Origin of the sequence: Methylobacter sp. Wu1 (genome assembly GCF_036553575.1) — a bacterium.
In the GTDB taxonomy this organism is placed as follows: domain Bacteria; phylum Pseudomonadota; class Gammaproteobacteria; order Methylococcales; family Methylomonadaceae; genus Methylobacter.
Genome location: NZ_JAZHOC010000031.1, coordinates 1 through 54690, shown reverse-complemented (window position 1 = coordinate 54690; position 54690 = coordinate 1). Strand labels below are relative to the sequence as shown.

Annotated in this window: 54 protein-coding genes and 2 tRNA genes; 33 read left to right on the top strand and 23 right to left on the bottom strand. The window is 53.2% G+C overall.

Annotated features, from left to right (window positions below):
* The first annotated feature begins 436 nt into the window (after positions 1–436).
* The 4 genes from V2P20_RS03235 to V2P20_RS03220 all read left to right on the top strand — a co-directional run bounded on the left by V2P20_RS03235 (position 437) and on the right by V2P20_RS03220 (position 3011).
* The gene (locus V2P20_RS03235) at positions 437–895 is read left to right on the top strand and encodes a DUF2778 domain-containing protein (RefSeq protein WP_331816067.1); all 459 of its coding nucleotides are present in this window, start codon (positions 437–439) and stop codon (positions 893–895) included.
* A gap of 478 nt (positions 896–1373) precedes the next feature.
* Complete coding sequence (locus V2P20_RS03230; RefSeq protein ID WP_331816065.1) at positions 1374–2036, top strand: DJ-1/PfpI family protein; 663 nt, start codon at positions 1374–1376, stop codon at positions 2034–2036.
* Positions 2037–2069: 33 nt separating this feature from the next.
* Positions 2070–2549, top strand: coding sequence for a YiiD C-terminal domain-containing protein (locus V2P20_RS03225; protein ID WP_331816063.1), 480 nt, complete (start codon positions 2070–2072; stop codon positions 2547–2549).
* Positions 2550–2639: 90 nt separating this feature from the next.
* Positions 2640–3011 (top strand): calcium-binding protein, encoded by a 372-nt coding sequence (locus V2P20_RS03220; RefSeq protein WP_331816061.1) that lies wholly within the window; start codon positions 2640–2642, stop codon positions 3009–3011.
* Positions 3012–3125: 114 nt separating this feature from the next.
* Here the strand turns inward: V2P20_RS03220 and purL are convergent, their stop codons facing one another.
* From purL to V2P20_RS03200, 4 genes are all read right to left on the bottom strand, one after another.
* The gene (gene purL, locus V2P20_RS03215) at positions 3126–7010 is read right to left on the bottom strand and encodes a phosphoribosylformylglycinamidine synthase (protein ID WP_331816059.1); all 3885 of its coding nucleotides are present in this window, start codon (positions 7008–7010) and stop codon (positions 3126–3128) included.
* A 134-nt stretch (positions 7011–7144) separates the two neighbouring features.
* A complete protein-coding gene (gene bamC, locus V2P20_RS03210; RefSeq protein ID WP_331816057.1) occupies positions 7145–7804 on the bottom strand; it encodes an outer membrane protein assembly factor BamC in 660 nt (219 codons plus the stop codon).
* A 4-nt stretch (positions 7805–7808) separates the two neighbouring features.
* Complete coding sequence (dapA, locus tag V2P20_RS03205; protein ID WP_331816055.1) at positions 7809–8684, bottom strand: 4-hydroxy-tetrahydrodipicolinate synthase; 876 nt, start codon at positions 8682–8684, stop codon at positions 7809–7811.
* 98 nt (positions 8685–8782) lie between these two features.
* A complete protein-coding gene (locus V2P20_RS03200) occupies positions 8783–9226 on the bottom strand; it encodes a YaiI/YqxD family protein (protein ID WP_331816053.1) in 444 nt (147 codons plus the stop codon).
* A gap of 117 nt (positions 9227–9343) precedes the next feature.
* Here V2P20_RS03200 and V2P20_RS03195 point away from each other — a divergent pair, with 117 nt between their 5' ends.
* A complete protein-coding gene (locus V2P20_RS03195; protein WP_331816051.1) occupies positions 9344–11113 on the top strand; it encodes a DEAD/DEAH box helicase in 1770 nt (589 codons plus the stop codon).
* 49 nt (positions 11114–11162) lie between these two features.
* Here V2P20_RS03195 and dnaQ read toward each other — a convergent pair whose 3' ends face one another.
* The 3 genes from dnaQ to V2P20_RS03180 are packed head-to-tail and all read right to left on the bottom strand — an operon-like array spanning position 11163 to position 14049.
* The gene (dnaQ, locus tag V2P20_RS03190) at positions 11163–11885 is read right to left on the bottom strand and encodes a DNA polymerase III subunit epsilon (RefSeq protein ID WP_331816049.1); all 723 of its coding nucleotides are present in this window, start codon (positions 11883–11885) and stop codon (positions 11163–11165) included.
* A 16-nt stretch (positions 11886–11901) separates the two neighbouring features.
* Complete coding sequence (locus V2P20_RS03185; protein ID WP_331816047.1) at positions 11902–12363, bottom strand: universal stress protein; 462 nt, start codon at positions 12361–12363, stop codon at positions 11902–11904.
* 54 nt (positions 12364–12417) lie between these two features.
* Positions 12418–14049 (bottom strand): multicopper oxidase domain-containing protein, encoded by a 1632-nt coding sequence (locus V2P20_RS03180; RefSeq protein WP_331816045.1) that lies wholly within the window; start codon positions 14047–14049, stop codon positions 12418–12420.
* A gap of 373 nt (positions 14050–14422) precedes the next feature.
* Here V2P20_RS03180 and V2P20_RS03175 point away from each other — a divergent pair, with 373 nt between their 5' ends.
* Positions 14423–14566 (top strand): hypothetical protein, encoded by a 144-nt coding sequence (locus V2P20_RS03175; RefSeq protein ID WP_194970300.1) that lies wholly within the window; start codon positions 14423–14425, stop codon positions 14564–14566.
* Between the two features lie 133 nt (positions 14567–14699).
* Here V2P20_RS03175 and V2P20_RS03170 read toward each other — a convergent pair whose 3' ends face one another.
* The 4 genes from V2P20_RS03170 to V2P20_RS03155 form a co-directional block, all read right to left on the bottom strand.
* Entirely contained in the window at positions 14700–15083 is a 384-nt protein-coding gene (locus V2P20_RS03170) for a hypothetical protein (protein ID WP_331816042.1), read from the bottom strand.
* Positions 15084–15338: 255 nt separating this feature from the next.
* Positions 15339–15414: transfer RNA gene (locus V2P20_RS03165), tRNA-Phe, on the bottom strand.
* Positions 15415–15454: 40 nt separating this feature from the next.
* Positions 15455–15530 (bottom strand) — tRNA-Phe (locus V2P20_RS03160).
* Positions 15531–15592: 62 nt separating this feature from the next.
* Positions 15593–16231, bottom strand: coding sequence for a DUF4126 domain-containing protein (locus V2P20_RS03155; RefSeq protein WP_331816040.1), 639 nt, complete (start codon positions 16229–16231; stop codon positions 15593–15595).
* Between the two features lie 175 nt (positions 16232–16406).
* Between V2P20_RS03155 and hslV the strand changes: the two genes are divergently transcribed.
* The 12 genes from hslV to V2P20_RS03095 all read left to right on the top strand — a co-directional run bounded on the left by hslV (position 16407) and on the right by V2P20_RS03095 (position 28868).
* Entirely contained in the window at positions 16407–16955 is a 549-nt protein-coding gene (gene hslV / locus V2P20_RS03150; RefSeq protein WP_331816038.1) for an ATP-dependent protease subunit HslV, read from the top strand.
* Positions 16956–16959: 4 nt separating this feature from the next.
* Positions 16960–18285, top strand: coding sequence for an ATP-dependent protease ATPase subunit HslU (hslU, locus tag V2P20_RS03145; RefSeq protein WP_331816036.1), 1326 nt, complete (start codon positions 16960–16962; stop codon positions 18283–18285).
* A 3-nt stretch (positions 18286–18288) separates the two neighbouring features.
* Positions 18289–18678 carry a DUF971 domain-containing protein gene (locus tag V2P20_RS03140; protein ID WP_331816034.1) on the top strand — a complete coding sequence of 130 codons (390 nt, stop codon included), beginning with the start codon at positions 18289–18291 and terminating at the stop codon, positions 18676–18678.
* Between the two features lie 18 nt (positions 18679–18696).
* Positions 18697–19446 carry a bifunctional demethylmenaquinone methyltransferase/2-methoxy-6-polyprenyl-1,4-benzoquinol methylase UbiE gene (gene ubiE / locus V2P20_RS03135; protein ID WP_194970317.1) on the top strand — a complete coding sequence of 250 codons (750 nt, stop codon included), beginning with the start codon at positions 18697–18699 and terminating at the stop codon, positions 19444–19446.
* Between the two features lies 1 nt (position 19447).
* Positions 19448–20074 (top strand): SCP2 sterol-binding domain-containing protein, encoded by a 627-nt coding sequence (locus V2P20_RS03130; protein ID WP_331816032.1) that lies wholly within the window; start codon positions 19448–19450, stop codon positions 20072–20074.
* Positions 20075–20150: 76 nt separating this feature from the next.
* Positions 20151–21701: a ubiquinone biosynthesis regulatory protein kinase UbiB gene (gene ubiB / locus V2P20_RS03125; RefSeq protein ID WP_331816030.1), complete on the top strand. Its 1551-nt coding sequence runs from the start codon at positions 20151–20153 to the stop codon at positions 21699–21701.
* 88 nt (positions 21702–21789) lie between these two features.
* A complete protein-coding gene (locus V2P20_RS03120) occupies positions 21790–22962 on the top strand; it encodes a phosphoglycerate kinase (RefSeq protein WP_331816028.1) in 1173 nt (390 codons plus the stop codon).
* Between the two features lie 130 nt (positions 22963–23092).
* Positions 23093–23335, top strand: coding sequence for a DNA-directed RNA polymerase subunit omega (gene rpoZ / locus V2P20_RS03115; protein ID WP_331816026.1), 243 nt, complete (start codon positions 23093–23095; stop codon positions 23333–23335).
* An 11-nt stretch (positions 23336–23346) separates the two neighbouring features.
* Positions 23347–25518 (top strand): RelA/SpoT family protein, encoded by a 2172-nt coding sequence (locus V2P20_RS03110; RefSeq protein WP_331816024.1) that lies wholly within the window; start codon positions 23347–23349, stop codon positions 25516–25518.
* Positions 25519–25783: 265 nt separating this feature from the next.
* A complete protein-coding gene (locus V2P20_RS03105; protein WP_331816022.1) occupies positions 25784–26170 on the top strand; it encodes a RidA family protein in 387 nt (128 codons plus the stop codon).
* Between the two features lie 38 nt (positions 26171–26208).
* The gene (gene recG, locus V2P20_RS03100) at positions 26209–28299 is read left to right on the top strand and encodes an ATP-dependent DNA helicase RecG (protein WP_331816020.1); all 2091 of its coding nucleotides are present in this window, start codon (positions 26209–26211) and stop codon (positions 28297–28299) included.
* 5 nt (positions 28300–28304) lie between these two features.
* Positions 28305–28868: a chorismate lyase gene (locus V2P20_RS03095; RefSeq protein ID WP_331816018.1), complete on the top strand. Its 564-nt coding sequence runs from the start codon at positions 28305–28307 to the stop codon at positions 28866–28868.
* On the opposite strand, the gene V2P20_RS03090 is transcribed toward V2P20_RS03095, so the two are convergent.
* Positions 28854–29678 (bottom strand): thermonuclease family protein, encoded by an 825-nt coding sequence (locus V2P20_RS03090; RefSeq protein WP_331816016.1) that lies wholly within the window; start codon positions 29676–29678, stop codon positions 28854–28856. The genes V2P20_RS03095 and V2P20_RS03090 overlap by 15 nt on opposite strands.
* A gap of 64 nt (positions 29679–29742) precedes the next feature.
* On the opposite strand from V2P20_RS03090, the gene dtd reads away from it, so the two are divergent.
* Positions 29743–30195 (top strand): D-aminoacyl-tRNA deacylase, encoded by a 453-nt coding sequence (dtd, locus tag V2P20_RS03085; protein ID WP_331816014.1) that lies wholly within the window; start codon positions 29743–29745, stop codon positions 30193–30195.
* A gap of 181 nt (positions 30196–30376) precedes the next feature.
* Here the strand turns inward: dtd and V2P20_RS03080 are convergent, their stop codons facing one another.
* Positions 30377–30517 carry a hypothetical protein gene (locus V2P20_RS03080; protein ID WP_194970284.1) on the bottom strand — a complete coding sequence of 47 codons (141 nt, stop codon included), beginning with the start codon at positions 30515–30517 and terminating at the stop codon, positions 30377–30379.
* A gap of 162 nt (positions 30518–30679) precedes the next feature.
* Here V2P20_RS03080 and yegQ point away from each other — a divergent pair, with 162 nt between their 5' ends.
* The 5 genes from yegQ (at position 30680) to V2P20_RS03055 (ending at position 34454) form a co-directional block, all read left to right on the top strand.
* The gene (gene yegQ, locus V2P20_RS03075; RefSeq protein WP_331816010.1) at positions 30680–32023 is read left to right on the top strand and encodes a tRNA 5-hydroxyuridine modification protein YegQ; all 1344 of its coding nucleotides are present in this window, start codon (positions 30680–30682) and stop codon (positions 32021–32023) included.
* Between the two features lie 57 nt (positions 32024–32080).
* The gene (rraA, locus tag V2P20_RS03070; RefSeq protein ID WP_331816008.1) at positions 32081–32566 is read left to right on the top strand and encodes a ribonuclease E activity regulator RraA; all 486 of its coding nucleotides are present in this window, start codon (positions 32081–32083) and stop codon (positions 32564–32566) included.
* Positions 32567–32601: 35 nt separating this feature from the next.
* Positions 32602–33549, top strand: a complete 948-nt coding sequence (gene ispH, locus V2P20_RS03065; RefSeq protein WP_331816006.1) for a 4-hydroxy-3-methylbut-2-enyl diphosphate reductase — start codon at positions 32602–32604, stop codon at positions 33547–33549.
* A gap of 153 nt (positions 33550–33702) precedes the next feature.
* Positions 33703–34065, top strand: coding sequence for a rhodanese-like domain-containing protein (locus V2P20_RS03060; protein ID WP_194970280.1), 363 nt, complete (start codon positions 33703–33705; stop codon positions 34063–34065).
* The gene (locus V2P20_RS03055; RefSeq protein ID WP_194970279.1) at positions 34062–34454 is read left to right on the top strand and encodes a S4 domain-containing protein; all 393 of its coding nucleotides are present in this window, start codon (positions 34062–34064) and stop codon (positions 34452–34454) included. The genes V2P20_RS03060 and V2P20_RS03055 overlap by 4 nt, the downstream gene beginning before the upstream one ends.
* On the opposite strand, the gene V2P20_RS03050 is transcribed toward V2P20_RS03055, so the two are convergent.
* The 3 genes from V2P20_RS03050 to V2P20_RS03040 are packed head-to-tail and all read right to left on the bottom strand — an operon-like array spanning position 34455 to position 35390.
* Positions 34455–34787 (bottom strand): TusE/DsrC/DsvC family sulfur relay protein, encoded by a 333-nt coding sequence (locus V2P20_RS03050; protein ID WP_331816001.1) that lies wholly within the window; start codon positions 34785–34787, stop codon positions 34455–34457.
* Positions 34778–35068 carry a sulfurtransferase complex subunit TusB gene (gene tusB / locus V2P20_RS03045; RefSeq protein WP_331815999.1) on the bottom strand — a complete coding sequence of 97 codons (291 nt, stop codon included), beginning with the start codon at positions 35066–35068 and terminating at the stop codon, positions 34778–34780. The genes V2P20_RS03050 and tusB overlap by 10 nt, the downstream gene beginning before the upstream one ends.
* A gap of 1 nt (position 35069) precedes the next feature.
* A complete protein-coding gene (locus tag V2P20_RS03040) occupies positions 35070–35390 on the bottom strand; it encodes a multidrug efflux SMR transporter (protein WP_194970276.1) in 321 nt (106 codons plus the stop codon).
* A 157-nt stretch (positions 35391–35547) separates the two neighbouring features.
* Between V2P20_RS03040 and xseA the strand changes: the two genes are divergently transcribed.
* From xseA to V2P20_RS03025, 3 genes are all read left to right on the top strand, one after another.
* A complete protein-coding gene (xseA, locus tag V2P20_RS03035; protein WP_331815996.1) occupies positions 35548–36921 on the top strand; it encodes an exodeoxyribonuclease VII large subunit in 1374 nt (457 codons plus the stop codon).
* Between the two features lie 122 nt (positions 36922–37043).
* Complete coding sequence (gene trkA, locus V2P20_RS03030; RefSeq protein WP_331815994.1) at positions 37044–38411, top strand: Trk system potassium transporter TrkA; 1368 nt, start codon at positions 37044–37046, stop codon at positions 38409–38411.
* Positions 38412–38516: 105 nt separating this feature from the next.
* On the top strand, positions 38517–39974 hold the full coding sequence (locus V2P20_RS03025) for a potassium transporter TrkG (RefSeq protein WP_331815993.1): 1458 nt from the start codon (positions 38517–38519) through the stop codon (positions 39972–39974).
* 14 nt (positions 39975–39988) lie between these two features.
* Here V2P20_RS03025 and thpR read toward each other — a convergent pair whose 3' ends face one another.
* From thpR to V2P20_RS03005, 4 genes are all read right to left on the bottom strand, one after another.
* Entirely contained in the window at positions 39989–40513 is a 525-nt protein-coding gene (gene thpR, locus V2P20_RS03020; protein ID WP_331815992.1) for an RNA 2',3'-cyclic phosphodiesterase, read from the bottom strand.
* Positions 40514–40671: 158 nt separating this feature from the next.
* Positions 40672–41559: a succinate--CoA ligase subunit alpha gene (sucD, locus tag V2P20_RS03015; protein ID WP_331815991.1), complete on the bottom strand. Its 888-nt coding sequence runs from the start codon at positions 41557–41559 to the stop codon at positions 40672–40674.
* 13 nt (positions 41560–41572) lie between these two features.
* Positions 41573–42754, bottom strand: coding sequence for a malate--CoA ligase subunit beta (locus V2P20_RS03010; RefSeq protein ID WP_331815989.1), 1182 nt, complete (start codon positions 42752–42754; stop codon positions 41573–41575).
* A gap of 74 nt (positions 42755–42828) precedes the next feature.
* Positions 42829–43788, bottom strand: a complete 960-nt coding sequence (locus V2P20_RS03005) for a CoA ester lyase (RefSeq protein WP_194970269.1) — start codon at positions 43786–43788, stop codon at positions 42829–42831.
* Positions 43789–44049: 261 nt separating this feature from the next.
* Here V2P20_RS03005 and V2P20_RS03000 point away from each other — a divergent pair, with 261 nt between their 5' ends.
* On the top strand, positions 44050–45216 hold the full coding sequence (locus V2P20_RS03000) for an aminotransferase class V-fold PLP-dependent enzyme (protein WP_194970268.1): 1167 nt from the start codon (positions 44050–44052) through the stop codon (positions 45214–45216).
* Positions 45217–45350: 134 nt separating this feature from the next.
* A complete protein-coding gene (locus V2P20_RS02995; RefSeq protein ID WP_331815984.1) occupies positions 45351–46322 on the top strand; it encodes a D-glycerate dehydrogenase in 972 nt (323 codons plus the stop codon).
* 51 nt (positions 46323–46373) lie between these two features.
* Here the strand turns inward: V2P20_RS02995 and V2P20_RS02990 are convergent, their stop codons facing one another.
* Positions 46374–47354: a malate dehydrogenase gene (locus tag V2P20_RS02990; RefSeq protein ID WP_331815982.1), complete on the bottom strand. Its 981-nt coding sequence runs from the start codon at positions 47352–47354 to the stop codon at positions 46374–46376.
* Between the two features lie 350 nt (positions 47355–47704).
* Here V2P20_RS02990 and V2P20_RS02985 point away from each other — a divergent pair, with 350 nt between their 5' ends.
* The 4 genes from V2P20_RS02985 (at position 47705) to V2P20_RS02970 (ending at position 53022) form a co-directional block, all read left to right on the top strand.
* A complete protein-coding gene (locus V2P20_RS02985) occupies positions 47705–48562 on the top strand; it encodes an NADP-dependent methylenetetrahydromethanopterin/methylenetetrahydrofolate dehydrogenase (RefSeq protein WP_331815980.1) in 858 nt (285 codons plus the stop codon).
* Positions 48563–48581: 19 nt separating this feature from the next.
* Positions 48582–49964: a glycerate kinase gene (locus V2P20_RS02980; protein ID WP_331815978.1), complete on the top strand. Its 1383-nt coding sequence runs from the start codon at positions 48582–48584 to the stop codon at positions 49962–49964.
* Between the two features lie 29 nt (positions 49965–49993).
* Positions 49994–51250 (top strand): serine hydroxymethyltransferase, encoded by a 1257-nt coding sequence (gene glyA / locus V2P20_RS02975; protein ID WP_194970263.1) that lies wholly within the window; start codon positions 49994–49996, stop codon positions 51248–51250.
* 98 nt (positions 51251–51348) lie between these two features.
* A complete protein-coding gene (locus V2P20_RS02970; protein WP_194970262.1) occupies positions 51349–53022 on the top strand; it encodes a formate--tetrahydrofolate ligase in 1674 nt (557 codons plus the stop codon).
* Between the two features lie 82 nt (positions 53023–53104).
* On the opposite strand, the gene V2P20_RS02965 is transcribed toward V2P20_RS02970, so the two are convergent.
* On the bottom strand, positions 53105–54325 hold the full coding sequence (locus V2P20_RS02965) for an alanine--glyoxylate aminotransferase family protein (protein ID WP_194970261.1): 1221 nt from the start codon (positions 54323–54325) through the stop codon (positions 53105–53107).
* A gap of 209 nt (positions 54326–54534) precedes the next feature.
* Positions 54535–54690 (bottom strand): sodium ion-translocating decarboxylase subunit beta (locus V2P20_RS02960; RefSeq protein ID WP_331816069.1); only part of this gene is annotated, 156 nt, incomplete at its 5' end.

Sequence of the window (54690 nt, the reverse complement as noted above, 5' to 3'; positions counted from 1 at the left end):
TGAGGTCTTTTACAACCGCGAGCGATTACATTCGGCCAATGGCTATAGGTCGCCCATGGATTATGAATTGCTGCATAAAGCGGCTTAACCGTGTGTCCGGAAAAGTGTTGACACATCATTCTGACGTTTGCTACCTTTAAGACTTGTTTGTCGATGAAGAGAGCAGAGGCAGAGGGATTGGGCGTGCGCTCATAGAGTATGTGGCATGGCAGGCCAAGTTAAAAGAGTCGCCAAGGATTTATTGGCTGACGCAAAGCTCCAATGAAACTGCTAGAGCTCTGTACGACAAAGTGGCATCACACACTGGCTTTATTCGGTACGAAAGATCATTAGTATGAGCGCACATCAAGGGTACTGGCCTAACTTGACGTTGCATCGGACTCCGCTGGTGAGCTTTATCGTTAGGCTCAACTTATAAATCGAAAAAGAAAGATAAATGTTCGAATGTAGTTTTGAATTGAACGGCAAACCGATGAGCGATTTCAAGATAGGCGCAATATCATTTCCAGCTTTCTCCAGTCTTGGTCAAAATGCCAATAAACGTCCGCTGGCCTGCGTGAAAGGGGCAGGACCAATTCCGCCAGGAAAGTACTTCATAGTCGATCGCGAACATGGAGGTCGCCTTGGTTGGCTTCGCGATCTGTTTAATGAACACGGAGAATGGTTTGCACTTTATGCAGACGATGGGCAAATTAATGATGAGATGTTTTGCGATCAGGTAAAAAGAGGTAATTTTCGTCTTCACCCGAAGGGCCCACTTGGTCGTAGCGAAGGGTGTATAACGATAAATGAGCTCTCTCATTTCCATCAAATTCGTGCCATCCTTCGTAGCAAGTCGCCAGAAGTAATTCCTGGCAGTGCTCTGAAGGCGTACGGTATGGTTACGGTCAAATGAAAAAGTGGTTAACTAGAGTTGTTATAGGTTTTCTCATCTTGTGTGCAACTGTGTTGCTAACCAAATTTTGGTACTTGAATCCAGATAGTTTTCCGTCCCCACTGAGAAGCATCGGTAACGCTGTTATTGATTGGCTAGGCGTGCAATCTGTTGAGCGTTCAGCAGATGTCGAGTTAGTCTATGTTTTACTTCTGTCGTTTCTTGTAGTGGGCGGCATATTTTGTGGTTGCCTAGCTTGCTGGAAACGTTTTTATGGCGACCACGGTAGGTTCGGGTGAGTTACGAACGACAAATTCCATCTCCGCCTAACTCAATACAAAAGCGCGGTAGGATGCGGTGAGGCACGAACCGCATCCTATCGAGTTCATTTCAACCGATGCAACCCTCTAGCTCTTCATTAAACCTAAATGCACACAAGGCACGCGTCGGCTAATTCAAACGTTAATTGTCATAACTCATTCACAAGGACCATCAACCAATGCACATTGCCATTCTTACATTTCAAGGCTTCAATGAACTCGACTCACTAATTGCTCTCGGTATCCTGAATCGCATCAAGAAACCAGACTGGCGAGTGACGATCTGTTGTCCAGAGCCGGAAGTTACGTCTATGAACGGTGTCACCGTACATGCGCAGTCAATGCTTGAGGACGCCACCTCGGCTGATATCGTTATTGTTGGGAGCGGGGCTCAGACGCGACAGATTATCAGCAATCCCGAGTTGATGGGTAGGCTCTCCCTTCAACCCGAACGTCAACTTATTGCCGCGCAATGCTCAGGTGCGTTAATTTTGGCCAAGCTTGGGTTGTTAGGGGCTGTTCCTGCATGTACGGATCTGACGACAAAACCGTGGGTACAAGAAGCGGGGATTGAGGTTCTGGACCAGCCATTCTTTGCTCATGGCAACATCGCGACCGCAGGCGGATGCCTTGCTTCATCTTACTTGGCCGGCTGGCTCATTGCGAGGACCGAGGGACTGGAAGCCGCTTCTGCCGCGCTCCATTACGTCGCTCCGGTTGGGGAGAAAGAAGCTTTCGTCGCCAATGCACTCAAGAACATTGAGCCTTATTTACCTACTGCGACGACACCGGACAAGTTGTTCCAGCCGACCGCTTTCTGCTACGCTCCAAGCGTCGACTAAATTCAACGTTGAACACCTTAAGGAAACTAATGCATGTCTCCGAGTGAGTTAGAGAAATATCTTCACGACCACATCCCCCTTTCAAAGGCGATGGAAATCGGCGTAATCCAGGTACAACCTGAAACCGTCATCCTGAGCGCGCCTCTTGTGCCGAACATCAATCACCGTGATACCGTCTTTGGCGGAAGCGCGTCCGCCGTGGCAATTTTGGCAGCGTGGTCTCTGCTGCACACCCGTTTATCCGGCGAAGGCATAGCAAGCCGCTTGGTCATCCAACGGAACACGATGTCTTATGAGTTGCCAATAGACGGAACATTCACCGCTGAGGCAGCCATCGAAAGCGCTGAAGCCTGGGGGCAGTTTCTTCGCATGCTCAAACGCCGGGGTAAGGCCCGGATCACAGTCACCTCTGTATTGAATTTCGATGGCAAAGTAGCGGGGCGATTCGAAGGCGAGTTCGTGGCGCTGGGTGCAACAGGTGCCCAACCCATCATTTCACCGGGTGTTGCGTAATAAAGCCGTGCAGCGCCGGTGAATTCAGACATTATAAGGTTCGGAGCGCTCCACTCATATAACTCACGATTCAAATCGAGGTATCGTTCAATGGAAAAGCAGAAGAAAGACGAAGAACGCGAGCATCGCATCAAGATGGAGGCCATCGTTGACGCTTACTGTCCGGAAGAGCAAGCGATAGGGTGGTATTACTATCTCCAGGACAGGATCGCCTTCCCTTTCAAGGCCCGCTGCATACGAGAGCGTTCAATTTCACCGCTTCGCAAAGGTGAGGAGGTCACTGCTGAGAGTATGGCGCCAGAGGATGGTTGTATGCATGAGATGTTCGTTATGGTGAAGTGGAAAGGGCACTCGATGGGTCTTCCATTGGCGCAACTTGAACCGATTAGTGCGGATGAGGACACAATAGAAGCTGTCGGTGATTGGCACTACTGGGCAGATCGAGGATACGAGTTTGGTTGAGCTTGGCGGATGCTGTGTGATACGAACCGCATCCGCCAAGCCGGGCAAATTCTCAAACCGCACAGACCTCGAAATTCCCAGTCTGTGCGGCTCTTACCCTGGCAGGTCGATTATCTAGCCAACCCACACCCTGGCATTCCTGAACATGCGCATCCAGGCCCCATACTCCTGCCAGTCATCCGGATGCCATGAATTCTGCAGCGTCCTGAAACAACGCTCAGGATGCGGCATCATGATAGTAAACCGGCCGTCAGCCGTAGTCAGGCCGGTGATGCCGAACGGCGAACCGTTAGGATTGGCCGGAAACTGCGCCGCCACTTCGCCGTAGTTGTCGACATAGCATAAAGCCACCGCTTCGGCATCCAGGGCTAAGGCAGGGTCAGCGGCGAACTCGGCACGGCCTTCGCCATGCGAAATCACTACAGGCATTCTGGAGCCTTCCATGCCGGCAAACAGAATGGACGGCGATTTTTTAACTTCGACCAGGGCCACGCGCGCCTCGAATTGCTCGGACGTATTGCGCATGAAGCGCGGCCAGTGATCGGCGCCGGGGATAATGTCTTTCAGCCCCGACATCATCTGGCAGCCGTTGCAGACGCCCAGGCCGAACGTATCCTGGCGCTGGAAAAACGCCGCAAACTCATCACGCGCACGCGGATTGAACAGGATCGATTTGGCCCAGCCGCCGCCCGCGCCCAGAACATCGCCGTAGGAGAAGCCGCCGCAGGCCACAAGGCCTCTGAATTCATTCAGGCTGACGCGGCCTTCGATGATATCGCTCATGTGCACGTCGATGCTGGTGAAGCCGGCGCGGTCGAACGCCGCCGCCATCTCGACGTGGCCGTTGACGCCCTGCTCGCGCAGAATCGCGACCTTGGGCCTTGCCGCAGCCACGAAAGGCGCGGTGACATCGTCGTTGACATCGAAAGTCAGCCGGACATTCAGGCCCGGATCATGGTCGTCGGCGATGCGCTCGAACTGTTGCTTCGCGCAGTCCGGATTGTCGCGCAAGGCCTGCATGCGATAGCTGAGCTCGGACCAGACCGTCTGCATTTCGGCGCGGCCGGCTGAATAAACCAGTTTACCGGCATGACTGATCGACAATTGCGGTTCTTCAATGACATTACCGATAACGTAAGTGCAGTCTATCAAACCGGCATCGCGCAGCAGGTCGATGACTTCCTCGCAATCGCTCTGGCGAACCTGTATCACGGCGCCTAGCTCTTCATTGAACAAGGCCGCCAAGACATCATCGCCCAGATGATCCAGCATCATCGATACGCCCAGACGTCCGGCGAACATCATTTCGGCGACCGTAGCCAACAGACCGCCGTCGGAGCGGTCGTGATAGGCTAGCAGCTTATCCTGACTGTTCAGTTCCTGGATCGCATCGAAGAAAGCTTTGAATAAAGCCGGATCGTCCAGATCGGGACACTCGTTGCCGAGCTGTTTGTAAACCTGCGCCAGTATCGAGCCGCCCAGACGGTTTCTGCCCGCGCCCAAATCGATCAGGATCAGTACGCTGTGCTCGCCCGGAGTGGTTCTCAACTGCGGCGTCAGGGTCTTGCCGATGTCGGACACCGGCGCGAACGCGGTGATGATCAGCGACAACGGCGAGGTCATGGTTTTCTCGCCGGCGTGGTCTTTCCAGACCGTTTTCATGGACAGCGAGTCCTTGCCTACCGGTATGGCAATGCCCAACTGCGGACACAAGTCCATGCCGACCGCCTTGACGGTATCGAACAAGGCCGCATCTTCGCCCGGAAAACCTGCCGCCGCCATCCAGTTGGCGGACAGTTTGATTTTCTGCAATGAATCGATGCTTGCCGCCGCCAGGTTAGTCAAGGCCTCGCCTATCGCCATGCGCCCCGACGCCGGTGCGTCAATCACGGCAATCGGCGTACGCTCGCCCATGGCCATGGCTTCGCCGGTCAGCGCATGAAAACCCGAAGCAGTCACGGCCACATCGGCCACCGGCACCTGCCAGGGGCCGACCATCTGGTCGCGCGCCACCAGACCGGTTACGGAACGGTCGCCGATATGGATCAGGAAGCTTTTGTCGGCAACGGCCGGAAACGACAGCACGCGCTTGACGGCTTCATTCAACTCGATGCCGCTGGTATCGAGCTCGCTCAATTGCGGCTGCACATGTTCCGCCTGACGGTGCATTTTCGGCGGCTTGCCGAACAGTACCGACATCGGCAGGTCGACCGGCTTATCGCCGAACCAGGCATCGTTCAGTACCAAATGCTCTTCATCCGTCGCTTCGCCTATGACCGCGAACAGACAATGCTCGCGCTCGCAGAAGGACTTGAACAATTCCAGGGATTCTGGCTTGATGGCGACGACATAGCGCTCCTGTGCTTCGTTACACCAGATCTGCATCGGCGACATGCCTTTGTCGGCATTGTGCACGTTGCGCAGTTCGAAGCGGCCGCCGCGCTCGCAGTCGTGAATGATCTCAGGCACGGCATTGGACAAACCGCCAGCGCCGATGTCGTGGATGGAAACAATAGGCGTCTCGTCGCCCAAAGAATTGCAATGGTTGATGACTTCCTGGCAACGGCGCTCCATTTCCGGGTTCTCGCGCTGTACGGAAGCGAAATCGAGCGTTTCGGAACTCTCGCCAGAAGCCTGCGACGAAGCCGCGCCGCCGCCCAGGCCGATCAGCATGGCTGGACCGCCCAGAATGATGATCAGCGAACCGGCCGGAATCGGCTGTTTCTTGACCAGCATCGGGCGAATGTTGCCCACCCCGCCCGCGATCATGATCGGTTTGTGGTAGCCCCTGAATTCATTGCCGCTACTGCCCGGCGCAGGCTGCTCGAAGCTTCGGAAATAGCCGGCCAGATTGGGCCGGCCGAATTCGTTATTGAAGGCCGCGCCGCCGATCGGGCCCTCGAGCATGATGTCCAGCGCCGATGCGATACGGTCAGGCTTGCCGTTATCGTCTTCCCAGGGCTGGAGATACTCGGGCACTTTCAGGTGCGATACGGAAAATCCGGTCAGACCGGCTTTCGGCGTAGAACCCCGCCCAGTCGCGCCTTCGTCCCGGATTTCGCCGCCGGAACCGGTCGCCGCCCCTGGATGCGGTGAAATGGCCGTAGGGTGGTTATGCGTTTCCACCTTCATCAGCACATGCGCCTCTTCTTCGACATAGGCATATTCGTGCGTTTGGGCATCGCGGATGAAAACCTGTGCTGATGAGCCTTCGATCACCGAGGCGTTATCGCTGTAGGCCGACAGGATGCCTGCCGGGCTTTTTTCGGCTGTGTTGCGTATCATGCGGAACAGCGACTGCGCCTGCGCCACACCGTCTATGGTCCAGTCGGCATTGAAGATTTTGTGGCGGCAATGTTCCGAGTTGGCCTGGGCGAACATCATCAATTCGACGTCGGTCGGATTCCTGCCGAGCGCCTTGAAGCTGTCGGTCAGGTAATCGATTTCATCGTCCGATAACGCCAGACCCAATTCAACATTGGCTTTGGCCAGCGCTTCACGGCCCTGCTCGATGATCGCCACGCTCAGTAAGGGTTGAGGTTCGTGATGGGCAAACAGATCCGGCTCGGCTTCGCCGTATACCACAGTCTGCGTCATGCGGTCATGCAGCAAGGCCGCCAGGCGTCCCTTGACAGCAGCCGAAAGAGGCGCCTGGGCATCAAGCCTATATTCAATGCCCCGCTCGATACGGTTGACGGCGGACAAGCCGCAACGCTGGGCGATCTCGGTCGCCTTGCTGGACCAGGGCGAAATCGTGCCTGACCGTGGAATAACCAACAAACGCTCAGTTCCGCCAATCTCAGCCGGTAGAGAAGAACCATAGGACAGCAGCTGATCCAATACTGCTTTCTGGCTGTCATTCAGATCATTTTCCAGGTCGACGAAGTGCACAAACCTCGCCGAGACCGTCTTGACCGTTGATTCGATTGCCTGCAGTTCAGCCAGCAGTTTTTGAACGCGAAAGTCAGAAAGAGCAGAAGTTCCGGGGATTTTTAACATAGGAAATAAGAGTGAAGAATTAAAAAAATAATCTTTGGGGCGGCCCCAGCCGCCCGGCTTTGCAAGTGCGCTTGGGGGCTTTTGTATAGACAAATTTTTTGCGCATATGCACTCGGCGCAATGCCAAACGAAGCTTATTCAGACTGATCGGCTGTCAGAGTTTCCTGTAACAGGGTCAGTAATTTCAACCCCGGGCCTTCGGTTATCGGTTGCCGGTCTTTATCCAGAACAGCCACTTCGGAGTGCCGGTTGTTGGCTACCAGTTTGAGAATATATTCCTGTTCATTAGCCTGAACGCCTTTGAACATAAAAACGACCTCATCCCATAGCGACCCGTCTTCTACAGGCTGTTCATCCGGATCATACTGGACACGATACAGCGCATCTTCCTGATTGCGCTCGATGACTTCCACCGACTTCCGGCTTAACGCCTTGCCGACCATGCGCCAGGCCCTTGAGACCGGCGCACCGATGCGTAAGCGGGTCGCTCCGCTTTCGAATTTAACCAGTTCAACCGGAATGACGCGCGGTGTCTCGGCCTCTTCTTCCGCCGGAGGCTCAACGGATGTTGTCTGCGTCTGTTCAGGCGCTGACGCTTCAACCAAATCCGCAGCAGGAACACTTAACGCCGCGTTCTTGTCCAGATCGGGCGGCAGTTTCAGCGGCGGAATTTCCGTGGTGAACTGATAATCTTTTTCCTTGTCCGGAAAATAACTTTGAATAGTGGAGCAAGCCGTCACTCCGCCCAACACAGCCGCAGCAACAACGAGCGAGCCTAATCTGGATTTCATCATGGGCTTATATAACTTCCGCCTGACGCATCGCCTCGCGTACGGCGTCAAAACAGTCTTCGGTCAGCCAGGTCAGCGGCAGGCGTATGCCTTTGCCCATCAAGCCCATTTCCGCAACGGCCCATTTGACCGGAATCGGATTGGACTGAATGAACAGGTTTTTATGCAAGCCCGCCAGTTTGGCATCAATTGCCGAAGCCGTTTCACTATCGCCCTTGATCGCCGCCATAATCATCTCGTGGACCAGTTTGGGCGCCACGTTGCCCGTCACGGTAATTGTACCGTTGCCGCCCAGCAGGCAGAATTCACGGCTGGTCGCATCGTCACCACTGTAGAGAGCGAAATCATCTCCCGTTAAATCGCGGATTTGTTTAACCCGGGACAGATCGCCGGTCGCTTCCTTAACGCCGACAATGTTTCCGATATGGGACAGACGGCCCACCGTTTCAGGCAGCATATCGCAGGCTGTGCGGCCTGGCACGTTGTATAAAATCTGGGGAATATCGACGGCTTCGGCGATGGCTTTGTGGTGCAGATATAAACCTTCCTGAGTCGGTTTATTGTAATAAGGCGTCACGAGCAGACAGGCATCGGCGCCGGCTTCCTGGGCCCGGCGCGTCAGGGTAATAGCTTCAGTGGTCGCGTTCGCACCGGTTCCGGCGATAACGGGGATTCGTCCGCCGGCATAATCGACAACCAGCTTGATGACTTCACAATGCTCATCTTCGTCCAGCGTCGCCGACTCGCCTGTCGTACCCACTGCAACGATCGCATCCGTGCCCTGCTCAATATGATATTCCACCAGTTTTTTCAGACTGTCCCTGTCTACCGCACCACTTTCATCCATCGGCGTTACTAAAGCTACGATACTACCTTGAATCATGAATTCTCTCGATCAGAATTAAACTGTTACAAAATTGCCGCCATTATACCAAGCTAATAAGCAAAACTCAGCCCGTAAGCACAAATTACATTGCAACCTCAATATTTAGCCAGAAATCTGTCCAGGGCATTGGCAAAATCCTGCTTGTCCCGCTGCCCGAACGGCGCCGGTCCTCCCGATACCTGGCCTGCGCTGCGCAACTCGTCCATGAGATCGCGCATGGCTAGCCGATCCTTGATGTTGTCCTTGGTATAAAACTCCCCGCGCGGATTAAGGGCATGGGCATTTTTCGCTATGACATCGGCAGCCAGCGGGATATCGGCAGTGATCACCAGATCGTTTTCCTGTAACTGCTCAACAATATAACGATCAGCCGCATCAAAGCCGCCCGGCACCTGCACGGAGCGAATCACTCGCGACGGCGGCACAACCAGAAAGTGATTGGCGACAAGAATAAGCGCAAGTTGTCGGCGCTCAGCCGCGCGAAACAGGATGTCCTTGATCACATTAGGACATGCGTCCGCATCTACCCAAATCCTCATATCCGTCCTTTAAGCTCCGATCAATTTATGCAAATACCACTATAATGCGGTACAATGCGCAGTTAAACAAACATTTCTCAGCGCGCACGCGCCTTCTTTGCTCCTACAGGTAAATCCATGTCCAACGATGTTTCAACATTACCCTCTTTCCGTGACTTAGCGCTGAGCGAACCGGTGCTGCGCGCACTGGATGATGTCGGTTATGAAACACCTTCGCCGATTCAGGCACAAACTATTCCGCATTTGCTGGCAGGCAGAGACGTGCTGGGCCAGGCGCAAACAGGCACCGGCAAAACCGCAGCCTTCGCGCTGCCTATCCTGTCGCGCCTGGATCTCAAGCAAAAAGACCCGCAAGTCCTGGTGCTGGCGCCGACACGCGAACTGGCCATCCAGGTGGCGGAAGCATTTCAGCGTTATGCCGCACATTTAAAAGGCTTCCATGTGCTGCCCATTTACGGCGGACAGGATTACAGTTCTCAGCTTCGCCAGCTCAAACGCGGCGCCCATATCGTAGTCGGCACGCCGGGACGGGTCATGGACCACATGCGCAAAGGCACGCTGAAACTGGACGGCTTAAGTTATCTGGTGCTTGACGAGGCCGACGAAATGCTGCGCATGGGCTTTATCGACGACGTGGAATGGATACTTGGGGAGATTCCTGAAGAACGGCAGATTGCCTTGTTCTCGGCGACCATGCCGCCGGCCATCCGCAAGATCGCGCAGGAATATCTGGTTGACCCGGTGCAGGTTACCATCAAAGTTACGACCACCTCGGCCGAGAACATACGGCAGCGCTACTGGATGGTCAGCGGCGTGCACAAACTGGACGCGTTGACGCGCATCCTGGAAGTCGAAACCTTCGACGGCATGATTATCTTCGTCAGAACCAAAACCGCTACCGTTGAACTGGCCGAGAAACTGGAAGCGCGCGGCTTTTCCGCCGCCGCCATCAACGGCGACATGTCGCAGGCCCTGCGCGAACGCACGATTGCCAATCTGAAAAACGGCAAACTGGACATTTTAATTGCTACAGACGTGGCGGCTCGCGGTCTGGACGTAGACCGCATCACGCATGTCGTCAACTATGACATCCCGTACGATACCGAATCCTATGTTCACCGCATCGGCAGAACCGGCCGCGCGGGACGTACCGGCGATGCCATTCTGTTTATCGCGCCGCGGGAAAAAAAGCTGCTCGCCAACATAGAAAAAGCGACCAAGCAAAAAGTTGAAGAGATGGGCCTGCCTTCGACCGAAATCATCAACAACAAGCGCATCGCCCGTTTCAAACAGAATATTACCGATACGCTGGCGGCGGAAGAACTCAGCTTTTTCAGCCAATTGCTGGAGCAATACCAGCAGGAACATAACGTCTCGGCACTCGAAATAGCCGCCGCTCTGGCTAAAATGGTGCAAGGCGATACGCCGCTGCTGATGCAGCCGCCTAAAAAGACCAAAGAAAGCAGAGAAGAAAAGCCGTCCAGACCGGAACGATCATCCAAGGAAGAACGCGCACCAAAAGAGCGCAAATCCAGGCGCAGCAGCGCAGACATCGAAATGGAATTGTTCCGCATCGAAGTCGGCCACAAACACGGCGTAAAACCCGGCAATATTGTCGGCGCCATAGCCAACGAAACTGGCCTTGACGGCGAGCATATCGCACGCATTAAAATTGAAGACGATTACAGCACCGTGGAACTGCCCACAGGCATGCCCAAGGCATTGTTTCAGGAGCTGAAGAAAGTCCGGGTGGTAGGCCAGCCGCTTAATATATCAAAGGTTGGACCAGGATCCGAAAAAACGGACGATGGCGCTAAAAAAGCGGCGAAAAGTAAAAAACGGATGAGTTCCACATCCAGGCGAGCCAAGTCAAAAGCCGCCGATTGATAAAAAACACCAGGGGCGACCAACCGGTCGCCCTTCGACTAGCATAATCTTACTGATTCCAGATACAGGCGCCGCCGCTGGCTTTATCGATAGCTTCCAAACGCTGCTGATGCGCCTGCTGCTCTTCTTCATTACAACGGATAATTTTCAGCGCGGGACGATCAACCGACAAAGCACTGACCACCCTGCTCATGCCGACTTCTTCCTGTTCCGCCAGATCTTCATCAAGCAAGGAAAACTGACCGCCGGTCATGACCAGGAATACATCGGCCAGAATCTCGGCGTCTAATAACGCACCGTGCAGATCGCGGTGGCTGTTGTCGATGCCATAGCGTTTACAAAGCGCATCCAGGCTGTTTCTCTGCCCTGGATGCTTCTTGCGGGCATAGGTCAGGGTATCGAACACCTCGCTGTAATCGGCGACGCTGCCGGTTCCGTTATTGAGCAGCGAAAATTCATGATTGATAAACCCGACATCGAACGGCGCATTATGAATGATCAGCTCGGCGCCGCGGATAAACGCGATAAAATCTTCAAAAATATCCTCAAAGCGCGGCTTATCCTCCAAAAATTCATTGGTAATGCCATGCACCTCGATGGCGCCCTGGTCAATGATGCGGTCGGGGTTGATATAGACATGAAACCGGTTCTGCGTTAACCGGCGATTGACCAGCTCCACGCAACCGATTTCAATGATTCTGTGCCCTTCCTGGGGATTAAGGCCCGTGGTTTCGGTATCGAGGACCACTTGCCTGATTTTCGGCCTTGTCATTTCTACTCTTCAAAATTTAAATAAAATGTTTGGACTCACTATCTTGCAAACGCACCGCCATGACATCGCAGTTGGCTTCATGCAGCACACTATTGGCCGTTGAACCCAACAACAACGCCAGGCCATGCCGACCATGCGAACCCAGCACAATAAGGTCGGCTTTTTCGCGCTCGGCAGCCGCTACAATTTCCTGATGAGGCACGCCCCAGACCAGCCACCGGCTAGCATGCTCAACACCCATCTCATCCGCTATTTGAATTAGTTGGGATTTCTCCGCCTCCAGCAAATCATAGCCAGAATCCTGATCCAGCGGAATCACGGCGCCATACGGCATATCAGGCATGGGAATATTATCCAGCACATGAATAATGCTCAGTCTGGCCTGATATTTTCTTGCCAACGCCTTGGCTTTTCGGGCTACCGCCCCGTCATGCCCGGAATAATCCACGGCCAGTAAAATATGCTGGTAATCACCCATGACTGCCTCTGATTCTTTAAATTCAGTCCCAAAAAGCCAATATCGCCGATCAGCCTATTTAACAAGAAAATCCCGCATCATGCCCATGTCCTCATGTTCAAGATTGTGGCAATGATACATGAACACGCCTTTATAATCGTTAAACGGCTTCAGAACCGTAACCTTCTCCCCCGGCATGACCAGTACGGTATCTTTCCAGCCGCCGTCAACAAAGCCCGCTTCAACAGTCTCATATCCCGCTCTAAAGCGCGGATCAATTTCACGCTTCAGCACCTGAAATTGCTCGCCATGCATATGCATGGGATGCGGCATTGACATCATCATGCCGCCCATACCCATGCCGCCACCGAAACCATTATCGAATGCGATAGCCTGCAGGGTATTAACCGGAATAATTTCATCATCCCGAATATCATCCATTGCGTAGGAGCGGCCATTCAGCAAGGCGGACATATGACGCATGGACAACAGGATATTTCTAGGACTGTCGGCATTGGCCGCATCCTGCAGGCGCAACGGTTTTATAGCGGACAAGTGCTCAGGCAGTTTGTCCTGAGCCTGTACCTGTTTGGAAACCCTGACCTTCAATACGGCATAATCACCGCCTAAAGGCAAGTCGCCGCCGGACATCATGCCGCCATGCATGCCTCCCATCATTCTGCCACGCATTCTTCCCATCATGCCCATGCCGCCATGCATGCCCCCCATCATGCCGCCGAACATGGAGCCATCAAACGAAAGACTGCGCAAAGTCAGTTCGGTCCCTACCGCTTTACCGCTGAAATCCATCCAGATCTCGCGCCGCTCGCCTGGGGCCAGCATGATATAGGCGTGCCGTTCCGGGCGCTCCAGCAGACCGCCATCGACACCAATAACAGTCATAGGCGTACCGTCATCCCAGGCCAGCTTATAAATACGCGAATTGGAACCGTTCAGCAATCTCAGACGATAAGCCCGGCTGGCAACCGGCAAGACATAATCGGGCTGACCATTGACCACGATCTGATTGCCCAGAAATCCCTGCATGCGCTGCATCATGTGATTGTTATAATACAACTGGTTTTGGTCATCGAATGTGCGGTCCTGAATAGCCAGGGCCACATCGTATTCGCCCTTAGGCAGATCCAAAGCCTGTTCTTCCTGATCACTGACGATAAAGAGTCCTGCCAGGCCTGAATAGACCTGCTTGGCGGTGACGCCGTGCGTATGAGCGTGGTACCAATAAAATCCGGCACGATTCAGGACTTTGAACTCATAAACGAATGTCTGACCCTGATTAATGGCATACATGGGATTGCCGTCCATTTTGGAAGGAACATGTAAACCATGCCAGTGCAAAATGGATTGTGCCGGCAAATTGTTCTTCAGGATAATCCTGACTTTCTGCCCTTTTTGCAACTGTATGGTCGGCGCGATATAGCTCTCGGCATGATTAACTATAGCGGTTTCAGGGCCTTTCAGGACTTTGCCGAAAACTTTCCAGACCCGCGTTTCAGGCCCTCTGAAGATTGGGATATCGACAACTTCCTGCTTTAATTCAATCTCCACATCCGGATCAAAATCACTTGATGCCTGATTGCCCATCCCTATCATGCCTTCCGCATATGATAAGAACGGGTAAACTGCGGCCATTGCAGCCGTCAGTCCAGCAAATTTCAACAATCTGCGGCGTTGAATATTAATCATGCTTGGCATTTGCATACTCCCAACTATTGAGCAAAATAAGTTTATGATAATCTTTTAATACACAAACTCCCGCATGTAAAGCAGATTCTCAACTTCTGCTTTTGCCATCACTTGATTTAAATGTGGAAAACCTGAAGAAGCCTAAGGCGATATGACTGTCGCTGTCTTAGTAAAGCGATATCGTTGCTGCACTTCAGGTAATGACTGCCTGACAATTACAAAGCCATTTGAATGACAAGCTCTTGATTAACAAGCGACTATTTCAATTAAAGAAACAAATTATCTAATTTTTCAGGCATTGTTAATACAGGAAATATCCGTATAGTCTTAATTGCAATTCAAACGACAGATTTAAAACCATGAGGATATTGATATGAATAATTTTCAAAAAGATATTCTGATCGGCCTGATCTTCATCAGCGGTATTCTTGGCTTTATTTCAGGCGAATTTATTATTTCGACCGTACTGTTTGCATCCGCAGCTATTGCCAGCAACGTCATGCATTACGAACAGTAATGCTGCAGCTGCACAGCTGGCTAAGTTTTATTTCGATGCGAGACAGCAAAACAATGACTTTATCCCGTCATTTTGTTTGAAGAAGCTCCCGGTGTAAGCACCGGGAGCCTTTTTTTATCACGATCTCGTCAAATTAATGCCGATTGCCGATGTAAGAGCCAGCGGCTGCGCCTAAACCGGCTGCGACAGGATCGCCTTGACCGATCTCATAACCCAAAGCGCTGCCTAAAACACCACCGACGAACCCCGCTCCTGTTCGTTGGTCATAATAACCTCTGTCCGGATAATAGTTAACCGGCGGCTGAGGATAGTAATGATGAACCTCGGGCTGCGCGTAATGATGGTGAATAACTTCGCGTTGAGGATAGTAATGATAAACCTCTGTATGCGGATGATAATCCCAGCCATGATGATGGTGATGATGCCCATGATGGTGATGATGGCCATCGGCAGATGCGAAAGAAGAATATCCAGCTATTGCCAAAGTCAATTGCGCCAAGATGAATAATTTTTTCATTGTATCCCTCTTTAATTGTGATTCAGTAAAGCCTAACGGGGAAATATCGTTAAGCTTTTTAATTATTTTAGTGCAATTCTAGAATTTGTTTCTTAACACTAGCTGAACATATTTTCATTGCAGAAACACATTGAGAATGCAGACTGGCTTTGTCGGGACTTTTTAATGCGGACGGGGGATTTTCTATGCTGGAGCCTTGTTGACAAGCAGGCCAAAATAAAAAAGGCCCCGATAAATCGGAGCCTTTGGAATTCATGGTGCCCAGGGGCGGAATCGAACCGTCGACACGAGGATTTTCAGTCCTCTGCTCTACCGACTGAGCTACCTGGGCTTCTTGAGGTGATGCTGTTTTTCTTGTTAATTTTTTGCAATGGTGCCCAGGGGCGGAATCGAACCGTCGACACGAGGATTTTCAGTCCTCTGCTCTACCGACTGAGCTACCTGGGCGGCACTACAAAAAGAGCGCCATTAAAACCGATTATCTTAGGCCCGTCAATAAAAAAATGATTTCATTCCGGCGAATTTGCGTTCACCGGGCTCTCTTCCTTTCGGAACAGTTTGATAATAAAGCGAAATACCTTTTTCATGCCCACCCATATTCGCGGCAACAGCCAGATCATCAGCAGGACAAACAATACCAATGCTATCAAAAACAGCCCCGGATGATTGACAGAGGCCCAAATCCCGCCGATAACGGCAATATCTTCGCCAACGGATGCGAGCCAGTTGCTGAAGGGCTCCGGCGAAGCATTGATCAGTACCCGCGTGCCGGCCTTGGTCGCATGCGTGCCGGCCGCCAGACCGCCACCCAATATTGCCGCCGCCAGTTCAACCGCAGGATTCAGGTCGCCGACAGCGCCGGCCGCCAGCATTGCGCCGGCAGGAATGCGGATAAACGTATGCAGCGTATCCCAGCCTGTATCCACGCCGGGTATTTTATCGGCGAAAAACTCGATGCAATACATGACCCCGGCCGCCCCCATCACCATCGGGTTCGCGACCATCTGCAAATCCGGCGGCAAATTCAGATTGCCGGTGTTGGCAAGATACCCCAGCATGAACAGCGTCGCGTAAAGATTAATGCCGCTGGCCCAGGCCAGTCCCATTGTTAATGCCAGCGTCGTTGAAATTTGATCCAGCGCTTCCATAAAGTGCCCTTTTCATTAAAAAATGCATTCAGCATAGCCTACTTTGCTGAACTTCCAATTAACGCAGACATCTTAAGAACTGTCGTTCGATAGTTAATTGTTTTATTTTCTACCACATTTAAATCCAGACCATGTAGAATTGGCGTAATCATATTCGTAACTTTGGGATTTTAAAGTGAGTTTTAGAGGTACAACCATTCTTTCTGTTCGCCGCGACGGCAAAGTGGTGATTGGCGGCGATGGCCAAGTCACTTTGGGCAATACGGTCATGAAGGGCAACGCCCGCAAAGTGCGCCGTCTATACCATGACAAGGTTATTGCCGGTTTTGCCGGCGCTACGGCCGATGCCTTCACCCTGTTCGAACATTTCGAAGGCAAGCTGGAAAAACACCGCGGCAACCTGACGCGCGCCGCCGTAGAAATGGCCAAAGACTGGCGAACAGACCGCGCCCTGCGCAAGCTGGAAGCCCTGCTGACAATTGCCGACGGCAAAACCTCCCTGATTCTTTCCGGTACCGGCGATGTCATTGAGCCTGAGCATGACTTGATGGCCATTGGTTCCGGCGGTGCTTTTGCGCAGGCGGCCGCACGCGCCTTGTTGGAAAATACCGATTTAAGCGCCCGCGAAATCGTCGAAAAATCATTAAGAATAGCCGGCGATATCTGTATCTATACCAATCACAATTTGACCATAGAAGAACTGGACGCAGATCCTAACGAGTAAACGAATGACTCAGATGACCCCTAAAGAAATTGTAAGCGAGCTGGACAAGCACATTATCGGCCAGGCCAGCGCCAAACGCTCCGTCGCTATTGCGTTGCGCAATCGCTGGCGCCGCCAGCAGGTCGATGCCGCCTTACGCGAAGAAATCACTCCGAAAAACATCCTGATGATCGGCCCTACCGGCGTCGGCAAAACCGAAATCGCCCGCCGCCTTGCACGTCTGGCCAATGCGCCTTTCATCAAGATAGAAGCCACTAAATTTACTGAAGTCGGCTACGTCGGCCGCGATGTCGAATCGATTATCCGCGATCTGGCCGATACGGCCGTCAAAATGACGCGCATGGCGGAAATGGAAAAGGTCCAGAACCGCGCTTACGACGCTGCCGAGGAAAAAATTCTGGATATCCTGTTGCCGCGAGCCGGCAGCGGCATGCTGTCCGATACCGAGGAATCGACCCGCCAGAAAATGCGCAAGAAACTGCGTGAAGGCGATCTGGACGACAAGGAGATAGAAATCGACGTACATGTCGCCCCTTTAGGCGTCGAAATCATGGCGCCTCCCGGCATGGAAGAAATGACCAACCAGTTGCAAGGCATGTTCCAAAACCTGAGCACGGGCAAAAGAAAATCGCGCAAGATGAAAATCAGCAAAGCCTTGAAAGTGCTTCAGGAAGAAGAGGCAGCCAAGCTGATCAACGAAGAAGACATTAAAGCGCGCGCCGTGGAAGCGGTGGAACAGAACGGCATCGTCTTTCTCGATGAAATCGACAAGATCTGCAAACGCTCAGAGCTCGGCGGCAGCGGCGGCGAAGTCTCCCGCGAAGGCGTGCAGCGCGATCTGTTGCCGCTGGTTGAAGGCAGCACTGTCAGTACCAAGTACGGCACCATCAAAACCGATCATGTGCTGTTTATTGCGTCCGGCGCTTTCCATTTGACCAAACCTTCCGACCTGATCCCCGAACTGCAGGGCCGTTTTCCTATTCGCGTTGAACTCGATGCGCTGACAGCCGATGATTTCGTACGCATTCTGACCGAACCGAATGCTTCATTGACCGAACAATATCAAGCCTTGCTGGCAACAGAGGGCGTCTCGGTAACATTCGCTCCCGACGGCATCCAGCGGATTGCCGAACTGGGCTTCCAGGTCAATGAAAAAACGGAAAATATCGGCGCCAGACGCCTGCACACAATACTGGAACGACTGCTGGAAGATATTTCCTATAACGGGCCTGACCTCATCGAGAAAAACATCGTCATCGATGCCGCTTATGTTGATGGGCATCTGTCCGAATTCGTGCAAGATGAAGATCTGAGCCGTTATATTTTGTAAATCATGCGCCTGACTGTACAACCCTGTCATACCCTACCCACTGAGATAAAGCTGCATCAGGTGTCCCGCCTGCTGGAGATCAGTTTTGACGACGGCAGCGTTTTCAAGCTGCCTTATGAATACCTGCGCGTCTATACGCAATCGGCTGAAACGGTCGGTCACGCGCCCGGCCAGGAAGTGCTGCAGGTCGGCAAGGAAGACGTCACGATTGAAGAGATCAAGCCGGTGGGCAACTATGGCATTGCCCCGAAATTCAGCGACGGCCATAGCAGCGGCATTTACACATGGGATTTATTGTACACGCTAGGCGCCGAATATCAGATCTTATGGGCCGATTATCTCCATAGACTGGAAGCGGCGGGCTATCACCGCAAAGCATCGACAGAACATTAAAAAATACCAAGCATGACAATGACAAACGACAACACCACCCATTTCGGTTTTAAACAGGTAGCCAAAGAGGACAAAGTCAAACTGGTCCGCGGCGTGTTTGATTCCGTGGCGGGACAATACGATATCATGAACGATCTGATGTCGATGGGCATTCACCGCATCTGGAAGCGCATTGCCGTGCAACTGAGCAATGTGCGCAAAGGCGAGCGCGTGCTCGATCTGGCCGGAGGCACCGGCGATTTGACCATATTGTTCGAAAAACGCGTCGGCAAGGACGGCCAGATAGTGCTGGCCGACATCAACTCCGAAATGCTGCGCACGGGCCGCAACCGCCTGATCGACAAAGGACTGGTCGGCAATATCCGCTATGCCCAGGTCAATGCCGAATGCCTGCCTTTTGAAGACAATACCTTCGACTGCGTCTGCATAGGCTTCGGCCTGCGCAATGTAACCGACAAGGATGCCGCCTTGCGCTCCATGTACAGAGTGCTGAAACCCGGCGGCCGCGTCATCGTGCTGGAATTCTCGCACCCGACCGACAAAGTGACCGAAAAAGTCTACGATTTTTATTCATTCAATCTGCTGCCCAAAATCGGCAAAGTCGTAGCCAAGGATGAAGACAGTTACCGCTACCTGGCCGAATCCATCCGCATGCATCCGAAACAGGATGAACTGAAAAAAATGATGGAAAATGCCGGCTTTGAGCGCTGCGAATATTTCAACATGACGCAAGGCATCGTAGCCATACACAGAGGTTATAAAATCTAGCATGGCGATCAAACCGTTGCTGGCCGGCGTACTGGAAACCGCGCTCAACCAGTACCTTTCCCTGGACCCGGATAGCCGCTATTTTCTGGAACCATTGGCCGGCAAAGTCATCGCCGTTACGATCCTACCGTTCAATGAAACCGTTTACCTGTGCCCGACGACGGAATCCATCCAGTGTCTGGATCACTTCGTCGGCGAACCCGACACCCGCCTCACCGGCTCGATCTGGGCGCTGGGCCTGATGGGGCTCAGCTCAAAACCGATGCGCTCCATTTTCTCCGGTGAAGTGAAAATTGAAGGCGACATGCACACCGGCCGCAAATTTCAGGAACTGTTCGATAAGCTGGACATCGATCTGGAAGAAAAACTGTCGCACTACACCGGCGATATCATCGCACATCAGATCGGCCGGTTTTTCCGCGCCGGCCAACGCTGGGGAAAAGATTCCATTGAAACTTTCCGGCTGAACGCGGCGGAATTTCTGCAGGAAGAAACGCGCGATCTGCCGGCCGCCCCGGAAATGGATATTTTTTGTCGACAAGTTGATGAACTGCGCTCCGATTTTGACCGCCTGTCAAGCCGGATTGAACGTCTGGACGATGCACTGGCGAGTTTAAAGCAGAAATAAAACCGGTCTTGCTCTACTGACATCCTCTCCGGTGGGCACGAAAAGCCGCGCCCACTCTACAACCAAAGGTAAATACGTGATCCGCCCTAAAATATTATTGCGCCTGATCCATATTAACTGGGTTCTGGTCTTTCACGGCCTGGACGAGATCGTTTTAAAAACCCATTTATTCCGCCCCGTTCGATTCCTGGCCGTTTTCTCCCCCAACTACTGGCTCAAGCGGCAAACTGCTCCGCGAGGCGTGCGTATTCGTCGCGCCTTGGAAGATCTGGGGCCTATCTACGTCAAATTCGGCCAGGCGCTGTCGACCCGGAAAGACCTGCTCCCCGATGACATTGCCGATGAACTGGTCAAATTGCAAGACAGAGTTCCGCCGTTTCCGAGCGAAGTCGCGCGCGGCATTATTGAACAGGAACTCGGCATGCCTGTTTCCGAAGCCTTTGCCGAGTTCAATCAGGAACCTCTGGCTTCGGCCTCGGTCGCGCAAGTTCATACGGCCGTGCTGCACAGCGGCGAGCAGGTCGTCGTTAAGGTTCTGCGTCCCGATATCGAAGCACGCATCCACTCCGACGTAGGCCTGCTTTATGAGTTGGCCCGCTTCGCCGAAAGATTCTGGCCCGACGCAAGGCGGCTGCGCGCGCTGGAAGTCGTTGCCGAATTTGAAAAAACAACGCTGGACGAGCTTGACCTGATCCGCGAAGCCGCCAATGCCGCCAAATTGCGCCGCAACTTCGAAGGTTCGGACGTTATTTACATCCCGGAAATCCACTGGCCGCTGACGCGCCAGAAAGTCATGGTCATGGAGCGCATTCAGGGCATTCCGGTCGGCGAAATCGCAGCGCTGCGCGAAGGCGGCGCCGATTTCAAATTGCTGGCCGAACGCGGCGTGGAAATCTTTTTCACCCAGGTGTTCCGCGACAACTTTTTTCATGCCGATATGCACCCCGGCAATATCTTCGTCGATCTGCCGGCCAAATATATCGCCGTTGACTTCGGCATCGTCGGCTCATTGTCCTTGTCCGATCAGCGCTATCTGGCCGAGAACTTCCTGGCCTTCTTCAATCGCGATTACCGCCGGGTCGCGCAAATGCACGTCGAATCCGGCTGGGTACCCGGCTCGACGCGCATAGAAGAATTCGAATCGGCCATACGCAGCGTGTGCGAGCCGATCTTCGAAAAGCCGCTCAAGGACATTTCCTTCGGGCAGTTGCTGCTGCGTCTGTTCCAGACCGCGCGGCGCTTTGACATGCACGTGCAGCCGCAACTGGTCTTGCTGCAAAAAACGCTGCTCAATATCGAAGGCCTCGGGCGCGAGCTTTATCCCGATCTGGACTTGTGGCAAACGGCCAAACCGTTTCTGGAAAAATGGTTTCATGAACGCATGAGCCCTAAAGCCAAAATCGACAGAATCATCAAACAGTTCCCGGAACTGGCCGAGCAGTTTCCGGAAGTCCCTTCGCTGATTTATAAAGCCCTGGACAATGCCGCGCATGCAAGGCCCAATGCCGAAGCGCATAACCGCGAACTCGCCCTGCTGCGCCAGCAAATGGAAAGCAACCACCGCCGGACGGTATGGGCTATCCTGGCCAGCGCCGTCGTGATCAGCGTGGCGGTGCTATTTCGATAAGTCAGTACAAGGCCAAATCATAATCGGACTTTGTCTGAAATAATTGTCAAAAAAATACCAATAAATAACATAAACAGGAGAGTCTACTATGTCGATTAAAAGAATGGTCGATCTGAATTTGTCAGGCAAACGCGTACTGATCCGTGAGGATCTGAACGTGCCTGTGAAAAACGGCAAAGTCACCAGCGACATCCGCATTCGAGCCAGCCTGCCAACCATTCAAAAAGCCCTGGAAGGCGGCGCCGCCGTCATACTGTTATCGCACCTGGGCCGGCCGGTTGAAGGCCAATATTCGGAAGAGGCGTCATTAAAGCCGGTAGCCGAGCACTTATCGGAACTGCTCGATCAACCCGTCAGGCTGGAGAAAGACTGGCTGGACGGCATTGACATCAAGCCGGGTGAAGTCGTGCTGTGCGAGAACGTGCGCTTCAATGCCGGCGAAGGCAAAGACAGTGACGAGTTAGGCAAGAAAATGGCCGCGCTCTGCGATATCTTTGTCATGGATGCCTTCGGCACCGCGCACAGGGCGCAGGCCTCGACGCACAGCGTCGCCAAATACGCGCCTGTCGCCTGCGCCGGCCCTCTGTTGGCCAGCGAACTGGACGCACTGGGCAAAGCGCTGGAAACGCCGGTCAAACCGCTGGTCGCGATCGTCGGCGGCTCTAAAGTTTCCACCAAGCTGACAGTGCTGAAGTCGTTGTCTGAAAAAGTCGACCAGCTGATCGTCGGCGGCGGCATTGCCAATACGTTTATTGCGGCTGCAGGCTTTCCTGTCGGCAAATCGCTGTACGAAGAAGACCTGCTTGACGAAGCCAAGCAACTGATCGAGATGGCCAAGCGCAGCGGCTCTGATATTCCTGTACCGACCGATGTCGTGTGTGCGAAGGAATTCTCGGAAACCGCCATCGCTTCGGTCAAGAAAGTCGAGGACGTCGAAGCCGATGACATGATCATGGATATCGGCCCCGAAACGGCCAAACACTACGCGCAACTGCTGAAATCGGCCGGCACCATTGTCTGGAACGGCCCGGTCGGCGTGTTCGAGTTTGATCAGTTCGGCAACGGCACGAAGTCCCTGGCTACGGCCATCGCCGAAAGCAGTGCCTTCTCGATTGCCGGCGGCGGCGACACGCTGGCGGCGATCGATAAATACGGCATCAACGATCGGGTCTCCTACACCTCTACCGGCGGCGGCGCGTTTCTGGAATTTCTCGAAGGCAGAGAACTTCCGGCCGTTTCCATTTTAAAATCACGCGCCTAGAGGTTTAAGTCGGGCGGTGTTTTTTATATAATGCATCGCCTCTTTATTTCATTTAGCTCAACGGCTGAATGAAACGGATCCCTGTCAGTCCTGTCGAATGGACTGATCTCTTAATTTATTAGGTTTAAAAATGGCCAGAGTCACAGTTGAAGATTGTTTAGATCACGTAGAGAACCGTTTCAAACTGGTTTTATTAGCCAGTACCAGAGCCCGTCAACTCAGCAAGGGTGCTGATGAATTTGTCGCTCGCAATAAAGACAAGGATACGGTTGTCGCTTTACGCGAAATTGCGGCGGGTCATGTCACGACTGAAAATGTCAACAAGCTGCACCGTACTGTCGATACTCACGAAAATACCAGCACCATGTTTTAATCGCTGAATCCATGTTAAATATAGTCGCCGACACTATCGAACTGGAACGCCCTCAGGACAAACTGATCCGGCGTTTGTGCGAGACCTTGGGCGACTATCTGGATCAGGCTCAGATCGATGAAATTGTCCGCGCCTATGAGTTCGGTGCCGCCGCTCATGCCGGCCAATTTCGCAAAACCGGCGAAGCCTATATTTGCCACCCTATTTCCGTTGCCATCAGCCTGGCTGAAATGCGCATGGATGCGCACGGCATCATGGCGGCCATTCTGCACGATGTCATTGAAGACACGCCGGTCAGCAAGAAAGAATTAGCCAAACAGTTCGGCCAGGAAGTGGCGGAACTGGTCGACGGCGTCACCAAGCTCACCAAAATCGACAGCAAATCGCATGCCGAAGCCCAGGCCGAAAATGTCCGCAAGATGTTCATGGCCATGGCCAAGGATTTGCGCGTGATCATGGTCAAACTGGCGGATCGGCTGCACAACATGCAGACGCTCGGCGCCATGAAGCCCGCAAAAAAGCGCCGCATTGCCCGCGAAACGCTCGATATCTATGCCCCGATAGCCAACCGCCTGGGCATGAACAATATCCGGCACAAACTCGAATCGCTGGGCTTCGAGGCCATGTACCCGGTGCGCCATGCCATTTTGAAAAATGCGGTCAAAAAAGCCCGCGGCAATCGTCGCAAGATCGTCGACACCATTGAAAGCGCGATAAAAAACCGTCTGGAACAAGCCGGCCTGCACTGCGAGGTCGCCGGACGCGAAAAGAATCTTTACAGCATCTACCAGAAAATGCTGAACAAAAAGATTTCCTTTTCGGATGTTTTCGATGTCTATGCCTTCAGGATCTATTGCGACGACGTTGACAATTGTTACCGCGTCCTGGGCATCGTACACAATCTGTACAAGCCCATTCCGGGCCGCTTCAAGGACTACATCGCACTGCCCAAGGCCAATGGCTATCAGTCCCTGCACACCATACTGATCGGCCCTTACGGCGTGCCCATTGAAATCCAGATCAGAACGCACGAAATGCACCGCATGTCGGAATCAGGCATCGCGGCGCACTGGCTGTACAAATCCGACGACGACAAATCCGAGAAATTCCAGGCCGGCGCCAACGAATGGCTGCGCGAACTGCTGGAAATCCAGAAGTCGGCCGGCGATTCGCTGGAATTCATCGACAACCTGAAAGTCGACCTGTTTCCGCAGGAAGTGTTCGTCTTTACGCCCCAGGGCGGCATCATCAAACTGCCGCGCGGCGCGACCATCATCGATTTTGCCTATGCCGTCCATACCGATATCGGCAACGCCTGCGTTTCCGCCCGCATCGACAAACAACTGGTGCCGCTGCAATCGACGCTCGAAAACGGCGTCACGGTGGAAGTCATTACCGCCTCCTGGGCCCGGCCCAACCCTCTTTGGCTCAACTACGTCATCACCGCCAAGGCCCGCTCCAGCATACGCACGTATCTGAAGCATTTTAAACAGCAGGAAGCCATCAATCTCGGCCGTCGACTGCTGGAAAAAGAGCTGCAAGCCATGCATCTGCATCTGGAAAACATCGATCAGGTCCGTATCATGGCACTGCTTGAAGCGATGTCCATGCACAATCTGGAAGAATTGCTCGAAGACATCGGCCTGGGCAATAAAATGCCGTTCCTGATCGCCAAGCGCCTCACGCAGGATGATGTGCATGCGGCTGTCAAACTCGACACCAGCGAGAGCGGCGTAAGGAATCCTCTGATTATCAAAGGCACGGAAGGCATGGTCATTACGCTGGCGAAATGCTGCCGGCCTATTCCGGGCGATTCGATCATCGGCTTTTTCAATCCCGGCCGCGGTATTGTTGTGCACCATCACGAATGCCGTAACCGCATCGAAGCCAGAAAAAAACAGGCCAGCTGGCTGGATGTCGAATGGAGTCCGGACGCCGTCGGCGATTTTCCGGCCGAAATTCGCATAGAAATACTGAATCAGCGCGGCTCGCTGGCTACCATTGCCTCGACCATCTCGGAACTGAATTCCAACATCGAAAATGTCTCCGTGGTCGATCAGGACGACCGCGTTTCGGTTGACCTGATCACGCTGACGGTCAAGGACCGCGTGCATCTGGCCCAGATCATGCGCAGGCTGAAGGAGTTATCGATTGTGCTGAAAATCAATCGGGTAAAAGCTTAGAAACCAGACACTCGCTTAGCGTCAAAGCGCCCGATAGTTCAGCATCCAATTCAAAAATCAATCTTCACCTTTCCGCTATATCCAGGTTTGTAGGGGCGAATTTATTGCCCTTTGAGACGGGCACAACAGCATTTCAAGCCAGCCTGACAGCCTGCCCGCACGGGGCCCGAGAAAATTTCCGCCAGATTCCTTATAATATGCACAGGTACACGCGATTTTCACCCCGCTATTTAACCATTCTGCTAACTGATACACAGGAATAACAATGACAAAAGAAATTATCCAGACCGATAAAGCACCTCAGGCCATCGGCACCTATTCGCAAGCGGTTAAAGTCGGCAATACCGTTTATCTTTCGGGTCAGATCCCGTTGGTTCCGGCCACTATGACCATCATCGACGGCGACATTTCAGCGCAGATCACGCAGGTATTCGAAAACCTGAAAGCAGTTGTCGAAGCGGCCGGCGGCGATCTGTCCAACATCGTCAAACTGAACGTATTTTTAACCGATCTGTCGCACTTCCCTATCGTCAACGAGATCATGGGCCGCTATTTTCAGGCGCCTTATCCGGCGCGCGCTGCGATCGGCGTGGCCGCGCTGCCTAAAGATGCCGGCGTGGAAATGGATGCGATCATGCAACTGGACGCGTAACTCATCCAGGCGAAGCTTATCCTTTATAAAATCCGCCAATGAAAAACCCGTATTATCTGAATCAACCGGTTGCGTCATTGGCGGGCATAGGCGGCCAGACCGCCCTGCGTCTGGAGAAACTCGGCATCCGCACGATTCAGGATCTGATTTTCCACCTGCCGCACCGCTATGAAGACCGCACGCGCGTCTACCCTATCGGCTCATTGACGCCGGGCATGACTGTGCTGATCTGCGGCCGCGTCGAATTTACGGATATTCTGCCCCGGGGCCGCAAAAGCCTAGTCTGCCGCATCAGCGACGGCACAGGATTCATCAGCCTGAAGTTTTTTCACTTCAGCGCCAGCCAGCATAATGCGCTGCAGCCGGGCACGCTGATCAGCTGCTTTGCCGAGGTGCGCCACGGCTTTGCCGGGTTCGAAATGGTTCACCCCGAATATAAAGTCATTTCAAGCGCGGACAGCTGCGTTACCGAAACCTGCCTGACGCCCGTTTACCCTCTGACCGAAGGACTCAGGCAGGCGACATTAAGAAAAGCCATCAAGCAGGCCCTAACCATTTGCACCTCTGAAAATCAGTTGTTGCCGGACTGGATTCCAGAGACCGTATTAAAGCGCTACCATTACCCTTCCCTGTTGGAAGCCATACAAACCCTGCATGCGCCGGATGAATCGATCTCAATGGCAGCCCTGCAAAACGGCAGCGTACCGGCATTGAAACGGCTGGCCTTCGAAGAACTGCTGGCGCATCACCTGAGTCTCAGGCAATCGAGAAACAAAACCAGAATCTGGCAGGCGCCCCGATTCTCTGTCAATCCGGCCATCAACGAACATTTCATCTGCGCCCTGCCCTTCAGCCTGACCCGCGCGCAACAGCGCGTCATGGCCGAAATCGAGGCCGATTGCAGCCGGAACCACCCAATGATGCGGCTGGTTCAGGGCGATGTCGGCTCCGGCAAGACCGTCGTCGCCGCCTATGCGGCCCTGCTGGCGCTGTCGGCAGGCTTTCAGGTTGCGGTCATGGCGCCGACCGAATTGCTGGCCGAGCAGCATTTCCGCAACTTCAGCAACTGGTTTGCAAACTTCCAGACGCAAGTGCTCTTTCTGACCGGCCAACTGAAAGGCAACCCGAGAAAAGACGCCCTGCAAGCCCTGGCCGACGGCAGCGCCGGCATCATTATCGGCACGCACGCCCTGTTTCAGGACAGCGTCAACTTTCACCGGCTGGGCCTGGTTATCATCGACGAACAACACCGCTTCGGCGTGCACCAGCGGCTGGCGCTCAGGGAGAAAGGCCAGCAGACCGGGCTGCGTCCGCATCAATTGGTCATGACCGCGACCCCGATTCCGCGCACGCTGGCCATGCTGCAATATTCGGATCTCGATATCTCGATCATCGACGAACTGCCGCCGGGCAGAAAGCCGGTCGTCACGAGCGTCATTCCTGCCGAGCGTCGTAACGAGGTCATCGCGCGTATCGGCAACTGGGTCGCTCAGGGCAGACAGGCTTACTGGGTCTGCACGCTGATTGAAGAATCGGAAGCGTTGCAGTGCGAGGCGGCCGAAAAAACCGCCGAACGACTGACCCAGGCCCTACCGGATGTGCGCGTCGGCCTGGTGCACGGACGCATGAAAGCGGCCGAGAAAGAGGCCGTCATGCAGGCTTTCAAGCAGCATCGGCTCGATCTGCTGGTTGCGACGACCGTCATCGAGGTCGGCGTCGACGTGCCCAATGCCGGCCTGATGATCATCGAAAACCCCGAAAGGCTGGGCCTGTCTCAGCTGCATCAGCTGCGCGGCCGGGTCGGCCGCGGCGAAGGCGACAGTTACTGTCTGCTCATGTACCAATCGCCCTTGTCCGATACGGCGCGCCAGCGGCTGGGCATTTTAAGGGACAGCAGCGACGGCTTTGTGATCGCCGAGAAAGACCTGCAACTGCGCGGTCCGGGCGAAGTCATGGGAACCCGGCAAACCGGCGCCGCGCATTTTAAAATTGCCGATTTATCCCGCGACTCGGATTTACTGGATAATATCCAGCAGATAGCGGACATTTTTTTCAATGACTCGCCCGAAGCCGTACAGCCATTGATTGATCGCTGGCTGGGCGATGCTACAGACTATGCAGAGGTTTAGACCCGTTGGCCACCAGAAGCTTTTTATTCACGCAGGAACCCGGCTGGTTTGAGAATCGCCAGGGTACGCGCCATTGTCTTCCCAAAGATGTTCAGTCCTGGACTTATGAAACAGGCTCATTGACGCAGCGTCTGCGCGATTATTACGGCAGTGCCGTCGCCGTTAAAGTGCTTCAGCAGCAATGGAGCACACCTTTTCTAAGCGAGCGCAGGCTGCTGAAACTGCCTGAAAGCCGCTACAGTTTAATCCGTGAAGTTTTGCTGCATGCCGACGGCAAGCCGCTGATTCTGGCCAGAACCATCATCCCGACCCGAACCCTCAAAGCCGCCAAGCGCAGCTTGTCGCATCTGGGCAGCCGTCCGCTGGGCGAAGTGATTTTTTCCTATCCCAAGCTTAAACGCCTGGAAATGGACGTGGCCCTCGCCACTCCTGCTATCTGGACACGGGCCGCGATTGCCGAAGCCGGCATTAACGGGCCGGTATGGGGCAGAAGAACCGTCTACGCCATTCGGCGCCGGCAGATGCTGGTCAGTGAATTCTTTTTGCCGGGTGCGTTAGCGGTCTGGTAGGCGCCGCAGCTTGATTGCGCTGGGATGGCGAATCAACATCGAAAAGCCGTTCTTGTTTTTATTGAGCCAGCCGCGCACCTCGATCTCTTTCCCCAGATAGCCGTTCATGTCCGGAAATAACGGCAGCCACTGGCGTTCAATGCGCGCTTCAAACCGGCTGGAGAACTCCAGATAACTGTATTTCCGGCTGTTGCGGATATTAACGACCTTGCCCACCAATCGTACCCATCCCGCGCGCTCACGATCGGCAAGGCTGCTGACCGGCATGGCCGCATATTCGACGCGCTGCCAGATGCCCGACCTGGCCTGCTCGGCCTGATCCTGGACTTTAATCAACTCCTCGGCATGCAACAGATTGGGCGGATAAATACTGACGGCTGCCAGCCCTGCCGCTACCAGTTGCAGATTGAGATGCTCATCGTTCTCGGTAAACAGATGCGCCAGGGTTCTTTTGTATTTATCGGTTTCTTCGACATCGGTTTCCAGGCGGACTTTGCTGTTTTGCAACTTATTGATCAGCCACTGCTTCGCCTCATTGCCGCCGGCCTGGGCGTCTTCATTTTTGTGCCGGACTTCCGGCGTATTGATGCCCAACAGGCGAATCTTACGACCATCTTCCAGCTGCACCGTATCGCCGTCGAAAACCTTTTTGACCCGATAAAAGGAATAGCCCGGCTTGATATCGACGATTTTTGCCTCGGGAGATGACCGATCCGAGAAATGCCGATTGCCAAGGTCATCCTTCCATTGGAAGATTTCAGCGCCGGCCCAGGACGGCCATGCCAGCAATAAAATCAGTAAAAACTTCATGAACCTGCCTGTATTATAATGATTAAAGACAATCTGTTTTCCAACCCCAACCTTTACAACCCTGATGCTCACAATCATCCAACGCGTCACCACTGCTAAAGTCACCGTCAACAATGAAATCATAGGCCAGATCGACAAAGGCATCATGGCACTGGTCGCCGTTGAGAGAGAGGACAGCGAAAAAGACGCACAGCGCCTGCTGGAACGCATACTCAACTACCGCATTTTTGCCGACGACAATGATCGCATGAATTTGAGTCTGCGCGATATCAAAGGCGGCCTGTTGCTGGTCCCGCAATTCACCTTGGCAGCCGATACCAATAGCGGCAATCGCCCCAGTTTCACCCCGGCTGCATCGCCAGAAAAAGGACAACAGCTGTTCAGTTATCTGCAGCAACTGGCAAAAGCCGCTTATCCGCCTGTCGAATTCGGCCAATTCGGCGCTGATATGCAGGTTGCGCTGGTCAATGACGGGCCGGTTACGTTTACCTTGAGAACGACGAGCCAGCCGCGCTAACTGAATTTAGCTACTAGCCCGAGCATCGCTTTAACGCCTGCTTGTCCGTCTGCCTCACCCGCCGGAACCGCAAGCGCGGCATGCTCGCGTTCTGATGCGCAAACATTGAAATCCTTTCTCGAAATGAAGCCCGAATGCGAAAAAAAACCCGACCTCACCCAATCGACACCTTAAGCTCCTGCTACCAATCATCTTCCTTGTCTTCCTCATAAGGCTGAGATTTAACATTTTTGGGAATTTTCGGCATTTTTGCCGTTCTGAGTAAGATTAAAGCGCCGCCCAAGACAAAAAGCAGAGCTATGATGAATAATATCACCCACATGATACGCTCCTAAATGGCTAAGTAATCCTGTCCAATAGCGGGAACCGTTCAGACGTCCGCCCGCGCTGTAACTTTAGCCGACAGCCGGACGTTAAGCTATATCCCTTAACCATCACGAATTACGATAGAATATAGTCAATCAAGACCATTTATATAGATTACATGAAACAAGTTGAACTGCTTTCCCCCGCCGGAACCCTGAAAAACATGCGCTATGCCTTTGCCTTCGGCGCCGATGCCGTCTATGCCGGGCAGCCTCGCTACAGCCTCAGAGTGCGCAATAATGATTTTCTTGAAGATAATCTGGCCAAGGGCATCAATGAGGCGCATGCGCTGGGCAAAAAATTTTTCCTGGCCACCAATGTGATTCCTCACAATGCCAAAATCAAAACCTTTCTGGCCGATATAGAACCGATTATCGCCATAAAACCAGATGCCCTGATCATGGCCGATCCGGGCCTGATCATGATGGTGCGCGAAACCTGGCCCGACATGCCTGTCCATCTGTCCGTGCAGGCCAACACCGTCAATTACGCCACGGTAAAATTCTGGCAAGCGATGGGCGTCGAGCGCATCATTCTGTCGCGCGAACTGTCTTTGGATGAGATCGAGGAAATCCGCCAGCGCTGTCCCGACATGGAACTGGAAGTGTTTGTACACGGTGCGCTGTGCATCGCCTATTCCGGCCGCTGCCTGCTGTCAGGCTATTTCAATCACCGCGACCCTAACCAGGGCACCTGCACGAACTCCTGCCGCTGGAAATACGATACCCTGCCTGCGCATGAAAACGCCGAAGGCGATTACGTGCTGGCCGGCGGCTCCCTGTCTATGTCCGACATCAGCACAGCCAGCTGCGGCGGTGCGGACCGGCATCCATTGGCAGACAAGGTTTATTTCCTCGAAGAGGAAGGCCGCAAGGGCGAACTGCTGCCGGTCATGGAAGATGAAAACGGCACTTACATCATGAATTCCAAAGACCTGCGCGCCATCGAACACGTACAGCGTCTGGTCGAGATCGGCGTGGACAGCCTTAAAATCGAAGGCCGCACCAAGTCGCACTATTACGTTGCCCGCACGGCGCAGACCTACCGTCAGGCCATTGACGATGCGCAGGCCGGCCGCCCTTTCCGGCCCGAACTGATCGGCGTACTGGAGAACTTGGCCAACCGCGGCTATACGGACGGCTTTTATCAGCGTCACCATACCCATGAATACCAGAACTATATCACCGGCTATTCAAAAAGCCATCAGCAGCAGTTCTGCGGCGAAATCCGGAGTTATGACAAGGAAAGCGGCCTGGCTGTGATCGATGTCAAAAACAAGTTTGCGGTCGGCGATAAAATCGAATTGATTCTGCCGGAAGGCAATCAGGACATTACCGTTGAGCGCATGCTGGACATGTACGGCCGCGATATGCTGGAGGCTCCGGGCGGCGGTTATGAAGTCAGGATACCGATGCCTGAAACCACCGGCAACCACGGACTGATCGCGCGTTATTTCGCCTGATCCATTAATAATCATGGGCGATCTCCATCCGGTCGCCCTATACCTTGGGTTTAGACTATGAATTTCACGACTGCAGACCTTTGCGATGCGCACTCCGAAGAAGAACATTTCCAGATTGCCGAGCCCCTGTTCAGATCCTATGGCGCCAATCCGGCTTTTTGCGGCCAGATCACCACAGTGAAAGTCCACGAAGACAACGTACTGGTCAGACAGGCGCTGGAAGAGAAAGTCGAAAACCGCGTACTGGTTATCGACGGCGGCGGCTCGCACCGTTGCGCCCTGCTGGGCAGCAACCTGGCCAGGCTTGCCATTGACAATGGCTGGCAAGGCATCATTATCTATGGCTGTCTGCGCGATTCCGCCATCATTGACCAATTGCCTATCGGCATACGCGCGCTGCATACGCATCCGTTGAAAAGCCACAAACGAGGCCATGGCGAGCGCGATATGCCTGTCTATTTCGCCAGCGTCGCTTTCAAGAAAGATCATTTTTTATATGCCGATACCGATGGAATTATCGTGTCGGACACAATGTTGAGTTAGAATAAGCAAAATTAACCAAGTAAAGAAGTCAAGATATGCAAATTGTACTCGCTAACCCTCGAGGATTCTGTGCCGGTGTAGACCGGGCTATCGAAATTGTTGATCAGGCCCTGGAAACGTTCGGAGCGCCGATTTACGTTCGCCATGAAGTGGTCCATAACCGTACGGTGGTTGAAGGACTTAAAGAAAAAGGCGCTGTTTTCATTGAAGACTTAACCGATGTACCGGTCGGCTCCTACCTGATTTTCAGCGCGCATGGCGTCTCAAAACAAGTACAGAAAGAAGCTGAAGAGCGCAATTTGACCGTTTTCGATGCCACCTGCCCTCTGGTTACCAAAGTGCATCTACAGGTCGCCAAACATGCCAAATCCGACCGGGAAGTGATCCTGATAGGCCACGCCGGCCATCCGGAAGTGGAAGGCACGATGGGACAATACGAAAAATGCACCGAAAACGGCGGCATTTATCTGGTCGAAACGCCGGAAGACGTTGAAAAATTACAAGTCAACAATCCGGACAATCTGGCTTACGTCACCCAGACGACCTTGTCGATGACCGACACCAAGATCATGGTTGATGCCTTAAGGGCGCGTTTCTCCGGCATTCAGGAGCAAAAAAAAGACGACATCTGCTATGCGACCCAGAATCGCCAGGATGCAGTTTATGAATTGTCTAAAACGTCTGACCTCATCCTCGTCGTCGGCTCGCCCAACAGTTCCAACTCCAACCGCCTGCGCGAGATCGCCGAACAGCTTGGCAAACAGGCCTATCTGATCGACACGGCGAAAGACATGAAGCAGGAATGGTTCAACAACGTTAACGTAGTCGGCGTCACGGCAGGCGCTTCGGCGCCGGAAGTTCTGGTCCAGGAAGTCATCAATCAGCTCAAGCAATGGGGTGGCGAAACCATTACCGAAATTCAAGGCATAGAAGAAAAAGTCGTGTTCTCACTGCCGAAAGAATTAAAAAAGCACATGAGCTAACCCTGTCTTCCGGGTGACCGTTCAGTGGTCACCCAAGCCCCTGATTGCCTCAAGTCATTGTTTTCGCAGGCGCACTGTTTAATCTGTAAAAAAGACTGGCAGCATAATATTATTTATTGCTAATATATTTTTTTATTTTTTCAGGAGACGACCATGACTTTAACCCCAATGGATCTTGTTGCCCAAGCCAAGCAACATATCACTGAAATCAACATTGATGATGCCAAAAACGAACTCGGAAAGAGTCTGATTCTGGACGTCAGGGAGCCGGCCGAATACGAGGCGGGGCACTTGCCCGGAGCCGTCAATATTCCACGCGGAGTATTGGAATTCAAAATAGGCGCGCATCCCGATTTTCAGGAGAAGCAGGGCGACAGAATCATCGTCTACTGCCAGACCGGCGGCCGCTCGGCATTGGCCGCGGAAGCGCTGAACAAGATCGGATACAGCAAAGCCGTCAGCATGGCCGGCGGATTTAAAGCCTGGTCAGACAACGGCAATGAAGTAAAAGCGTGACAGAACTCGAATCTGTACGTCTGGATAAGTGGCTATGGGCTGCGCGTTTTTTTAAAACGCGCAAGCTTGCTTCTGACGCCATAGCCGGCGGCAAAGTCCACCTGAACGATCAACGCACGAAGCCCAGCAAGGAAATCAGGCCCGGCGCAAAACTCTCCATCAGCAAGGACAACTACACCTGGGACATTACCGTCATTGCGCTCAGCGAGCAGCGACGTCCGGCGAAAGAGGCGGCACTGCTCTATGAGGAAAGCGCCGAAAGCCAGGAAAAACGTCAGCAGCAGATAATCCAACAGCGTGAACAGCGAGAGCTATTCGGCTTTAACCACAGAGATCACAAACCAAACAAAAAAGAACGGCGCCTGATTCACCGCTTTAAACAAGGGTGATTACAAACAGGTCGGCGGCTTGGGCAATCCGGCCAATTTGCAGGCATATTTCAAAGGCCCTTCTGGAAAAAGTTTATGTAAATACCGGCTGTTGCCTTTCTCCTCGCCCAATGCCTTCGCAACAGCCTTGGTAAAAACCCGCGCATTCGGCAAGTGCCTGAACTGCTGATAATAGTCGCGGATGAACAGGATGATTTCCCAGTGGCGTTCATCCAGCTGAATATTATCCGATTCAGCCAGCCGCCTTGCGACCTCTTCATCCCAGTCGCCGGCATTAACCAGAAAGCCCTGATCGGTTACTTCCAGAGTCCGGCCGTGAACCATCAAGCCCATGACTGAATCACATGATTGTCAACGGTTAACTCGGCCAGCCCGGCATAATCGATGATGTCGATGCCTTCGACCAGCTCATCGGCGGCAATGCCGCGCACGGCCACATCCTCCGATAAAACGCACAAGCGGTTCGTACTGAGCAGTTGCGTTAATTTCTCACTTAACAAACCATTCTTTAACAATCGCAATACGGCGTTTTCAAGAAATACCACGGCATCTCCAAGCTCAATGCGTTCCAGAACGGCTACTTCTATCGGTGACTGAAAAATGAGATGCAACACGTTACTGACTATCCGTTAATTTAAGTCCAACAATGCCTGCTATGATGAAAGCGATGGACAGTAATCGTAATAGCTCCGTCGATTCCTTAAATAGAAAAATTCCGATTATCGCTACACCTACAGCGCCCATGCCTGTCCAGACCGCATAAGCGGTTCCTAGCGGCAGGGTTTTAATGGCCAGCGTCAGCAGATAAAAACTGCAACCGCCCGAGATCATGGTAATGATACTGGGCCACAGTTTGGTAAAACCCTCGTTATATTTAAGACTCAAAGCAAACACTATTTCTGCGAATCCCGCAGAAAACAACAGCAACCACGCCAACGCACACCTCTTAATTCATGCATAAAAGTCGCTTATTTTACAATAGGCGATTCAATAGCATACGAAATTTTATCAGTCACCGGTAATTGACCAAGCCTTGGCTGTACAACTAGACACGAATGCAAACTGAAAGAGCAAGAAGTGTTAAAATCATCTCATGACGATCACTCCCTCATCCACTCAGCGCAGAATATATACCGTCACACAGCTCAACCGGGAAACCAGCCAGCTACTCAGCGACTATTTCCTGACCGTTTTGGTCGAAGGCGAAATTTCCAACTTAAGCACGCCTTCTTCCGGACATCTTTATTTTTCGCTGAAAGATGCCAATGCCCAGATCCGTTGCGCCCTGTTTAAAAATCACCAGCGCAAATTCGGATTCAAACCCGAAAACGGCAAGCAGGTCATCGTCAAGGCGCAAGTCAGCCTTTATGAGCCCAGAGGCGATTATCAGCTTATCGTCGAACAAATTGAAGAAGCCGGCTATGGCGCTCTGCGACGGGCTTTTGACGCCTTGAAGCTCAAACTGTTGACGGAAGGCCTGTTCGACAGCGCCCATAAACAAAGCCTGCCCGTTCTGCCCAGAACCATCGGCATCATCACTTCGCCGTCGGGAGCCGCCATCCGGGATGTTCTGACCGTCCTGCGCCGGCGTTTCGCGGCGGTGCCGGTCATTATCTATCCGGTGGCCGTACAGGGAGACAATGCCAAACATGAAATTGCCAAATCCATCGCCACCGCCAACCGGCAGGCCCTGTGCGATGTGATCATTCTTGGCCGGGGCGGCGGTTCGCTGGAAGATTTGTGGGCATTCAATGAGGAGATCGTGGCGCGCGCCATTTTTGCCAGCGATATCCCGATCATCACGGGCATAGGCCATGAAACCGACTTCACCATTGCCGATTTTGTAGCCGACCTGCGCGCACCGACGCCATCGGCCGCCGCCGAGCATGCCGTCCCTGATCAACAAGCCTGGCTGTCACAATTCATTTATCTGGAATCGCGACTGTATCAGCTACTACAGCGAAAACTGAACCAGACTCAGCAATCTCTGGATTGGCTCAGCAAACGACTGCAACAGCAGCATCCGGGCCAGAAACTGGCAAGGAACACGCAGCGCCTAGGCGAACTGGAATCAAGGCTTCACCAGGCCATGCATGTCGGACTGCGCCAGCATGCCAGCCTGCTGGAAGCCAAGACAGCCAAATTGTGGCAACACAACCCCACCATTACGATAAACAGTCATAAACAGCGGCAGCAGTACTTGAGCGAGCGTTTAGCCATTGCTATCCGATGCCGGCTGGAGGAATTGAACCACCAGTTCTTGAATGCCAGCCATACCCTGCATGCCGTTAGTCCGCTGGCGACGCTGAACCGAGGCTATGCCATGGCTGTTCGTTTGCCGTCCGGTCAGATTATCAGGTCTACCGACCAGCTAAAAACAGGCGACATGATCCAGACTCGCCTCGCGCAGGGCCAATTCACCAGCCAAATCAAAACCATTGACCAGGATTATCCGGAGATATCCTGACCATTCTGCTCCGAGTCATTTTATTTTTGTTGCGGTAAACCGAAAACACCTATAAAGTTGCGCGATTTTATCGTGTGTCGGGTCCACAAGACCCCAAACCTCATTGGGTTGCTGATACTGTTATGAGAATACTGATTCTTGGCGCCGGCATGACCGGCGCTTCGGTCGCCGAAGCGCTGGCGAGCGAAGAAAACGATATTGTTGTCATCGATTATAAAACCCATCTGCTGGATGCCTTGAAGGAACGCTTCGATATCGCCACGGTCGCCGGCAATGCCGCCCACCCCAGCGTTCTGGAACAAGCTGGCGTATATAATACCGATATGGTCATTGCCGTAACCGACCGCGATGAAACCAATATGTTGGCCTGCACGATCATCAACAAGCTCTATAGCCGCCCGAAGACAATCGCCCGCATCCGCGCCATCGATTATCTGCAAAACCCCAAACTGTTCGCTCCCGGCGGCATCCCTGTCGATATCGTGATCAGCCCGGAACAGATCGTCATGGAATCGATACGCAATCTGATTGAACTGCCGGGCGTCTTGCAGATTACCGATTTCGCCGACGGACTGGTGCGGCTGTTTTCGTTGAAAGTGGGCCCGGACGGCTTTTTAACCGGCAAAAAAATCAAGGAACTGAAAGATCGCCTGTCAGGCGGCAAAATTCGCATAGCGGCTATTTTCAGGCAAGGACGACCTCTGGTCGCGAATGGCGAGGCCTTTATCGCTACCGGCGACGAGGTGTTCATCGTAGCCCCGCGCAAGGAAGTGCAGCGAGTATTGAAAGACCTGCGGAAACTGGAAGCGCCGTTAAAGCGCGTCATCATTGCCGGCGGCGGACATATCGGCAAGCGTCTGGCGCTGGCCCTGGAAAAAGACCATCAGGTCAAAATCATCGAACGGAATCCGGAACGCGCCCAGAAAATCGCCAATGACCTTGATCATACCGTGGTACTGCAGGGCGACTGCACCGATGAATCCCTGCTGCTCGATGAGTCCATCGACAAAACCGATCTGTTCTGTGCGGTTACCGACCATGATGGCGAAAACATTATCTCGGCTTCGCTGGCGAAACAATTGGGCGTTCGCAAGGCAATATGCCTGCTCAACAACCGATCTTACACAAAGTTACTGCCCGGCACCGGCATCGACGTGGCTGTCCAGCCCAACGTTGAAACGTTGGGCAGCATCCTGAAATACGTCAGGCGCGGCGATGTGGCGCGCGTCAGTTCCTTATGCGGCGGCACCGCCGAAGCAATCGAGGCCATCGCGCACAAAGGCAATGGCGAGAACTCGGTAGTAGGGCTGCAAGTAGACGCCATTCAGTGGCCGGAAGGCATCGTATTGGGTGCGTTGATCCGCGACCGGCAGGTTATTTCCATCCACCACGACACGGTCTTCGAGGAAGGCGACCATGTTGTCATGTTTGCACTGGATAAGAAACTGGTCTCTTATATCGAGCAGAAATTCCAGCCTCTCAACAAATAACTGCGCCGACGATGCCCAAAAATCATTGGACCCTGTCGTATTTCGAATTTTTACTCTGTTTATCGTAGTTGTGCTTCCAAACTATCATCCAATTCAAGCCTTTTCATGAATGTCATTTTTACTATCATCCATATTTTTGGCCTGGTCACTATAGGCTTCAGCGCCTTGATGGCGACCTGCCTGATGACATCCCTGATTAGCCATGACGGCGCCACGATCAGCTTTTTTGAAAGCACTGCGGTTACTTTGGTGTTGGGCGCTTTAATGTTTTTTCCGACTTTGCGCACGACTAAAAAAGTATCGAGACAAACAAGCTTTCTCTTGGTATCCATGACATGGTCGCTGATTCCGGCGTTTTGCACGCTGCCGTTCATGATCCATATGCCGGAAATCAGCTTTATCGATGCATATTTCGAGACTGTCTCCGGCTTGACCACGACGGGTTCAACCGTGCTTTCCGGCCTCGATCACTTGCCGATGTCGATCAACCTCTGGCGGCATGAACTGAATTGGATCGGCGGCATGGGCATCATCATTCTGGCGGTGGCCATTTTGCCGATCCTCGGCATCGGCGGCATGCAGTTATATAAGGCCGAAGCGCCCGGGGCGGTAAAAGAGTCCGAGTTACCGCCGCGCATAGCGCAGACGGCAAAAGCCCTGTGGATGGTTTACGCCGGCTATACTTTAGCCTGCATTATTGCCTTGAAATTGGCCGGCATGGACTGGTTTGATTCAATCTGCCATGCCTTTGCCGCGATGAGTCTGGGAGGATTTTCCACACATGACAGCAATGTCGGTTTTTTTAATTCGCTGTCCATCGAAATGGTACTGTCTGCATTCCAGTTACTGGCCGCCATTAATTTTGCGACTCACTTTATCGCTCTCCGAAAACGGACTTTAAAACCTTATGCCCGGGATATGGAGGCAAGAAGCTTTCTGATGCTGATCCTCTTAAGCTGCATTGCAACGGCTGCGGTATTGTGGCATGCGGGCACTTATCCGGACTATTTCACCGCATTGCGCCATGCTTCGTTCAATCTGATCACCATTGCCACTTCCAGTGGCTTCTCTACTCAGGATTTCAATCAGTGGCCTATTTTCGTGCCGATGTGGATGCTGTTCCTGAGCTGTATTTCCGCCTCTTCCGGCTCTACCGGCGGCGGCATCCGCATGATCCGCACGATTATTCTGGTGAAGCAATCACGCCTGGAACTCTATAAATTCATTCATCCTTTTTCTGTCAAGCCTTTGAAAATTGGCGACAATATCATCAGCCATAATATTGTCGCATCCGTAACCGGATTTATTTTTCTGTATTTCATCAGTATCGTGATCCTGGTTTTCCTGCTGTTGCTGAGCGGCCTGGATTTTCTCAGCGCGTTCACGGCCATCATCGCCAGTTTTAACAACGCCGGCCCCGGCCTTAACGAAGTAGGGCCGATGGCTAATTACGCCAGCTTAACCGATTTCCAGACCAGCGTTTGCATCATTGCCATGCTGCTGGGCCGCGTGCAGATCTTCTCGATGATTATCCTGTTCGTGCCTGAATTCTGGAGAAAATAAGAAGGCAGCTATCGCTATTGTTTTAGGTTGCGTTCGGACAGAGGCCATTGCTGTAGCACTTTATAATAGACGCCGCCGGGCTCGCTGCACGATTCCATCAGGCAGAATGATTCCGCGCGCCAGATGATGGGGGAAAAATCCTGTTCAATAGCTCGGGCTTGTCTGGCCAGGGTAATATGCGGCGTGTACGGCCGCGTGTCGGTTTGCACGCCGCCATCGGCCGCCGCCTTATCCAGCGCTTCCGCCAATGCCACCACCTCCGGCCCGAATTGCCGGCAGGTCAGGCATAAAATCCTGGGCCTGCGCCAGTAACTCAACTGGTCGAACGTCAACGTAAACGGTTCGCCGGAAATGCCTGCAACGCGCTGTCGGATTGCTGTTTCAGTGATTTCATCGACATTGCCTAAAAATACCAACGTGGCATGCAGATTTTGCCCAGGAACTCGCCTTATTCCTTTGGCATCAATGGCTTGCTGTAACTGCACGAGTTTTTGTCTGGTCTCATCGTCCGGCCATAATGCAAAAAATAGCTTTTTCATGAACACCCCTCTTGATGCCGAAAGATTTTTTTTATAAATATTCAGCGCATCAGTCAAGCAAAGTTCAAATTAATAAATTTCATGCTCTTAAAACAAAAAAAGCCGCAGCCTGCGGTAACAGGCTGCGGCTTTCTATTTGCTGTAAAAAATGTCTAAGCTTATAGTTTAGCCAATACAGCCGCAACCGTTTCACCCATCGAAGACGGAGTCGGACAAATCGTCACACCCAGATCTTTCAGTATGGCGACTTTCTCGGCCGCGCTTTCGCCAGCCGATGAAATAATCGCGCCGGCATGCCCCATGCGGCGGCCTTCGGGCGCAGTTAAACCGGCGATGTAAGCCACAACCGGTTTGCTCATGTTTTCTTTGGCGAAAATGCCGGCTTCGACTTCTTGCGGACCGCCGATCTCGCCGATCATGACTACGACTTTGGTTTCCGGATCTTCTTCGAATTTTTCCAGAATATCGCGGTGCGAGCTGCCGTTGATAGGATCGCCGCCGATGCCGACCGAAGTGGAAACGCCGATGCCCAAACGTTTCATCTGATCGGCAGCTTCATAGCCCAAAGTACCTGAACGTCCGACGATACCGACATTGCCCTTCATATAGATGTGCCCAGGCATAATACCGAGCATGGCGCGTCCCGGGCTGATCGTGCCGGCGCAGTTAGGGCCGGTCAACACCATTCTTTCCTCTTCGGGGAAACGGCGCAGGAAATTTTTCACTTTCATCATGTCCTGGGTAGGAATACCGTCGGTGATCGCTACGCAGTATTTGATGCCCGCGTCGGCCGCTTCCATGATCGAATCGGCTGCGTAAGCGGGAGGAACAAAAATGATGCTGGCTTCGGCGCCAGCTTTTTGCACGGATTCTTTAACCGTATTGAAGACAGGCAGCCCCAGGTGCGTCTGTCCGCCTTTGCCCGGCGTAATGCCGCCGACAACGTTGGAACCGTAGTTAATCATGTCCTGAGCATGAAAAGTGCCGATTTTACCGGTGAAGCCCTGAACAATGATGCGTGTGTTTTCGTTAATTAAAATAGCCATTTATAGTTTCCCCTTAGCCAGCTTTTGCGACAGCTTCATTACGCGCTTGAACGGCTTTTTCAGCAGCTTCTGCCAATGTTTCTGCCGTAATGATAGGCAAACCACTTTCAGCAATAATTCTACAGCCTTCTTCTACGTTCGTGCCGGATAAACGCACGATCAATGGAATTTTCATGTCGATTTTCTTGACCGCTTCGACGACGCCTTCGGCAATCCAGTCACAACGGTTGATGCCGGCGAAGATATTGACCAGCATCGCTTTGACGTTTTCATCGGCCAATACCAGACGGAAAGCTTTTTCAGTACGCTCGGCTGACGCGCCGCCGCCCACATCAAGGAAGTTGGCTGGCTCGCCGCCGGCCAGTTTGATCATGTCCATCGTCGCCATGGCCAGACCGGCGCCGTTAATCATGCAGCCGATGTCGCCGTCCAGGCCGACATAGCTCAAACCGCGGTCTGCCGCGGCCATCTCGCGCGCATCTTCCTGCGTTTTATCGCGCAGCTCGGCCACTTTCGGTTGACGGAAAAGCGCATTGTCGTCAAAGCCCATTTTCGCATCCAGAGCGACCAGCTCGCCGCTGCCGGTAATGACCAGCGGATTGATTTCCACCATGTTGGCGTCCAGATCGCGCAGTGCACGGTAGCAGCCTTTAATCGTTTTGACAGCATGGCTCAGCATGGCCGCGTCCATACCCAGAGCGAACGCCATTTCACGCGCCTGATAGTCCTGCAGGCCAACCGCAGGCTCGATATAAATTTTGGTAATGGCTTCAGGATTGGTTTCGGCCAGCTCTTCAATTTCCATGCCGCCCTGCGCTGAACCCACCATAACGATGCGCTCGGAGCTGCGGTCAACCAGGAAACAGAAGTACAGTTCTTTCGCGATATCGGTTCCAGCTTCGATATACAGTCTTGAACAGACTTTTCCCGCTGGCCCTGTTTGATGCGTGACCAATTTTTTGCCCAGCAACGCCTCTGCGGCCGCTTCTACTTCTCTGTCTGTTTTACAGATTTTAATGCCGCCGGCTTTACCACGAGCTCCCGAATGAATCTGTGCCTTTACAGCCCAGACATTGCCGCCGATTTCCCTGGAGCGCTGTACTGCTTCTTCCGGACTGTAAGCCATCCCACCTTCAGCGATTTTAACCCCGTAACCGCTTAAAATTTCTTTCGCTTGATACTCATGAATATCCACAGCATCTCTCTCTAAATAATATTGAAAAATTATCAGCAATAGGCCGCCCGCCAAAGCGGCCTTGTCTCTTTTTGTTATTTATTAATCCCGGCTTTTGCAGCAATGGCTTCGGCGGCTCTTACCACATTGTTCGCCATTCTTTCCGACGCCGCGTCGATCAGACGGCCGTCCAGCGCCGCTGCGCCTTTGCCCTGCGCCGCCGCTTCCTTTAAAGCGGCCAGTATGCGTTGTGCTTTTTCGACTTCTGCCGCAGGCGGCGTGAACACTTCATTGGCCAGTTCGATCTGAGACGGATGGATCGCCCATTTGCCCTCGCAGCCGAGCGCTGCCGCGCGTCTTGCGGCCATTTTATAGCCTTCGGGATCTTTGATGTCGCCAAATGGGCCGTCAATAGGGCGCAAGCCGAATGCGCGGCATGCGACGGTCATGCGACTGATTGCGGCATGCCACTGGTCGCCGGGATAATCAGGATTCAAGCCGCCGATATTGGTGGTTCTGGCGCGATTGCTGGCCGCATAATCGGCCACACCGAAATGCAGGGCTTCCAGACGGCCGGAAGCGCCATTGCGGGCGATGTCTTCGACATTGGCCATGCCCAGCGCCGTTTCGATCAGCGCCTCAATGCCGATTTTATTTTTCAGGCCCTGCTGCATTTCCAATTGATTGAGCATCGCCTCAACCATATAGACGTCGCCATAAACCCCGACTTTCGGAATCAGGATGGTGTCAATCTTGCTGCCGGCCTGCTCGACCAGATCAACCACATCGCGCACCATATACTGGGTATCAAGGCCGTTGATACGAACTGAAAGAGTAATTCCATGACCTTTCCAATCGAGATCATTGATTGCTTCGATGACATTCTTGCGTGCCTGCAGCTTATCATCGGGAGCAACCGCATCTTCAAGATCAAGAAAGATGAAATCCACGCCGCTCTTCAACGCTTTTTCGAACATTCCGGGGTTAGAACCCGGAACAGCTAGCTCACAGCGTTGAACCCGTTGAACGGACGCTTCATATAATGTGTGACTCATTGATACCTTCCAACTGTATTATTAAACTTAGAACTCTGATTTCAGTGCTTGAACGGCCTTTACCGGCTTAAGCCGGGCATAAATTAACCTTCCATTTTACTTTCAGAGTCGTCAAAGTCAATTTTTAAAGCACATATTGCCAATCAGTTCTTGCCGATTTATAGCGGCTATGTCATTATTGGACGTTTTTTTGAGCTTTATTTAAAGCTCATCTCTATACTAATTTGATATTTAACTAATTATTTTTAAAGAGGCGATACAATGGCTGGTCGTAACCACCTATATATTCCTGGCCCTACCAATGTGCCAAGTGAAGTTCTGAACGCTATGCATGTCAATATGGAAGATCATCGCTCACCTATCTTCCCTAAATTGCTGACGCCTCTTTTGCAGGACCTGAAAAAAGTATTTAAAACAGAAACCGGGCAGGCGTTTATTTTTCCTGCAACCGGCACTGCAGGCTGGGAAATTGCCTTGACCAACACATTAAACCCAGGCGATAAAGTATTGATCTACCGCTTCGGCCAATTCAGCCATCTGTGGGCTGAAATGGCAAAAAGACTGGGCTTTGATGTTGAAATTCATCAAGAAGTTTGGGGCAAAGGCATTCCTCTGGACAGACTGGAAGCCCGCCTGAAAGAAGACACCAAGCACGAAATCAAAGCTGTTTTGGCAACCCACAACGAAACAGCAACCGGCGTTACCAGCGATATCGGCGGCGTCCGCAAAGCCATGAATGCAGCCAATCACCCTGCCCTGCTGTTCGTTGACGGCGTAAGCTCAATCGCCAGCCTGGATTTCCGGATGGATGAATGGGGTGTTGACGGTGCTATCAGCGGTTCACAAAAAGGCTTTATGCTGCCAGCCGGCGGTGCGTTTTTAGCTTTCAGCCAGAAAGCCCTGCAAGCCACTGAAGCTTCCACCTATCCACGTTGCTTCCTGGACTTGAGAGACCAGATGAATGCCAACAAAGACGGTTATACACCGTACACGCCTGCACTGCCTATCCTCTACGGCCTGCGTAAATCACTGGACCTGTTGCTGGAAGAAGGCATGGAAAACGTTTATGCGCGCCACCATCGCTTGGCCGAAGGCACCCGTAAAGCAATTGCCGCATGGGGCTTGAAACTATGCGCACAACCCGGCTTTGAATCTGACACGGTCTCTGCAGTTGTCGTGCCTGAAGACAAAGACGCCCGCGCTGTCATCAGCACTGCATTCAGCAAGTACAATATCTCGTTGGGCGCAGGCCTGTCAGAAGTGGCCGGCAAAGTCTTCCGCATCGGCCATCTCGGCGACATGAATGATGTGTCCATGCTGGGCGCGATCGCCGGCGTTGAAATGGCGATGCTGGATAACGGCTTCGATATCAAGCCGGGTTCAGGTGTTGGCGCTGCGATTGAATATTACCGGTCCACAGCAAAATAACGCGACTGCGTAATCAGCCAGAACCCCGAACAAAGGCATCCCGTTTTTTTTAACGGCGATGCCTTTGTGCTTTATGGCGTTACCTTTTTCAAAATCCCAAACAATCAATACCCGTCGTTACCTGGAGGATATTAATGAGCAAACCTAAAGTCTTCGTCACGCGCAAGTGGCCCGAGTCCGTTGAAGCCAAGCTTAAAGAACTTTATGACGTTACTTTAAATGAATACGACCGTCCGCTGTCTGCCGCTCATTTCAAAGATGCATTGCAAAACTACGATGCCGTCTGCCCGACCGTTTGCGACTCATTCCCGGCGGAAGTCATTAATGCCCCGAACAAGCGCTGCAAAATTCTGGGCAATTTCGGCGTCGGCTTCAACCATATCGACATCAATGCCGCCAGGGAACAAGGCCTGGTCGTCACCAATACGCCCGGCGTATTGACCGAAAGCACGGCCGATATCGCCATGACCTTATTATTGATGTCGGCCCGGCGCGGCGCCGAAGGCGATCGGCTGGTCCGCGCCAGACAATGGACCGGCTGGTGCCCAACCCATATGATGAGTTCGGATGTCACGGGCGCCACATTGGGCTTGATCGGTTTCGGCCGCATCGCGCAAGCCATGGCGCGAAAAGCTCATCATGGTTTCGGTATGAAAATCTATTATTTCGGCCCTCGCGCCGCAGATCAGCAAGTTGTTGATGACTTGGGCGCGACCCGTTGCGATACCATTGAAGCGCTTCTGCAAGTATCCGACTACGTTTCATTGCACTGTCCGGGCGGCGCCGAAACGCGTCATTTAATCAATGAAGAACGGCTTAATCAGATGAAGCCGACAGCGCATCTGATCAATACGGCGCGCGGCGATGTCGTCGACAGCAAAGCATTAATCAAAGCCCTGAGGGAAAAAAGAATCGCCGGCGCCGGCCTGGATGTCTACGAAGGCGAGCCCAACGTTGATGAAGGATTTCTGACGCTGGACAACGTATCGTTACTGCCTCATTTAGGCAGCGCCACTATTGCTACGCGCACGGCCATGGGCGAAAAAGTACTGGCAAATCTGGCGGCCTTTTTTGCAGGCCAGGAGCCGCCCGATCGGGTCGTTTAATTAAAAAAGGGCGGTTTAACCCGCCCTTTTTTGTTTCCACAGAAAAAACGTCTAAAGCAGATGCCTGACCGAATCCCTTTCCTGTTTTAATTCAGCCTCCGTAGCCTTCATTCTTTGCATACTGAATTCGTTGATATCGAGCCCTTTGACGATATTGACCTGGCCATTAGCGACCGTAACAGGATAAGAATACACCAGACCCGGCTCGATACCGTAGCTGCCATCCGACAATAACGACATACTGACCCAATCGCCTGCCTTGGTGCCCAAGATCCAGTTGCCCATCTGATTGATCGCGGCATTAGCCGCCGATGCGGCACTGGACTGCCCGCCTCTGGCTTTAATGATTGCCGCGCCGCGCTGCTGAACGGTAGGTATAAACTCGTTGACAAACCAGTCATGCTCAACCAGCGACAAGGCATCCCGGCCTTTGACCTTGGCATGATGCAGATCAGGGTACTGCGTAGTGGAATGGTTGCCCCAGATGGCCATGTTTTTTACATCGGACGGCAGCACGCCGCACTTCTCGGCCAATTGACTTATCGCCCGGTTGTGATCCAGCCGGCTCATGGCGGAAAAATTCTCCGGTCTTAAATCCGGCGCGTTGCTGATAGCGATCAAGGCATTGGTATTGGCCGGATTGCCTGTTACCAGTATCTTTATGTCTCGCTTGGCTACTTCATTTAAAGCCTTGCCTTGGATCGCGAAAATCTCTGCATTAACTTCCAGCAAATCTTTTCGCTCCATTCCGGGTCCGCGCGGACGCGCGCCAATTAAAAAAGCATAATCGGCATTTCTGAACGCCACTTTAGGATCGGTAGTAACTTCAATGCGATGCAGCAGAGGATAAGCGCAATCCTTCAATTCCATGACGACGCCCTGTAAAGCATTCATAGCCGGCGGGATTTCCAGCAAATGCAGAACAATAGGCTGCTCGGGGCCAAGCAATGAGCCCGCCGCCAAGCGAAATAGCAATGAATAACTGATTTGTCCTGCCGCACCTGTAACCGCAATATGAACGGGTGTTTTCATCTGTTTTCCTAGTTCCTGTAATGTTTTTCAGAACTTATGGTTAAGTTCCAAACGATCGGAAATCATATACATCCAACTCTCTTATTATTCCCGACACCACATATCTATTTAATACCCATACTATCCATACTACATGACTACAGCACAATTTTTTAAATAATAACGAAAAGCCCACGCTCCACGCAACCTAATAAGCCCTTAACCTACAAAACAAGCCGAATTATGAGCGCCACCCATCAATGCTGCATAAAGTAATGCTTAAATGGAGCACTGAAAGGTTTATCGAGTATAATGCCGCGATTTAAGAATCGTATTTCCGGGTAATTTTCCAACCACTTTCAGGTAAGTTAATGAAAAAACTGCTATTCCAATTCGATACAGACGCTCACCCCTCCGTTTTCGATACTGTTGTAGGCTATGATGGCGGTGCGGATCATGTAATCGGGTACGGGGGCCTGACACCGGACAACATCACTTCCCTGGTGGAAGGCACTATTTTCACGCGCGCACCTAAAGAAAAGAAAAACACGGCCATTTTCGTCGGCGGCAGCGACATGGTTGCAGGCCAGGAACTCTTTGCAGCCGTACAAAAACATTTCTTCCCCGGTTTCCAGGTTTCCATCATGCTGGACAGCAACGGCAGCAACACGACTGCGGCCGCAGGCGTGGCCAAACTGGCTACCAGCGGCACGATAGCCGGTAAAAAAGCCGTCGTATTGGCCGGCACAGGCCCGGTAGGCCAGCGCGCAGCCGTCATGCTGGCGCAGGAAGGGGCCGAAGTCTCGTTGACTTCCCGCTCGATGGAGCGCGCCGTCCAGGCCTGCAACGCCATGAAAGCGCGCTTCGGCGTTGACTTGATACCTGTGGAAGCGGCTGATAACGAGGCCCGAGCCAAAGCCATAGAGTACGCGAATATCGTTTTTGCGACCGGCAAGGCGGGTGTCGAACTGCTCACGGCCGAGCAATGGCAACACAACCCCCATATCGAAATGATGGCTGACGCCAACGCGACGCCACCGGTCGGTATCGGCGGCACCGACATGATGGATAAAGGCATCGAGCGCCACGGCAAAATCATCTGGGGCGCCATCGGCTTCGGCACGTTGAAACTGGCCTTACATCGCGCCTGCATAGCCAAACTGTTTGAAGACAACAGACAGGTTTTTGATGCCGAAAACATCTTTGCTCTCGCTATGGAAATGGCTTGATCATCCTGCAGAGCCCGATATGAGCAATTATGCCAATCAAGCCTCAATCGAAACCATCAGAAAAAATGCACTCAGCATTTTTCAAGCCGGCGTTGAGGCAGCCGATCCTTATAAAGCCGTTAAGCGCAGCCTTGCTGCTGGCAATCATCATATCGAAATTCGGTTAAATTTAAATGACGGCAATCAGAAACGACTGGGCAGGTGGTCAAAAATTCACCTGATCGCCTTCGGAAAAGCGGCCTGCGCCATGGCCAGGGCGGCGCAGGAAATTATTCCGGCGCATCTGCTGGCAGGCCGGGGCATCGCCGTGACCAACTATGAAAATGAAACGGCCGTCGATAATTTTGATGTCATCGGCGCGGCGCATCCGTTGCCCGACGCGGCAGGGCTCAAAGGCGCACAATTGATTGCCGAGCAGGTCCGCAGCGCGCAAAAGGATGAGCTCGTGCTGGTGCTGGTCAGCGGCGGCGGTTCGGCGCTGATCCCCTATCCGGTGCCATCGATTACGCTGGCAGAGAAGATCGCCACGACGGATCTGCTGCTGGCCTCTGGCGCCAACATCAACCAGATCAACTGCGTACGCAAGCATCTGTCCCGGATCAAGGGCGGCGGCTTGGCCAGAATGGCGGTGCCGGCCGATCTGCATGCGCTGATTTTATCCGATGTCCTGGGAGACGATTTAAGCGCCATCGCCAGCGGACCTACCGTACCTGACCCTACGACATTCGCTGACGCCATCGATGTTTTCAAAGCCAAAGGCGTATGGGACCAAGTGCCTGCCAATGTTCGGCGCCATCTGGAACAGGGATTGCAAGGCAACCTGCCCGAAACGCCAAAGCCGGGCGACAAAGCCTTCAAGAATACCGCTTATACGCTGATCGGCAGCAATGCCATCAGCGTCAGCGCAATTATGAAAGCGTCCGAAGCCCTTGGTTACGAAGCCAAGCTGTATAGCGATCATCTCTGCGGCGAAGCCAGAGACGAAGCTGAAAAGTTAGTCATTCATGTCAAGCAGCTCATCGCTAACGGCATCGCAAGACCGGTTGCCCTATTGGCAGGCGGCGAAACGACAGTCACGCTGAAAGGCAACGGACGCGGCGGCCGTAATCAGGAAATGGCGCTTGCCTTCGCCTGCGCTGCCGAGAAACATGGCTTAACAGGCAACTGGACCTTTCTGAGCGGCGGCACTGACGGCCGCGACGGCCCGACCGATGCAGCCGGTGCCCTGGTTGACCCAGACACGATCCAGCGCATGCGGCACGCCGGCATTGACCCGCTAGCGCTGCTGGATAACAACGACGCCTATAACGCCTTAAAGACCGCCGGAGACTTACTTGACACGGGCGCAACCGGGACCAATGTTGCCGACCTGCAGGTATTACTGATCCATCCACAATCTTGAATACAAAAACTCTATATCGGGAGACATAAATGTTTAAAAAATCCATGACAATCGCCGGTTTTGATGACGAGTTGTTCCGGGCGATGGAAGAAGAGCGTCGCCGCCAGGAAGATCACATCGAGCTGATTGCCTCCGAAAACTATACCAGCCCGCGCGTGATGGAAGCCCAAGGCTCTCAATTGACCAACAAATATGCAGAAGGCTATCCCGGCAAGCGTTATTATGGCGGTTGCGAATTTGTCGACAAGGCCGAGCAGTTGGCAATTGACCGCGCCAAAGAACTGTTCGGCGCCGATTACGCCAACGTACAGCCCCACTCCGGCTCGCAAGCCAACATGGCCGTATTCATGGCGCTGGTTCAGCCCGGCGATACCATTTTAGGCCTGGCGTTGTCCGATGGCGGCCATTTGACGCACGGCGCCAAACCCAACTTTTCCGGCAAGATCTACAATTCCGTACAGTACCACCTGGACCCGAAAACCGGCCTGGTTGATTACGATGAAGTCAGACGTCTGGCGCAGGAACACCGCCCGAAAATGATCGTGGCCGGTTTCTCCGCCTATTCGCGCGTCATGGACTGGGCGCTTTTCAGGGAAATCGCCGATGAAGTCGGCGCTTATCTGTTTGTCGATATCGCGCATGTGGCGGGCCTCATCGCCGCCGGCCTGTACCCCAACCCGATGCCTTACGCCGACGTTGTCACCAGCACCACGCATAAAAGCCTGCGCGGCCCTCGCGGCGGCCTCATCATGTGCAAGAGCAACCCGGAACTGGAGAAAAAGCTCGATTCCAACATCTTCCCGGGCATTCAGGGCGGCCCTTTGATGCACGTCATTGCGGCCAAAGCCGTGGCTTTCAAGGAAGCCATGCAGCCCGAGTTCCGCATTTACCAGCAGCAAGTCATCAAGAACGCCAAGGCCATGGCCGAAGTCTTCATGAATCGCGGCTTTGATGTTGTTTCGGGCGGCACCGACAATCACCTGATGCTGGTTTCGCTGATTCCCAAAGGCATCACCGGCAAAGCCGCCGACGCCGCCTTGGGCAGAGCGCATATTACCGTCAATAAAAATGCCGTGCCCAACGACCCTCAATCGCCATTTGTCACCAGCGGCATCCGCGTCGGCACGCCTGCGCCGACATCGCGCGGCTTTAAAGAGCCGCAAATGATCGAAATCGCCAACCTGATGTGCGATGTCATGGAAAATATGGAGGACGAAAACGTCATCGCCGCAGTCCGCGAAAAAGTCAGCATACTGTGCGCTCGCTTCCCTGTGTACGGTGAATAAGCTGTAAAACAGATCAAGCCCAGGGCCTGCTTCATATCCGATGAAGCAGGCTTTTGACGTTTATTGAATTGAAAAATCACATCAGATCGGGAGGTACCATGTCTGATATCGAAATCGCGCAGAAAGCGAACATGAAGCCCATCATCGGGCTGGTCAAAGAGCAGTACGGCATTGACGCCGAGCATCTGGACCCTATCGGCCATTACAAAGCGAAAATGTCGCTGGAATACGTCAACAGCCTCAGCGACAAGCAAGACGGCAAGCTGATTCTGGTGACCGCGATCAGCCCGACGCCGGCCGGCGAAGGCAAAACCACCACCACGGTGGGCCTCGGCGATGCCCTGAACCGCATCGGCAAAAAAGCCATGATGTGCCTGCGCGAACCTTCCCTGGGCCCGTGCTTCGGCGTCAAAGGCGGCGCTGCCGGCGGCGGTTATTCGCAAGTCGTGCCGATGGAAGACATCAACCTGCATTTTACCGGCGATTTCCATGCGATCGGCGTGGCGCACAACCTGCTGTCAGCCCTGATCGACAACCACATCAACCACGGCAACGAACTGGACATCGATCCCCGGCGCATCCAGTGGAAACGCGTCGTCGACATGAACGACCGCGCCCTGCGCAATATCGTCGTCGGCATGGGCGGCCCTGCCAATGGCTATCTGCGCGAAGACGGTTTCGATATTGTCGTCGCCTCCGAAGTCATGGCGATTCTGTGCCTGGCAACCAGCCGCGCCGATCTGAAAGAACGTCTCGGCCGTATCGTGATCGGCTATAAATCCGACAAAGTGACGCCGGTTTATGCCCGCGACCTGAAAGCGCACGGCGCCATGGCCGCCCTGTTAAAGGATGCGATCAAGCCGAACCTCGTGCAGACGCTGGAAAACAACATCGCGATCATCCACGGCGGCCCGTTCGCCAACATCGCGCACGGCTGCAACACGGTCACGGCCACCAAAACGGCCCTGAAACTGGCCGACTATGTGGTCACCGAAGCCGGCTTCGGCGCCGACCTGGGTGCCGAGAAATTCATCGACATCAAATGCCGAATGTCCGGCCTGACGCCATCGGCCGTCGTGCTGGTCGCTACCGTCAGAGCGCTGAAATTCCATGGCGGCGTAGCCAGGGAAGAACTGAATGTCGAAAATCTGGCGGCCCTGGAAAAAGGCTTTGAAAACCTGGAGCGCCACCTGAGCAATATCAACAACCATTATGGCCTGCCCTGCGTAGTCTGCATCAACCATTTCACATTCGATACCGATGCCGAAATCGCGTTGCTGAAAGCGAAGTGCGAAGCCCTCGGCGCCAAATGTGTTGTTTCCAAACATTGGGCTCAAGGCGGCGCCGGCGCCGAAGAACTGGCCCGGGAAGTCGTCAATATTGTGGACAACCGCAAACCGGGCTTCAGCTATGTTTATGACGAGAACCTGAGCCTGTGGGAAAAAATCGAAGCCATCGCCACCAAGCTATACGGCGCGGCGGGCGTTACGGCCAATGCCAAGGTCAAGGGGCAATTGGCGGCCTGGGAAGCCGACTATGGCAAATTCCCGGTCTGCATGGCGAAGACGCAAATGTCATTCTCCACCAATCCGAACGCCAAAGGCGCACCTAGCGGCCATACGGTCGAAATCAGGGATGTCAGGCTGGCCAATGGCGCCGGCTTCATCGTCGCCATTGCCGGCGACATGATGACCATGCCGGGCCTGCCTAAAGTGCCGGCGGCGGAGCGGATCGATATTGACGATGACGGCAAAATTACCGGCTTGTTCTAGGTTTTACCGTATACACTAGCCCGCCATTAAAAAGCCCCTGCCGGCCTGTACCGGCAGGGGCTTTTTATGTCTAACAAGCGACTTAACCGGCGTAATACCCTTTAAGCCCCTGCATAACCGCCTCTTTATCGATCTCCGCGCCCATATTGATCATGGCATCGGCGAAGCGGCTGACGATCTCGCTAATCGCTTCAACCGTCAATTGATTCAGGATGCCGATCCGTATTTGCACAGGCTCCGACAAGGTCGTCCAGATCGCAAAGCCTTCGGCGCGGCAATTGGCGACCAGCTCTTTTTCCTTGCCTGCCAGATTGCCGGGCAAATTCAGCACGACCAGGCTGGTCATGTTGGAAGTGACTTCGCAACCCATGGCCTGAACGGCTTGCCTCAATGCCGACTCATGATAAGCGTAATCGGCCGCTTTTTGCTTGACCGTATGCGTCAGCAGAATGCGCAAGGCTTCATGAAACGCCGCCACGGCATAGGACGAATGCGTACGGTGGTAAACCGGCGCCGCATCCTGACCATTCACAATCCCCCAATGGCGCGCTTCCAGAATAGGATGATGCACATAAGTGTAACAGCCGCGCCGGGCTAAAAGATTGATCGCTTCATCGCGGAAACTGACCGGGGCATAAGTCAACGGCAGGCTCAATATGCCTTTTTGCGGGCAAGAGGCCCAGGCCACGATGGCCGGATAGTCATCAATGCTGAAGTCGGCGACGCCCAGACTGGACACAGCATCGACAATACCCATGACGCCATGTCTGGCGCAGGCGTCATTAAACCCTTGCAAGTCGTTGACACGGCCGCTGCCGGTTTCCCAATGCGCCATGAAGGCCCACATCGGTTTGTGCTTGGCCAGTTCCGCATCGACGATTTCACCGGTCACGGATTGTCCATGCGGCACATCGACGATCCTCACATTGGCGGGCTTCGGATTTAAAGGATCGGACGCCAAATCCTGGAGGCTGGACGCTTTCATGCGAATCGCCTGCCCGTCAATGCCGCTAAAAGTGCCGTTAACGAACGCGACAACTTTATCGCCCGGAAGGATCAGGCTGAATGCGCAATCCAGGCCGCTGAAACCGGTACCGGCAACACCAAAGGTATGGATGTTTTTTGTACCCCATACTGCGCGGAGCATCTGCTTCGCTTCAATCATCCCTCTCACGACATCGGCTTGCATATGGTCGGCAACGCCGGTTTTGCACAAGCGTTCGAGCACTCTAGGGTCTGTGTTGCCGGGACCAGGGCCGGCGGCTAATGTATTGGGAATTTCCAAAGCTGGAAAGATAGTCATTTAAAACTCCTGATTACTGTATAACGAGAGAATAGAAGCAGAACCGATCCACCGTGTCTGCCATGATGCACGGCCTGAGCCGTGCATCATGGCAAAAAACAGTTAACTGAGCCTTATATCAGACCCGCAAATTGTGGCTGAGTTTTAGATAAACTCATAAATTGACTGTCTAGAAGCGAAAATGGCTCAACTACAGGCATTTTCGCCGGCTATTTCACCAGGCTCAGCAGGATACCGGCGGCGACAGCCGAGCCGATCACGCCGGCCACGTTCGGGCCCATGGCATGCATGAGCAGGAAGTTGTGCGGATTGCTCTCCAGGCCCAGCTTGTTGGCCACGCGCGCGGCCATCGGCACGGCCGAGAC

Bases quoted from the DNA above. Each gene is read 5' to 3' on its own strand.
- V2P20_RS03235 (WP_331816067.1), top strand. From the start codon at position 437: ATGTTCGAATGTAGTTTTGAATTGAACGGCAAACCGATGAGCGATTTC.
- V2P20_RS03230 (WP_331816065.1), top strand. From the start codon at position 1,374: ATGCACATTGCCATTCTTACATTTCAAGGCTTCAATGAACTCGACTCA.
- V2P20_RS03225 (WP_331816063.1), top strand. From the start codon at position 2,070: ATGTCTCCGAGTGAGTTAGAGAAATATCTTCACGACCACATCCCCCTT.
- V2P20_RS03220 (WP_331816061.1), top strand. From the start codon at position 2,640: ATGGAAAAGCAGAAGAAAGACGAAGAACGCGAGCATCGCATCAAGATG.
- purL (WP_331816059.1), bottom strand. From the start codon at position 7,010: ATGTTAAAAATCCCCGGAACTTCTGCTCTTTCTGACTTTCGCGTTCAA.
- bamC (WP_331816057.1), bottom strand. From the start codon at position 7,804: ATGATGAAATCCAGATTAGGCTCGCTCGTTGTTGCTGCGGCTGTGTTG.
- dapA (WP_331816055.1), bottom strand. From the start codon at position 8,684: ATGATTCAAGGTAGTATCGTAGCTTTAGTAACGCCGATGGATGAAAGT.
- V2P20_RS03200 (WP_331816053.1), bottom strand. From the start codon at position 9,226: ATGAGGATTTGGGTAGATGCGGACGCATGTCCTAATGTGATCAAGGAC.
- V2P20_RS03195 (WP_331816051.1), top strand. From the start codon at position 9,344: ATGTCCAACGATGTTTCAACATTACCCTCTTTCCGTGACTTAGCGCTG.
- dnaQ (WP_331816049.1), bottom strand. From the start codon at position 11,885: ATGACAAGGCCGAAAATCAGGCAAGTGGTCCTCGATACCGAAACCACG.
- V2P20_RS03185 (WP_331816047.1), bottom strand. From the start codon at position 12,363: ATGGGTGATTACCAGCATATTTTACTGGCCGTGGATTATTCCGGGCAT.
- V2P20_RS03180 (WP_331816045.1), bottom strand. From the start codon at position 14,049: ATGATTAATATTCAACGCCGCAGATTGTTGAAATTTGCTGGACTGACG.
- V2P20_RS03175 (WP_194970300.1), top strand. From the start codon at position 14,423: ATGAATAATTTTCAAAAAGATATTCTGATCGGCCTGATCTTCATCAGC.
- V2P20_RS03170 (WP_331816042.1), bottom strand. From the start codon at position 15,083: ATGAAAAAATTATTCATCTTGGCGCAATTGACTTTGGCAATAGCTGGA.
- V2P20_RS03155 (WP_331816040.1), bottom strand. From the start codon at position 16,231: ATGGAAGCGCTGGATCAAATTTCAACGACGCTGGCATTAACAATGGGA.
- hslU (WP_331816036.1), top strand. From the start codon at position 16,960: ATGACTCAGATGACCCCTAAAGAAATTGTAAGCGAGCTGGACAAGCAC.
- V2P20_RS03140 (WP_331816034.1), top strand. From the start codon at position 18,289: ATGCGCCTGACTGTACAACCCTGTCATACCCTACCCACTGAGATAAAG.
- ubiE (WP_194970317.1), top strand. From the start codon at position 18,697: ATGACAAACGACAACACCACCCATTTCGGTTTTAAACAGGTAGCCAAA.
- V2P20_RS03130 (WP_331816032.1), top strand. From the start codon at position 19,448: ATGGCGATCAAACCGTTGCTGGCCGGCGTACTGGAAACCGCGCTCAAC.
- V2P20_RS03120 (WP_331816028.1), top strand. From the start codon at position 21,790: ATGTCGATTAAAAGAATGGTCGATCTGAATTTGTCAGGCAAACGCGTA.
- rpoZ (WP_331816026.1), top strand. From the start codon at position 23,093: ATGGCCAGAGTCACAGTTGAAGATTGTTTAGATCACGTAGAGAACCGT.
- V2P20_RS03110 (WP_331816024.1), top strand. From the start codon at position 23,347: ATGTTAAATATAGTCGCCGACACTATCGAACTGGAACGCCCTCAGGAC.
- V2P20_RS03105 (WP_331816022.1), top strand. From the start codon at position 25,784: ATGACAAAAGAAATTATCCAGACCGATAAAGCACCTCAGGCCATCGGC.
- recG (WP_331816020.1), top strand. From the start codon at position 26,209: ATGAAAAACCCGTATTATCTGAATCAACCGGTTGCGTCATTGGCGGGC.
- V2P20_RS03090 (WP_331816016.1), bottom strand. From the start codon at position 29,678: ATGAAGTTTTTACTGATTTTATTGCTGGCATGGCCGTCCTGGGCCGGC.
- dtd (WP_331816014.1), top strand. From the start codon at position 29,743: ATGCTCACAATCATCCAACGCGTCACCACTGCTAAAGTCACCGTCAAC.
- V2P20_RS03080 (WP_194970284.1), bottom strand. From the start codon at position 30,517: ATGTGGGTGATATTATTCATCATAGCTCTGCTTTTTGTCTTGGGCGGC.
- yegQ (WP_331816010.1), top strand. From the start codon at position 30,680: ATGAAACAAGTTGAACTGCTTTCCCCCGCCGGAACCCTGAAAAACATG.
- rraA (WP_331816008.1), top strand. From the start codon at position 32,081: ATGAATTTCACGACTGCAGACCTTTGCGATGCGCACTCCGAAGAAGAA.
- ispH (WP_331816006.1), top strand. From the start codon at position 32,602: ATGCAAATTGTACTCGCTAACCCTCGAGGATTCTGTGCCGGTGTAGAC.
- V2P20_RS03060 (WP_194970280.1), top strand. From the start codon at position 33,703: ATGACTTTAACCCCAATGGATCTTGTTGCCCAAGCCAAGCAACATATC.
- V2P20_RS03050 (WP_331816001.1), bottom strand. From the start codon at position 34,787: ATGGGCTTGATGGTTCACGGCCGGACTCTGGAAGTAACCGATCAGGGC.
- xseA (WP_331815996.1), top strand. From the start codon at position 35,548: ATGACGATCACTCCCTCATCCACTCAGCGCAGAATATATACCGTCACA.
- trkA (WP_331815994.1), top strand. From the start codon at position 37,044: ATGAGAATACTGATTCTTGGCGCCGGCATGACCGGCGCTTCGGTCGCC.
- V2P20_RS03025 (WP_331815993.1), top strand. From the start codon at position 38,517: ATGAATGTCATTTTTACTATCATCCATATTTTTGGCCTGGTCACTATA.
- thpR (WP_331815992.1), bottom strand. From the start codon at position 40,513: ATGAAAAAGCTATTTTTTGCATTATGGCCGGACGATGAGACCAGACAA.
- sucD (WP_331815991.1), bottom strand. From the start codon at position 41,559: ATGGCTATTTTAATTAACGAAAACACACGCATCATTGTTCAGGGCTTC.
- V2P20_RS03005 (WP_194970269.1), bottom strand. From the start codon at position 43,788: ATGAGTCACACATTATATGAAGCGTCCGTTCAACGGGTTCAACGCTGT.
- V2P20_RS03000 (WP_194970268.1), top strand. From the start codon at position 44,050: ATGGCTGGTCGTAACCACCTATATATTCCTGGCCCTACCAATGTGCCA.
- V2P20_RS02995 (WP_331815984.1), top strand. From the start codon at position 45,351: ATGAGCAAACCTAAAGTCTTCGTCACGCGCAAGTGGCCCGAGTCCGTT.
- V2P20_RS02990 (WP_331815982.1), bottom strand. From the start codon at position 47,354: ATGAAAACACCCGTTCATATTGCGGTTACAGGTGCGGCAGGACAAATC.
- V2P20_RS02985 (WP_331815980.1), top strand. From the start codon at position 47,705: ATGAAAAAACTGCTATTCCAATTCGATACAGACGCTCACCCCTCCGTT.
- V2P20_RS02980 (WP_331815978.1), top strand. From the start codon at position 48,582: ATGAGCAATTATGCCAATCAAGCCTCAATCGAAACCATCAGAAAAAAT.
- glyA (WP_194970263.1), top strand. From the start codon at position 49,994: ATGTTTAAAAAATCCATGACAATCGCCGGTTTTGATGACGAGTTGTTC.
- V2P20_RS02970 (WP_194970262.1), top strand. From the start codon at position 51,349: ATGTCTGATATCGAAATCGCGCAGAAAGCGAACATGAAGCCCATCATC.
- V2P20_RS02965 (WP_194970261.1), bottom strand. From the start codon at position 54,325: ATGACTATCTTTCCAGCTTTGGAAATTCCCAATACATTAGCCGCCGGC.